Raw genomic sequence first — 57,671 nt, 5'->3', positions numbered from 1 at the left:
ACAAGATTAGGGATAGAGCAAAAAGTGTGAACGTACGCTTGAGGTTAAAATAGGGCATTCCCGCAATTGGTACCTGATGGGGTATCGTTGAGGGGTGCCTTTTTTATCTTATGAGAAAGATATATGTGTACATCTCGAGGAAGAGGCCTTTTTGGTATAAGAGCGTCAAGTTTTTGCACAGAACTGTGATGTGGGGGTTTCTTTTCCGCGGCAGGTGTGATAGAACTGAGAAGTGGCTATCCTGTAGGATAAGCGGCCTGTGAATCGGGAACATAGCTGGTGACAGAAAGGATGCTTGACGGATGTACGTTGTATGCAAAGAACACGTGGACATTGCCATCGACATGTTTGTGGATGAATATGAGGACGCTCCAGATATCGTGGATTTGAAGGAGACGGAATTTGCCGACTGGGACCCGCCTGCCAAATGCGCTGAATGTGATCAGCACGCGGAATTCCTTGTCGTTTAGCGTACTGTAGAGCAGGCGGCTGCCAGGGGTGCTGACCAATGCTGTGGGATGTTGTTGTCATGGCGCAGCAGAGCGGTACTGCCTCTGGCTATAGACTTGGTTCGATCCGGTATGAACATCACAGCAAGAAGCAGAGAGAGCGTGTTGAGCGCTCTTTTTGCATTTGTAGGGAGCGAGCGGCTGAGGGAGTCTGTGCTGACGAGCGGTCAAGGCAGAACGGGCAGGACATCGGGCGGTAATTAAGGACGTGGTTGGCAGGTGAAATTGTAACGATCATGAGAAGCCTTATTTGGGGGAAATGAGCTTGGTTGAAATTCTAACGATCCGTAGAGAGCTTATTTTGATAAAATTGCTTCAAACAGGGCGAAAAATGCATGGTTTGGGGGAAATAGCGTCTGCTGTAATCGTTAGATTCTAAAATTGGGCAATTCGGACTGAATAAGGTTTGTGGTGATCGCTAGAGTTTTGAATGAATTATGTCTGGAAACGATGCGCTGGACGCATCTGGTTTTTAGATAGGTTTTAAGCAGTGACGACGATTCAGGAGGAATGATCAGATGTTGATTCAAATTATAGGCGTAGGCAAATTGAAGGAAAAATATTTAACACTGGGCATTCAGGAATATGCCAAGCGGCTCGCCCCGTACATCAAGTTTCAGATGATCGAGGTCGCAGACGAGAAAGCGCCCGATACCCTGAGCGAAGCTGAGGTTCGGGCGGTAAAAGAGCGCGAGGGCGAACGCATTCTCGCGCATGTGAAGAGCGAGGCGCATGTCGTTGCGCTCGCACTGGATGGTCAGCTCTGGAGTTCCGAGGAGCTGGCTGTGGAGATCGACAAGCTCGGCACGTATGGGACGAGCCATGTCGTGTTTGTCATCGGAGGAAGCCATGGGCTCTCCGATGAGGTGCTGCGCCGCGCTAAGCAGCGCTTGAGCTTCGGGCGCATGACCCTGCCGCATCAGCTAATGCGGCTGGTGTTGGTAGAGCAGATTTATCGCGCGGTGAAGATCAATCGAGGAGAGCCGTACCACAAGTAACAGCGAAAGTTTTTACCGAATTTCCTTGCAGGACATGGATTTGTATATATGAGTTGTCTCCCGCTTTGAGAACGAAGATTCAGTCGTGGCTGCCCAAGCAAAACTCCGCTCCTATCTTTATCCTCTAGTTCGTTACTAAGTTGTTGAAAGCAGCCCTCGATATGATCGAGGAACACGGCTGGAAGTGCTCGGAACCGGCGTAAAACTTTAAAGTCCAGTCCTGATGTTTCTTAACGATTCTCATTCTTACACTCCTGAAAATCAAAATGGACCCCTGTTTTTACAGGGGTCCGTCGTATAAGCTGATAAATAATATAAAATTGAAGAAACTGTAAATGCGGTTCTTAGAAAAAAAATTATAAACGAAGTTGAGCAATCTTTGGTGCTAATTGAAGAAGTTCATTACCATTGACTTGAACTACTGCTTGATACCATCTTTCATTTACAGTTTGTGGCGAAAGAGCTCCTGCAATTGCAGCTCCCATTGAAGCTACTGAATCTGTATCACCACCAAGATTCGCAGCTAGTAAAGTTGTTTTCTCGGCTGACTGAGTGAGAACTGCGAAAGTTATTGCTAAAGCAACGATGTTTGGAGTTTTCCAAGGCATGTATTTTTCTTTTATATACTCTAATGATAAGGTCTCTAGGCTTGATAGATCTTCATATACACGTAAAATCAGGTCAGCGATGTTTTCTTCTGTAGTTTCAGGACGATATTTTTCGGCTATTCTAGCTGCTTGAACAGCGTGTTGTACTATCTCAGACGGAAGCTTTTCGTCAATTGCAGCCGAAACCGCTGCAGCTACTGCACTAGCACCACAAATTGCAATTCTTCCTCCGTGAGTAGGAATACTTGCTTCAAAAACACTTGAAACGAGATCATTCAACCTCTGGGTAGAGAATAAGGCACCAATTGGTGCTGAACGCATTGCTGCTCCACATCCATCACCTTCAAATGCCACTCTTGATGGATTTCCGATTTTTTGAAATTTACCCAGGAGCAGAGTGGGACGATTTGATTTTTTGCAGAGCATAAGTTCTTTTCCTACAGAGGAGTGCGTGATTTTGCCATCTAGAGCTATTACTCTTGCAATGGAGAGAGTCTGTTCGGTGTCATCTGTCGTCTCACCAAATTTCCAGAAGTAATGTTTTCCCTCATATCTGGGCATAATGCTGCCTATTTCACCATGAAAATCGCTAATTCCTTCTGGGAACCATTGCTTGATATCCTCGAAGTTCAATGATTCAGTTTGTTTACCTATCGCATCTCCTGTTGATACACCCTTTAAACAAGCAATAACTCGATTCAAAGTACCTTTCAAGTTATGAATCACTCCTTCTATTAGCATTTCTGTCAGTTAGATCCTTCTATAGAAATACATAATATTCCTGCTATTGAAGAAAACTTGCTGTTACCGACAGCGCGAAGAACCGTACCATAAATGAAGGCGAAGTAATTAGATATGAGGTTTGAATTGGGTGACACCGACTTGTCAGCCTGTTGTGCAGATATGAACCTGTTAATTTATAAATCCTATAAAGAGTGCTTTGGCGTGTTACATACGGTTGTTTATTTGCCAAAGAAGTTAAGTCTTGTCATCGGTGTGTGAGGAAATGGGAGGACCTATCATGCTTTCCAGACAAAAAAACACTTCCCGCAGCATTGTGGGCAACCTTTGTTATTGGGGAACATGTTCGAACGTCTCGGAGATGAAGCTTCAAACCTGCTCATGCAGACGGCTCGGTAGTTAGCGCTTCTTTGTCATTGCCATAATAAGATCTGCAGCTCTCTTATATCCGCCCGCATTTCGGAGTGTCTCCCCAACAATAGAACAATTTCTTTTATACGCGTTGTTCGAGATAACGCGATTAACGGTACTTCGCAAGGCTTCTGGGGTTGCTTGCTGGCGACTCATCTTAATGCCGCAGCCCAATTCTTCCAACCTGGAGGCGACGATTGGCTGGTCGGCTGATTGCGGAATCACTATGAGCGGAACATCATGGTACAATGCCTCGCTTACACTATTCATTCCTCCATGAGTGATAAAGAGATCGGCCCTTTTTAAAATCTCCAGTTGGGGAGTGTAAGGTTGGAGGATAAAATTTGACGGTATACCGGTTAGAGTGGATTCGCTGATTTTATTTCCTATTGACATAACAAATCGATACGGCATCTCTGCAAATGCCTTGAAACAATCCTCGTAGAAGCTCCTGTCGTCATTAGCGATCGTGCCTAAAGAAATATAAATGCTCTTAGCTCCTTCCAGCTGTGACCATGTAAAATCGGGGGCATCCTCACGATCGGCGATGGAAGGACCTACGAAATGATACGTTTCATCAAATAAGTGTCTGTGGGGCTGAAAATATTCGCTAGTATATACAAGATTCATGATGCCTTTGTTGAACATGATGTCTTGAATCCTGGATACAGAAAAACCATAACGACTTGAAAGCTTAAGCATCTCCTGCTTGATCTCCTCAAGCTGTGCTGTAGAACTTTTGTCTTTTCCCGTCATGCTGCTGTTGATTACGGGAGCGAAGGTAGAAATGGAGCTGATGGATGTCGCTTTGAGCAGGTGAGCGATGAGCGCCCCCCAACCGAAAAATGCATCATGCACAACATAATCATAACGTTCTGTAGTGGTTAGCTCCATTGCCTGATGAATCACTTTGTCAGCCGATCGAAGCAAAAAACGCATCATTCCGAGAAATCCGGGAAGATCCCCCGGGTCCGGTTTCCCGTAGAAGCTATTAAACTCCCTGAACTCAGCTCCCGTAAGCTCGATTTTGCGACGAAATGGCGTAGGCGCGAGATAAACTACTTCCTCTCCTCGATGGATTAACTCGTGAACCAATCCCAATGTTGGATTGATATGACCTTCAGCGGGACCGTTGATAAACAGAACTTTGGACATCAATCATGTTCCTTTCTCTATGGAACTATCTTTCCTTATCTTCCGGGTATAGACTCACTCGCCATCTCTTCAAAGCTTCGGAATACCGCGATAGCATAGCCGCAAATACCTTCAATTCTTCATCGCTCCAGTTCTCCAGGAGCCTATCGTTCGCGTCGACGCTTCTAACAAGGTAGCTCTCTAATGCTTTTTCTCCAGTCAGAGTGAGGGTAATTAAGCTCGAATGCTGATCGGACGGATCGTTTTCAGCCGAAACAAGTCCCTCCTGGAGGAGCAACTGCATCCTTCTAGTAATGGAAGAAGGGTTTAATTGCAAAGCGGCAGCGATATCGGACGGGCGCATTCGCTTTTGGCTCGCTATAAGGATAAGGATGTCAAAGCTTGTTCGGTCGTAATCCTTTCGTAATTCCTGAACTTTGCGAAATTCTTGAGCCAGACTAAATGTGCTGTAAGTTACTTTTCGAAGCTCTTCTTTTCTTGAGGTCAATGAGTTGTCTCCTTTTTTTTCCATATCACAAATACAACTTATTTGTTTGCTTAAAGCAAATAAATATAAACTGTGGAAAATCAGTATTATCCGTTGTAACAGTTGTAACAGTGCCTGAATTTCTAGAAAAAGTGTGGGGAAACAATACTGCTTGGGATACAAGGAACTAATATGAGAAGTTCTATGCAAGGAATTATTCCATGTAGTTTTTTAATATTTACTCCCTGTGGTATAGTTTTACTAGTAGAAAATATGTCAAATTAAGAATTTTAGGAACAAAAATATATTAGGAGAGTGACATAAGCTATAGAACCATACATACTCCTTTCTGAGCTTCTATCCCGAATAGAAAAAAACGTTTCTAGTGCAAGCGAGACAGATTATCTAAACGATCTCCCGATTTCCAATGTACATTTGCGTCGACTTTTCAAGTTCGCTTTTGGCGTACCACTGAAAAGTTATATCCGCTCCAGGAAGCTGGCTGTCAGCTTGGAGAATTTGATGCAAACTAAGAAGCGGGTCCTCGACATTGCCATTGAGTGTGGTTATGAACATGAGCAAACTTACATACGTGCGTTTAAACGTGAGTATGGGCTTACACCTGGTGAATGTAGAGATTCTGGTCAATATATTCACGTAACAACTCCTCTTCATTTGTTTCCTAAGAACAATGTTAGTGGGAATTTGGTATACGGGCCGGATATGGTCATGATTCCATCCTTTCATTTAATGGGGCAAATATATCAGATTGAGATTGCTGAAGCTCCAACTAAAGCACCTGAAGCTGCCAAACAGTTTTGGTGGAACCGGAGGCATATTATTCCTAATCCGGCAGAACCCAATATTTATTATGGTCTAACGAGAACTCCTGATCCATCGCTTAGTTGGACGTACTATCTACCGTCTATGCGTGTCATGGATCTGAACGGGATACCTGAGGGCTTTACAGGGGATACAGTTCGGGCGTCTATGTGTGTCGGCTTTCGTTATATTGGGAACCATCATTACGAGGAGATTAGTGAACTGCGCGCAGAGGAGCTGTATACTGCTATTGATAGGCTTGTCAAGGAGCACAGCGGAAGATACGAACTTCTGGATAGCGAATTCTTCTTCGAAAAAATTGATATGGATGCATATGATGGGGAGTACTGCCAAATGGAATGGTTTGCACCCATCAAAGTATATAACACTTAAAATGATCAAAAAAGTTCATTGAGCTTGCCGCTATTGAGGTATGCTCTTTTTGTATTCATAAATAAATGTTTATACGCGAAAAGGAGAGATAGTTATAAATTATAACGAAGTTGTATCAATGGGAGATACCTGCATACTTACAGCGGTATCAGAGTTGTTCGAATTAGAAGGATATGAAATCCAGCTGATTCCACCACATGATGGAGGGCGGAATGTCGTATATACCTGCGAGAAAGCGGGGAGTGATGCTAAAATACTTCGAATCGCTTTCCTACCTGACAGGAATCGAGAGGATTTCCAAGGCGAATTGGAATTTGTCCGGTATCTACATGAGCATGGAGGAAGCGTCTCAAATGTAATCAGCTCCCGGAATGGGAATCTGCTGGAGGAGATCACCTACAATAACCACAGCTTTTTTGTCTGCCTGTTTGAAAAAGCTAAGGGGAAAATGCTTGTAGAAAATAATTATCAGTATCGTGATGGAGTTCCAATTACCGAATATTATTTTAACTGTGGCAAGACCTTGGGGAAACTGCACCAAATATCAAAAGGATACCATCCTATCCATTGTCGATACAGTTTTTTTGATAAATTCAATGGTGAATATATCGATAAAATGATACCCAGCTCCCTATCTCTGCTTAAGGAGAAGATGGTAGAGCTTCTTGATACCTTAAACAAATTTGACAGGAACCAAGAGACTTACGGTATGATTCATTTTGATTTCAACGATGGCAATTATTCGATAGATTTTGATACAGGACAAATAACTGTATATGACTTCGATAATTCATGCTTCGGTTGGTATATGTATGACTTGGCGGGTCTTTGGACACATGGCGTAGGCTGGATACAATTTGAACCAGATGTCATTAAACGCAAAGAGTTCATGGATAATTATTTTGAGACAATCCTTTCAGGTTATAAATCAGAGACCAAGATCGATGATTCAGTTCTGGATCAGCTGCCCTTATTCATAAAAGTAACGCTGATGGAAAATATTATTGATTCATTCGAAGTGATGCATAATGCTGGTGAAGAACTGGTATGTGATGAGGAACTATCGTATCTTATAAAATGTTTTGAAGACGATATCCCGTTTAAAGGTTTTTTTCATGAAATGTATTCATGTGAAGAGCCGTTTGAGTATAAACAGCAGAATATAGGCTTTACACAGAATAAAGGTCCAGTCACCTAAAGTGACTGGACCCTCAATCACAAATTAAATCTCAAACTCAACCTTACCATCTTCGGTTAACTCAAAGGGACCTGGTGTGATATCTGCATCGAGTCTCTTTGTTCCGAAAAAGTCGGAGTCAAACTGATATGGAGTGCTGTCTGGTTCCTCGTACTTCGTATCGGCGTGATACGTTTTTCCAAGCAGGTCAGTGGTAATCACCATCGCAGAATTGCCCTGAAGCAGCTCGGGATTATTAATCTGAATCTGCACCTTACCCAGCACAGGATCAATCTCAACGTTTATGCCCTTCTGTGTATGGATTACCGCATTCGATTCGTGACGACTTGGAACCGCATGGTTGAGATATATATTGCCACCCATAGCTACCGGTAGAACGGCATTGCCTATAAAGAAATCTTTGGCAGCATCGCCAAGCTCCTTAAGCTCCTCTTTGGTGTATTCCCACCACCTCTTATCTTTCACATTCGGATGTTTGTCATAGCCGCCAAGTCCTACAGCATGCAGATAACAAATGGAATTGTCCGGCACACCATCCATGACCGTCTTCCCGTCCTCCCCAACTTCATCCCTTGGTTTAAGGGGAAGATGCTCAAAGAAGGTAATAGGAACAGGCTCCTTATTGGCGTCGGCTTCGTTATCACCCACAAAGATATTGTTGTAGTACCTGTCATCACCTCCGGTAATGTTGGAGTATCCGGCCATAGCCGTCTCGTGAGGGAAGTGATACGGCGTAATCCGCGTAATTTCGGAACGAACGACAAATCGGCCTGCAAATAAATTATGAGCAAATGCCCCGCCTTGGGCCATATTTCTGAAATTCATAGGGGAGAGAAATAGATTGTGATCAACCATATACGGACCATGGCACACCTCAACGAAGAGGTCTTCAGATATGTTGTCAAAAAATACATTGCGGCTGATCCGAGTGCCCTGTGCCTGCCAGTCAAGCCAAAGCGCACGGTAACTGCTGTAGACGATATTCTCGTTAATTTGAGTATCTAGTGCAGCATGCAGTTTAATTCCCGCGACTTCGGCACCGTGTCTGAGCCGTTTATGGTGAATATTATAAATCCGGTTCTGATAAATGCGGCTGAATGCAGCTCCCATATGACCGACAATACCTGCCTGTTCACAATCATGAATCACATTACCACGAACGATGTGCCTGCCGACGTTATCCTTATGCCAGCCGGAGCGTAATGCTCGTAAAATAACTTCCTGTTCCCGTTGAGTCCCGCCTTTACTCCGCTTTTCCAAAGCGTTGGTGTGACCTGTGCCAATCTCGGTACCTAGACTAATACCAACGCATTTGGATTCACTGATTATATTGTTTTCAATAATCCAGCCCTTGCTCCAGTGAGGCCCAATCAAACCTTCCTGGTAGTCCGTAGGCGGTGCCCATTGAGGAGAAGCTTGGCGAAGTGTGAATCCGCTTACAGTTATATAGTTAAGTCCTGGTCTCTCAGGCCAGAAGCAGTATGGACGCACATTAATTTCTACATTCTCCTTACGAGGATCTTTCCCGCCAAAATTCGCCCAGATTTTGGTTGTGGTAGAGCCCACTTCGGCATACCACTTTAACAGTGAGTCCTTGGGATATTTGGCTTCAGGCCAGACTTCAGGCTTGTTAACGCTCTCAATACTATCGCATTCATACAAGGACTTACCATCCAAATAGACATCACCCAGATGAATCGGAAAAGGCCCGTCGAACAACCAGTCTCCACTGAGCTCTACCTCAAAGGGGTTACGAACGGAAAAGATGGAATTGAGCACCTCTGTGCTCCAAACATCGTCTCCTTCGGATGCCCAACTGGTAATCCGTTCAGCTCCTGTAATGACGACTTCGCCGTCTCCAGCAGATCGATAGATGATTCTATGCTCTGCCGTTCCTCCGTTCGCCGGGTTAACCCATTCCCTGTATACTCCCGCATGAACGATAACTGTATCACCAGCCATGGCATGAGCCGCAGCGCGTGATATGGTACGAAGGGGTTGATCCGCTGTTCCTTTTTGTTGATCATTTCCATGTACGGATACATGATATTCCATAATAACTCTCCTTCTTCCCACCTTAGATAGCTCGTAAGCGTTCCTTACAAGCTGAAGGCAGGATCATTATAAGATTATTGTTGGTTTAAGCTATTATACTAGAAAATAAATACAATGGGAGAGACAGGAAGAAGGATGTTTTATGAACAAGTACTCAGCAACATGGTTTCAGCAGCCTGTTAAGCGGCTTTCGATCCGACATTTTGCGTAAAACTTGATTATGAATCAAACTCGGTATATTTTCTATCGACATCTGTTGTTACCATAACAGCAAAGAGGAGAGATTGTATGGATAAAAAGATTAAACAACTGTTCACACAAGATATAATGAGACAGTCCGCACAATGTTTTGGGATACGCGAAGATTCCATTATCGAGTTAAACGGGTTTCAGAACTTCGTTTATTCCGGGGTAATCGGAGATCGAGAGGTTATTTTAAGAATCACGCATATCACACATCGGAATGAATCATTAACAAGAGCAGAACTGGATTTTGTCATGTTTCTGGCGGATCATGGGATGAAAGCAGCGAGGCCCATTCAGTCTTTATCAGGGGATTTCATTCATATCATTGACGAGTCCTTTACTGCAGCTGCTTTTGAGAAAGCGCCCGGCAGAAGTGCAGTTATAGCGGAAGAGAGCAGTACATTTTATGAGAATATTGGACAAATGGTTGGAAAGATACATAAGCTTTCACGTAATTATTCGCCTCAGATTCCACGTTTTGAATGGAATGATAATACCCTACTAGCTTCATTTAAGAAGTATTGCCCGCTGGAATTACATCCCAACTTTGATCTTATAATTACTGAAGTCAGCGCTCTACCGAAGGAAAAGGATACGTACGGTCTTATTCATGGGGATATCAGTCCTGGCAATTATCTTAACGATGAAGATGAAGCCTTTATTATTGACTACGACGAAGTCGAGTACAGTTGGTTTGTTTCTGATATTGCTGCACCATTATTTTATGAAATCCCTATTCCGTGGGTTGTGTCAGAAGATGTCAGGAAGGAGATCGCCAAACGCTACTACGGCAGCTTCTTAAACGGCTACACTAAAGAAAATACGATCAGTCAAGATCAGTTGAGCCAAATACCACTTTTTATCAATCTAAGGCAGGCTAGAGTTCTAGCTGCGCTGTATAGAAGCAGAGACTTTAACGCTCCTGATTGGAGCGAATGGTTTGAGCAGGCCCGACGCTTCTACTATGGAAATTTGTTAAATAACGCTCCCTATATTGAAATGGATTTTTTGCGATAATGTATACAAAACTTTAATAAAGACATTGAGTCAGGGTCATCCAACATAGGATGGCCCTGACTTGTTCTGCTCTAAGGAGCCAAACTTCAACGTAAGCTTAGAAATACAAACCAATTGTACTCACCCTCAATCAGTGTTACGCTGAGAATCGACAACCTCAAACTTACAATCTGCAGTACCTCCAACCATAATTACTAATTCAGATACCAAGAAAGGTAACACCATGATCAAAGTTGAACAACTATCCTTCTCGTTTCCGCAAAAAGAACTCTACAAAAATATTTCATTTACGCTTGAAGAAGGCCAACACTGCGCCTTTATCGGAACAAGCGGTAGTGGTAAAAGTACGCTGATCGAAATCCTGATGGACCCGGAAAGACATCTGTTCGAGGGGAAACTGGAGATTGACCCTGAGTATAGAATCGGATATGTGAGTCAGTTCTCGCAGGTAGACCCCACGGCAGAGATGACTGTTTTTGAATATATCGCGGAGGATTTTATCAAGATCCAGGATGAAATCACAGCCATGTATGCGGAGATGGGAACTGCGCCGGATATGGATTCGCTGCTGGAAAAGGTTCAATTAGCGCTGGACACATTAGATGCAATGGGTGGCGATGATTATGAAAGTACGATCCATAAGCAGCTGAATCTGGCCAACCTTCTGAAGCTAAAAGACGTTGGCGTATCTTCCTTGAGCGGCGGGGAATTCAAGCTTATTCAAGTAATGAAGGAAATGCTCCGTAGTCCGGATCTGATGATTATGGACGAACCGGATGTATTTTTAGACTTCGAAAATCTCAATGCGCTTAAACAATTGATTAACTCCCACAAAGGAATGCTGCTGGTCGTTACGCATAATCGCTATCTTTTGAATCATTGTTTCAACAAAATCATTCACCTCGAAAACTTGGAACTTCAGGAGTTTGACGGACGATATATCGAGTACAATTTCTCCTTGCTGCAGACTAAAATAGAGCTGCAGGAGATCGCGGTTGCTGAAGCGGAGGAGATCGAGAGGTACGATGGTGTCATCGAAAATCTCAGAGCGATTGCAACGATTAACTCAGAAGCTTCCAGAGGTAGAGCGTTAAAAGCGAGGGTGAAATTTCAAGAACGATTGGAAGCGCGCAGAATCAAAGCACCGTTTGTCGATATTAAGCAGCCGAATATCCGATTTGATCTGGATCATAAAGTCGAAGACAGCATGGCTGTCAAGGTCAGTGACTATAGTGTTTCCTTTGACGAGCTGCTTTTGAAAGATGTAAGCTTCGAGATCCAATCGACAGATAAAGTGGCCATCATCGGCCCAAATGGTACCGGAAAAACGACACTGCTCCGGGATATCTTTAAAAACAATCAGGATTCCATCGAAATCAATGATAATCTCAAGGCGGCTTATTTATCGCAGCTGCAGGGCGAGACACTCAAAGATACGAATACGATCCTCCATGAATTCATTGATGCCGGGTTTGAAACGTATGATGAGATCAGAGCCTATCTTGTAAACTACGGTTTTGAAGGTGAAATTCTGGATCAGAAGATCGCATCGCTGTCCGGTGGCGAAAAAAATATGCTCCAATTGGCTAAAGCTGCTGCGAGTCATGCCGATCTGCTCCTCCTTGACGAACCGACAAGCCATTTGGACATCTATACGCAGATCGCACTGGAGAAAGCGATTGAGGAATATCCAGGCGCAATCCTCATGATTTCCCATGATTTCTATTCCGTCGTAAACGGTATGGATTATGTACTTATCATTAACGACAAGACGATTAGAAAAATGAGTATGCGCAAATTCAGACAAATGATATATGCCAGACATTTCAGCAAGGATTATTTGGAAAATGAACAAAAGAAAAAAGCGGTTGAAATGCAAATCGAGTTGGCGTTGAAAGATACGGACTTTGAACGCGCAAAAGGCTTGGTCGATGAGTTGGAAGAGATTATCAAGCAGCTTTAATCACAGTAATAGAAAAGTATCCATACCAAAGACACTGAAGAGAAGCATTTCAGTGTCTTTTTGTTTCAATTTGAATTGGATGGGACGGAGCCTTTTGGATTACAGGTAATATTCACAAAGGTCATGCATCTATGCTCGCAACTAAGCTTTTTTCTTAATAGAGTCTACCATGTATACCCAACCAATCAGTCCACATAAGACAAAACCAAATGCATGCAGCGATCCGTATATGGGGATGAAATCGAGTATCGTCATAGAAAACATATTTTTGAGTAACGGATAGAGAATAGAAAGCACGATGACTGTGTAAAAGGCAGTGCAGGAAAGACCCAAAAAGAAGGCTGCCTTACGGTGCAGGGGGTTCCTTCTCAAATAAGCAAAGAGATATGTGGTGTAAATGACAATATTACAGGCGAACAGAGTGACACCAATGTACTCGATCGGCTTCGAGAAAATCATACCGAAAGCAATCAATAGGGGTCCGATAATATCGATGGCCACAACCCAGGGATACCAGCTTTTCTTCGTCATGATTCGTCCCAGTGCACCTATAAAAATCGGAACGATCGCAGATGAAAAATGAAAATGGACTGAGCTCAACGCGTGTGCTGCGGGATTGGCTTGGAACAGATTGACTTGATATTGATATAAGGTAAACCAGATGCCTCCGATAAAAAAATAGACCAGTCCTGCGCCAATGGCTATTTCTGCCGCATTTCTTTCGGAAATTAAAATAATGGTCGTACCATAGGTGCCAAGCAGCAGTGTAAACAGCAGCCATCCAAGAGAGAGAATACCCGGTATTTCCGTGTTTTCTAATCCCCACATCGTACTGCTCATGACGGAAAATAGGGTGAGAAGCGCTGCTGGATACTGAAGCCACTTCATAGCGGCATACAGGATGTGCTGCTGTTTATTTTTTTTATCGTAGTTCAAAAGCAAGATGACAAAAGGTACAATGACGAAAGCTGCAAACAGTAGAAATTTCTCAACAAGTTCAAATGGAAAGTAATCCAAATAAAATATAAGAATAGTCATGATTCCACCGGGAATCACGGGTACTAAAATTGATCTCATCGGCTGCTTCAGAGAACGATTCATGATGGTCCTTTCTCCATATGTATGAGTATATTTTGCCTTCATTCGGTTGTACGGCATCCATTAAGATAGATAGGCCATTCTCGTTTAAGTTTAACACTACGTAGGCAGAACTGGAAGTCGAGTAAATGTAATCTCTATGTTTGGCTGGGTTCATTGTGCTTGAGGTAATTCAACGGAATAAGAGATAGTTACTCTTCAGAAGGTGAGTCTACAGCTGAAAAGATACGATATGGTACAATGGAATTAACCGGCAGTTTAAAATATTACAGGGAAGTGACCGACATTTATGATCATTGCTGTCGATGTGTATTATGAGGAAAATCGAGCAAAATCAGTGGGGGTTATTTTTCAAAATTGGGAAGATGCTGAACCACTCGATATCATCACCTCTTACACGGGGAACCCTCACGAATACGAACCCGGCTCTTTCTACAAACGAGAACTTCCGTGCATACGTGAACTCATGAAAAATACCGACATTAATGAAATACATACTATTGTGGTAGATGGCTATGTATATTTAAACAACGAAAAAAGGCCTGGACTTGGACATTTTGTGTATAGAGAATTTTCTGAGAGAATTCCAGTGATCGGTGTCGCAAAAAATGCCTTTCACAATAATGAGGCTGTTGTCAAAGAGGTTTACCGGGGGAAAAGCACTAAACCTCTGTATATCACTTCTATCGGCATGGAGCTGGAAACTGCTGCACAGCACATACAGCGTATGTATGGGGAATACCGATTTCCGCATCTGCTGAAATTACTGGATAAGCAGACGAAGGAAGGCCAGCGATAACCAACTGGGGGAATTCATTATGTTGTTTCGGAAGAAAGAAACGCAGCTGGATCGAATCAAATACAAGCTCGAAAAAGCTATGCAGAAGGATACGGCTTTTTTGGTGTTTGGAGCATCTTCACACCAGTATAAGGTCGATCGGAAGCTGACACAAAAAGAGCTAACACAGTGGCAGGTAGAGAATCAGGTTACACTCCCGGAGTCTTATGCGCAGTTTTTAACGGAAGTGGGTAATGGAGGGGCCGGACCCTATTACGGATTATATTCAATAGGGAAGGCAGCTTCCTATACCGCTAGTCATGCACTCCATTCTAAATGTGTTCTGTACCCCGAGATGACAAAGGAGGATTGGAATCATCTTATAGAACCTTTGATTCGGGATGAGGACATCTCCGACCTGGAATATGAAGCAGCCCGTGAACGGGTGCTGGGTGGCATGCTGTGCATTGGCACACAAGGCTGCGAGTACGATATGTATCTCATACTTGAAGGGACTTATAGAGGTAAGGTCGTTTACACTTCAGATTTTCATCCGGATCATCCCTTTTTCTTTGTCTACGAAGAACACTTTCTGGACTGGTATGAGCGCTGGTTGGATGAAATCATTTTGGATTATGATATCACTTGGTTTGGCAGTCGAATGCCGGGTGATGAACAGGCGCTGATACAGGTTTATCAAAACGCTGCCAATAGAGAAATGGAGACCAAAGCTCTTGAGGGAATGTTTAAGTTTAAGAAAGTGACGCAGCCCACCATTGAATTCTTAATCAGCGCTGCAGAGCAAAGTCAACATGATCGCTCGACAGCCATCCAGTTAATCTGCAAAACCTCTATTGACGCAGGAAGAGAACTCCTGCTTGAGCTGATGCATTCAGAAAGAAATGAAGATTTCTTACAAGCTTTAAACATTCTGAACTGGTACGGTAAATCTGCTGATTTAACGGAGTTTATACAAGTGATACTGCAAAGCCTGGACAGAGTTCAAGATCCGGAAACGTTACGTCATGTGGGGTATGTCTTGGAATCATCGGGCGCAATTACCCTTCAAAACTTTGCACCGTTCTTGTGCCACACTGATCCGAACATACAAACTGCTGCAATCTATGCTGCACGAAATTGTTCTAACAAGTCGGAAGAGTGGGAAATAATGGAGCAAATGTTGATGGGCAGCGACCAAAAAGAAGTTTTGAAACATACAATTTCATATTGGGGCCTTATTCCTCATGAAAAGTTATTACCTTATTACAAGGCCGTGTGGCCTGAATATAAAAACCAACCTCATTTCAGAGAAAAATTCATAGATTGTTTGAAAGAATTAGATTTGCGAGATGATTATTTTGATGAACAATAATTTGCTTAGAGATGCATTCTGTCGCTGCGAAACGACCACAGCATTTCGCTCCACCCTAATCCACTACCCTATGAGGTTGTGGATTTTTTGCTTGTTGAGCTCTTTTTGTTATTGCTAAAAGCTATGACCAGTCATGCTTTTTTCATATTACGGGTGATCATTTTGATCATGCTATACTCAGGAAACTAAAAGAGTTAGAAGGAGATTTTACTATGATACCATTTCGTAACGATCACGTTGGAAGCTTCCTACGTCCTGCGAACTTGAGTCAGGCACGTGAACAATATAAAACTGGCACGATTACATATGAGGAACTAAGATCTGTGGAAGATCAAGAGATTATTCGATTAATTGATAAACAAAAAGAAAATGGCGTACTCGCTATTACGGATGGTGAGTTCCGCAGAAGCTGGTGGCACTTTGATTTTCTGGGCGGCTTGGATGGCGTAGAGCTGTATGAGGAAATTGATGGACCTCAGTTCCATAACATGCAGACTCGCAAGGGTGGAATTCGGGTTGTAGGTAAGGTCGATTTCTCTACACATCCCTTTGTGGAGCACTTTAAATTCGTGAAAAAACATGCAGGTGACGCCGTGGCGAAACAAACCATTCCAAGTCCGAATATGCTTCTTTATCGATTGGAAAACGGCGCCAACAGCTATACGGATCGGGAGCAATTCATTCAGGATACGATTGCGGCCTATCAAAAAGCCATTCAAGCCTTCTATGATGCGGGCTGTCGTTATCTGCAATTAGATGATACAGCTTGGGCAGATCTCTTCTCAGAGGCTGGCCATGATAAACTGCGCGCTAAAGGTTTGGAACCAGCGGAAGAGTTGAAAACGATGCAGCACATGATTAATGAAACTTTGGCTTATAAACCGGCAGATTTAGTTGTGACGATGCATATTTGTCGGGGTAACTATAAATCCAACTATTTCTCAACGGGTGGTTACGATTATGCTTCTGAGGTTATATTTGGAGGCTTAAACGTAGATGGCTTATTTTTAGAATTTGACGATGAGCGCTCAGGTAGTTTCGAGCCATTAAAATATGTGAATCGACCAGATTTGAAAATCGTGCTTGGTTTAATCACATCGAAAACCGGCGAGTTAGAAAATAAAGAGCAGATCAAAGCCCGGATTGCAGAAGCGGCAGCTTATGTTCCTCTTGATCAGCTTTGTCTGAGCCCACAATGCGGCTTTTCTTCCACCGAAGAAGGCAATATTTTAACAGAAGAACAACAATGGCGTAAACTGCGTTATGTGAAGGAAATTGCAGAGGAAGTATGGACCTAACGGAGGGAATTTCGTATGACGATTCAAGCAGATCAAGAGACAGTTACAGTTGAAGCCTTTATTAACGGTCAGCATGTAAAATCCCTTTCGCAGTTAGCAAAAGAGAATCCGGCCAACCCTGCTGAAATCGTAGGTTATTTTCCTGTTACTACGAAAGAACAAGCGGTCACCGCCATCGAAGCAGCGTCGGTTGCTTTTAAAACATGGAAAAAGACCTCCATTGATGAACGCATTACTCGGATGCGCAAGGCGATAGAGAAAATTAAAGCAGCAGAGAATGAAATTGTGAATTTGCTGTCCAGAGAGCATGGTAAACCGCTGTATGATGCACATGGTGAAATATTTGTTTCGCTGATGTGGATGGAGTTTGCTTGTAATGAAGCTGCATCCGTTCTGGCGGAAGAGATCCATGAGCATGACCATGGTAAAACCATTGTATCCTATGATCCAATTGGTGCGGTGGCAGCGATTAGTCCATGGAACTATCCTATTGCTCTATCTACGATCAAGATCGCACCAGCTTTACTTGCGGGCAATACGATTGTGCTTAAACCGAGTCCATATGCACCACTTGCGGCGGCGAAGGTGGCAGAGATCATTGCGAGTGAGTTCCCGGCTGGTGTAATCAATGTTGTATACGGTGATGCCGATGTGGGCGTTGAACTGACGAGTCATCCTCTCGTGACAAAAATCGCCTTTACAGGTGGAACCGCAACAGCGAAGCATATTATCAAAGCCGCTTCCGAAACGATTAAGGATATGACGCTGGAGCTTGGCGGGAATGACGCGGCAATCTTCTTGGAAAGCTTTGACGTTCATGATGAGCGAGCTATGCGCCGGATTGTCATCTCTAACTTCTTGACGACAGGCCAAATCTGTATGATTGCCAAACGCGTATATGTACACCGTTCGATTTATAATGGATTTGTGGAAAAATATATAGAAGCCGCCAATCGTTGGATTCGAATTGGTGATCCATTTGATCCAAATACGACGGTAGGTCCCGTCAATAACCTGAAGCAGAGAGATTATGTGCAAAGCTTGGTTGAAGATGCGCAAAAGCGCGGGGCCAAGGTCATCCCTCTCGGCCAAATTCTTGATCAGCAGCGGTTTGAACAAGGATACTACCTGCAGCCAACACTTGTTTTGGATTGCGATGTTCATGATCCGATTGTCATGGAGGAACAGTTTGGTCCTACCGTTCCGATTCTGCCCTTTGACGATGAAGAGCAGGCCATTAAACTGCACAATGAAAGTATATATGGACTTACGAGTTCTGTATGGGGAAAAGAAGAGGATGCCATCTCTCTGGCCCGTGAGCTTGAAGCTGGAACAACGATGATCAATACAGCTGCTGTGCAGGGGCTTGATGTCCGGTTCCCTTTTGGCGGCTTCAAGCAATCGGGTATTGGCCGTGAATACGGTGCGGAGGGGATTCGCACGTATACGGAAAAGCATGTAATCAACGTTCCGAAGACACTGGATCTTCCGTATATACCTGAATAAATAGTATCTCAAATTCCAAAACTTTGGCATCACCCAGTCACACAGAGAATGTACATGTGAAATTGAAGTGTGGATCTCCATGAATTGCGTTTTGTTTACTGATTGTTAAATCAGTAGGCAGGGCGCTTTTTTCTTTGATATAAGATTCGTAACCAATATTTTAACACTGTAAATACGGCACATAGCGATTGGAGGCAGCTCAGTGCGAATCAGGCTCCACAATATGTATGCTTTTGCTGAATACGGCAATATATGATGTCCTTTAAAATTCCAGAAATGAGGTTAAACGTAGGTGGATCAGAGACAGGTCTTCTTTATAATGAAGATGAGTGCTGTATACGAATAAAATAAGTGAATATCCGATTCTGGAGAGGGAGTTGTAAAGTGACTATAGAGAATCAAGCGAATATTTTGACTGCTAGAGTAGAATCTATTCTTTATTATGCCAAACCTTTCTTAACCAATGAACATAGAGCAGGCTGGATCGGCGGAAATGCACCCGAGTTTTTTGACGACCAAGCAGAACACATCCACGAAGGTAACCAGAAGTATGCTTTTTATCTGAGCCTTAACCACCCCTTCAAACCAGAGTGCATGATTTCGATCTTTATCCCTGAGGATCGTGATATCTATTTGGAGAATAACATCTATCCTCACTGCTCAATCAAGGTAATCGAACATCCTGTTTCAGCGGAAAGCACACAGGCGTCCTTTACTCACAAGGATCTGATAAAACACTCCATCTCACACGGAGAACGAAGCAAGGACGAAATATCAATGGAGCAGCCCTTTTTGATTAAGGTGGGCGGTAATCCGAGACTGATTCAGAATGAAGACTATTATTTCGCAAAGCTCAAGAAGGATTCACTATCATTCTTTTTCCAAGTCGATGAAGATGGTTATCCCGATACATTGATACGAGAGGATGGTAATTATCCATTTGGTTTTGGTTCGCTATATATTTTCGCCAAAATGGAAAAGGAGATACAGCACCCTACAGCCGGTTTCTGTCAATTTTCTTAAGTGTAATGGATGAAAATCCTAAGTCATGAAAGGAAGAGTGATATGAAAGTGTAGATGGCCTTGTGCGCTCTATGAATTTGGGCTGAAGCTGGCCGTTTCAGAATAGGCGAATACAGCGCCTGATATAATGGAAACTTTATGTAGTGGCTATGCAAAGTTTGGTTAAGGTATTCACTGCCTATATCCAACGCAATTACAATGTTATCCTTTTCCTAGGTCAGATGCGCACCTGATGAATTCTAATTGGGAAAGGAAGAAGATAAGATGAGTAGGGACAGTATCATTAGATCAATACTTTCAGAGAATGTGTGTATCACGCCGAATGGGTTTAGCGCCGATCAATTGAACGTGGAACAGTTTAAAGCCTGCCACGAGTTATTCTTTGACAAGATCATGGAAATTCATAGATCCGATATCAAGGGAATAGAGGGCTGCGGTGAGTTTGATGATGAATGTAATACAGAATACGGGAGCTGTGAGGAGTTTCTGGTCGGAACATTTGCAGAGCATAAAGAGGGCTACTGGTACAATTGGAAAGAGATGTTCCAGACAACAATACTTGATCGTGATTTTTTTGAAACATACTTGCAGGAAATGAAGAACAGAATTCCGTACTGTGAAGGAAAACGTTACTTGGTATATAACAATGCATTCTTCGATAATTTGATTACGGATGGCAGGACGATGATCGGATTTCCCGACTGGAGCAGGTCCGGCATCTGCGATTTCCTTCTCGATTTTGCGATCATGGACTTGAATAAGCCGTACTTGCAAATTCCGGAATTGCTGTTCGACTACTGCAGGAAAAGAAACATCGTCATACCCGATTTTCAGGAAAGATTCTTATGTATGGCGTATTATAAAGGGATTGATGTGCTGCGCTGGCATGCTTCAATTGATGATACGGAGTCCTGCAGATCCATTATGAAGTCCATCAGTGAATTAAAAGATCGATTATATGCCTTATAGATGGTGATCGGATGAAATATGAAAATGCTAGCGACATACTCCCACAGGCATTGTTAAAAGAAATTCAGAAATACGCAGCGGGGAAACTGCTGTATATTCCTTCGGGGGAAGTAAAAAGGGCTTGGGGTGAAGCGTCAGGTTACCGGGCTCAACTGAAGAAGCGCAATCGGATGATTCGCAATAAGTACGCCCATGGGATTACGATATCCGAACTTGCAGATGAAAACTTCTTATCCTTGGATTCGATTAAAAAAATCATATATTCTAAAAATAACGATAATGATTTAAGGTATATTCCGACAGTGGCATCAGCTGTAGACTATGCGAATGCCGGGCTGATTGAAGAATGGATTCAATTTTACCTGCTGCTTACCCTGAAGGCTGCTCCCGCTGTGCAGAACCTAATAGAGAGAGAGCCTATCTATTTCGGAGTCGTTAAGTTTCCATTACGTCTTGTTCAACCTGAAGCACTTCATATCAGGGATAATGATGCAGGCGAAGAGGAAGATGATGATGATTATGCTTCCAAACTTCCACCCCTTCTGGTCCAGTATACCGAAGGAAAGTTTTATTGTACTTTGCAAAGGGAGCTGTTCGCTTCGCTAAAGGAGCGCAAAACGAATGCTTATCCCTCCATCATCATTTTGAAAGAAAATACAGAGTATAAAAGATTCATGAAGCACTTCGGAAACGTATTTATCTTTGTTGGTAGAGCTTGATTTGGCCAAAGGACCATATAGAATTTAGAAGCCCTAAAGGCGACAGCAATTGTGATTGACCGGCCTGCTAACAGAATAAATCAGTGAAGCAAAGCTGGATGGAAAATGCACTGTTTTCCGTTCAGCTTTGCTGATATTTCATGGCATAACGCAAGTTTAGCCGTACCGTAAGTGTGTCACTATATTGTGCTTTCATTGCAATAAGTCTTTATTATCTTTACGCAATATTACTCAGTTTCACTCATAAGACAGCTTGAGATAGAACGAATAATAAAAAAATATATGAAATCCTAGGCCGTCCTGTGCTCTGTAGTGGTTATTTGGGAAGAGCAGATTTGGATACTTCTCAGCTTCGTGAGATGTAACTAAATTATTTTTCTACAGTTCCCAACCTTTTTCGTTTTCGCTGCAGTATTTAATGGAGTACGCTGAAAAAGGAGCTTTGTGCAATGGAGAAGAAAGAAGCAGACTGCATCATCAAGGATTACGTTAAGCCGCTGTATGGATTTGCTTTGAATAAAACGTGCAGTATCGCTGAAGCCGAAGAACTGGCGGGAAGAATCACGCTGGAGGTCTATCAGGCACTTCTCAAGAAAACGGAGTTTCTGGATCTGAACAGCTATATCTTTAAGATTGCACATTATGTGTGGGCGAAATACGTGGGAGAGAAAGTGAAGGGAAGCAGCCAGTTGCAGATCAATGATCACGCGGTGATATCCCAAGATGAGGGACTGGATGCGATGATCCGCCAGGAAACAGCTGGCACACTGCGGCGTGAGATCGCTTTTCTATCTCACCAGCAGCGCGAGATTGTAATGAAGTACTATTACGGCAGCATGAAAATTCGTGAAATCGCATCAGCCATGAGGCTATCCAGCGGCACGGTCAAATGGCACTTATTCGAAGCGAAAAAGGAGCTGAAGCACAAGATGGGCACCATTCGATCGATAGGCAGTCTGGGTATTCATCCGGTCCGCATGTCAAGTTTAGGCCATGTCGGTTCTCCGGGCAGCAAAGGCGATACCTCCAACTTTTTAGCAACAGCTATCAGACAGAATATCGCTTTTGCCGCTTATCACAAGCTGCTTACTGTTAAAGAAATGGCTGAAGAACTGGGGATTTCGCCTGTATTCATAGAGGACGAAGTCCAATCATTAGAAGAGTACGGATTTTTGGATCTCCTCGCAGGCGGCAAATATCGTACGAATATGTACATAGAGGAACCATCTCAGACGAAAAGTGAATCTCTGCATCGTCTGTACCAGGAGTACGCAGCGATTGCTGTCGAGCATTACTTCTTAAAGTTTTTTGCAATGACTGATGTTTTCAAAGAAACGGGTGTCTATATCCCGAACGGGGACATGAACCTGCTGATGTGGAGCCTTGTTCCGTATGCAGGTCAACAGCTGGGATTTAGAGAGCTCGAGAAGATAGGTCATGATGAGGTTGCAGTTCATCGTAAAGATGGTGGATATTATGCTGCTTACGCAGTCATCGCTAGAGAGTTCAATGTAAGCTATGACCGCGGTTTATATTATGTCTGTGGTGATATGAACCGGATTTCTGAAGAATTCTCATTAAATGCCTGGCAGATCGATACGTGGTGGTGCGGCAGGCAGGGCGGCTGGAGAGATAACCTCAGTTCAGACTTCATCAGCTTAATGCACGTAATCAAAGGAGATTTACCGCAAAACCATATGAATATTGATGCATACCAGCGCCTGTTTGAGAAGCAATATGTACTGCGCACAGATGCTGAGCCTGAAATCAATGTTGTTTACTGCAAGAACAAGCAAACAGGAGAACGTCTGCAGGCCGCAATCCCCCAACCATCTGAACAAATCAAAGAGGCTGCAGCCCAATTGGATCAGGAAGTCTACCGACTCCATCTTGAAGGCCAGCCTAGACATGCCCATAAATATGTGCGTTACTGGTCACAGAACAGCTTGGCCTCAAGGACAATGCGCACCTACATACTCCACCATTTGATTGACATCGGTATGCTGCATATACCTGATCCACACAGGCAAAAAGGCATCTCCACGATTATGTTTATGAATTAGAGCTAGAGCATGGCATTCTTTCCAACCTAAGAAATGGGATAAACGCTGCTGACATAACGCTGTCAGTGGCGTTTATTTATAATCGGATATGTGTAGTTGAGATGCATGAGATGGACCAGTAAGAAGCCTGCACTGCAGCACAATCCATTAGGAATAGGGAAGGATGATCATTGTGAATTTTGCTTCTGTACGTATTATTACTGACAATGTAGAAGGTCTCGTTGATTTTTACGAGAACGTTTTGGGGGTTGCGGCGAAGAGACCTTCACCGGTGTTTGCAGAGTTCATATTGCCGACATGCACCCTTGCCATCGGTCACACCCAGACGACAGCGTTATTTGGAATGGATACAACCCGGGGAGCCAATCATCATCAAGTCATACTGGAGTTCCATACAGCCGATGTCGATACCGAGTATATTCGTTTGAGACCTCATGTTAATCATTGGGTTCAGGAACCAACGACGATGCCGTGGGGAAACCGCTCGCTGCTGTTTCGTGATCCCGATGGAAACTTGGTGAACCTGTTCGAACCAGTAACAGAGGAAGCCATTAAACGTTTCAGTATGAGACATAAATAATGATGCATCCAAACCCACGCCCTGCTTACGGTTTATTATAATAAACCAGTAGACAGGGCGTTTGTTGTTCATTTTATCTGACAAGGTGGATGTTCAGAATTTGTTTAGAGACAAAGGTTATACTAATTTTCGCTATCATCTTGATATAGAAAGAAGGTAAAAGAAGGTAAGTCAATATGGCTAGAGTTCTCTGCTGGAGCATCTGGACGATGCCCCGGAGAGGAAACCATTATATTTGGAATGATATCCTTGTATTCCAATAGTTTAACCTAGATTATTGTGCTGTTTGAAATGAAAAGGATCAAAACCGATTAAGGTAGAAATTAGTTTATTTTAAATTTTAGTTGGAGGCATAAAGTAATGATTAAAGGTACCAAAAAATGTATTTCTGCTCTGCTAACCGTATGTTTGGTTCTGGGAGTTAGTGGTCTATCTCCTTTAAGCGGATCAACAGCTCATGCGGCAAATGCTCCGACTGCGGCAGAGGCGAACTACAATCAATACCGAGTGAAGTTGACTGCTGATCCGGTAACAGATACGGTGCCTAGCGGTTTCGGTACAGCTGCCTCAGATGGACGGATATGGACAGACAAGAGTATTACAGCAGAGAGCGACGGTACATTCAATATTCAGTTATCTGCATTGGCACAAGAATATATGACTTCAAACTCAACAAATCCAGGTGTTGGCGGGAATAGTAATGCAGACGGAGCGGCGGCAGACGTGACTTTCATTTTGGATATGAGTTCTTCAATGGGCGGCTCCAATAGAGAGATAGCATTACAGGAAGGCGGTTCCAAGCTCTATTTCCGCGTACAAGCTATGGCCATCGCTGCGAATGAAGCGATTCATACCGTTATGAAAGCCAATCCCAAAAACCGCGTTGCGGTATATTGGTTCGGTGGGTCGGCTTCCGCCAACCATCTCGGTACATTTATGGAATTAGGCCATTACGAATTCAGTTCGGGCCATGAAGCAGAAGATTATCTGGTTTACAATAAAGATAACAATAATATTCATACGGTTACTTTGAACCGTAACTTGACCAAAGATGGGAACGCTGTCGGAACCCAATCTGAAGTTAAGCTGGGAGCAGGAACACCAACCCAGGACGGGATTATGTACGGTGTGTCGAAGACGATGAGTAAAGTAGGAACAAATGATTCAGGCTCGAAGCGTCAACCGTATTTGTTCCTTCTATCGGACGGGGCAGCAATTCATGCGAAAAAAGTATGGTACAAATCACCAAGTGGAAGGTCGTTTGGGAATGATTTTGCCAATGCGATAACCGATGCTGTAACGATTCCAAACTATAATCAGAGCGGGTCAGATAGTAAAAAGTATGTGCCTCCTGCAGCCAGTGTAAGTTTGGCAAGTACAGGCGATCCAGAAATCGCTGCGTTGACGATTCTCACCGGTGCATACATGAAAGACCTTATGGATAAAAAATATACCGAATACAACGGAGCATCGACTCAAACTAAAGTATACACCGTGGGATTAGGCCCGAATGAAGCTATTAATGGACCAAATAGCAATAATCAGCCTGTGTATGCGTGGGCGGGGCTCGACCCAAAAACAGTCAATGAAAAGAAAGAGGATAGTAACTATAAAGGCGGCACGGCAAAAAAAACGTATGACAGCCTGAAGACATATGCAGCTCAGAATCCTGATCAACTGAATTATGCGAATGCCTTTGTGTATAGTAATTACTACACCTTTGCCCCGACATATGACCTTGTGAAATCAGCCTTCTCTGGTCTAGCCAATGATGTTGAGTCCACTACGACGATACTTCCACTTCTCAACATACCCGAAACCACGGATCTGGGAGGCTCGGAAACAGCTGATATAGCGAGTGCTATCGTCGTTACTGACGAAATTGGCAGTGACTTTGCTGTGGATCTATCTACATTGAAAATAGGGGACTCATCTGCAGTAATTGATACAAGTACAGTCATCACTGGCGGTACAGCGTATACGTTCGCTGGACACAAAAGTAAAGCTGTCATTAAGACAGTCGCAGGCGTGAGCAGTCTGACATGGTATATCAATGCAGATGATATGCAGGCACATATTTACCGCTTCAAGAACCGAACAGCTCCTAAGCCTGGAGAGTATAGTGCACCAGCAGGCGGCTCTTATAAAATTGGCTATAAAGTAAAACCAATATTTCAGGTATCTCCTGATCAAGTGGGAGACATATCCCGTTACATCAATTCGGGGAATGCCATTATTGGAGCGAAGACAGCTGCGTATTTCTTCCCACCTACGGATAGTCCGTATTATCAGGCTTTAACAAGTAAGCAGACGATCTCCAAAACAGATGGAATTGGTGCACCGTATGTAACCGAGGAGTCCTTGAGCGATGGCAGGGCAATCATGCGACTTGGAAACAACGGGAAGCTCGATTTGCAGATGGGGATTATGAAGACAGGCCCGGCAAGCGTCCAGATTAATGGGTCAATAGACTACAAAGTTACCATTTATAATTATACAAATACGGATAAAACGGGCCTTAGCGTCAATAGCGATGGCCAAACACAAACAGAGACTGATGTTCCGGCTAACGGCAGCAAGGTGCTGACTTTTACCAAAACGGCACCTGATACGCCGCAAACGTTGGATAGTGACACTGCTGTAATTACGGGAGTTAACCTTGTATCAAATAAGGTCACCACCAATGTAACCAACGTGACGACAGCTGCGATCAACACACATGTTATCGGAGCCGTAGGGGGAATAACTGCGGGAGATGCAGTCTATAACATTGGTGAATCTGCAACCATCACAGCTATTCCGAATAAGGGTTATACATTCGTAGGATGGTATGACAATCCAGAAGGGACAGGAACGCCTGTAAGCACAAATACAGCCTACATGTTCACGGTTCAGACGGATCAAAATTATTATGCAAAATATATATCGCTGCCTGTAGCTCATGACGATAGTTACACTGTTGTGAGGGGAGAAACACTCACTGTTCCAGCGGCAGAGGGCATACTGCTCAACGATACAGATGCCGAGAATCGTACACTGACTGCAGTGAGTATAAGTTCAATCAGTGATTCAAGCAAGGGTACGCTGCATGCAAACCCAGATGGATCTTTCACATTTGAAGCAGAGGCAGAAGCTTCTGGTAGTGTGACGTTCACTTACCAAGCTGATAATGGCATTGCCTTGTCCATTACAGCAACGGTAACAATTGAGATTACACCACCGGGTCATAAGCCTATCGCGAAAAGCGACGCCTATCGCATCCAGAGAGGGGATACTCTTGATGTCCCTGTTGATAAAGGCCTGCTCTCAAACGATATCGATGATGAGGATCATCTGCTCAACGTGATGAATATTAGTCCGATTAGCGATCCAAGTAAAGGCACGCTGGATGTGAAATCCGATGGATCGTTTACCTTCACTGCCGATGCAGAAGCATCGGGTGAGGCAGCCTTTACGTATCAAGCCTTTGACGGGACGGCCTATTCAAATACAGCTGCGGTTACGATCACCATTACCGTGCCAATCACAACTCATGTCATTGGTAATGCTGGGGGCACAACAGAAGGCGATGGTGTTCACGGACTTGGTGAACCAGCAGTGATTAAGGCAATTCCAGCTGCAGGTTATACATTCGTAGGATGGTATGATAATGAAGGCGGCACAGGTACTCCTGTAAGTACGGACAGCATGTATACCTTTACAGTTTCATCAGCCGGAGACTACTATGCAAAGTTCAGTGCCCTGCCTACCGCTGAGGATGACAGTTATCGGGTGGTGAAAGGCAGTACCCTGACCGTCCCGTTGGAAACGGGCATTCTGTCGAATGACAAGGCTGCAGGGAATGGTACAGGTTCACTTACTGCCGTGAATGTCAGTCCACTCAAAGATCCAAGCAAGGGTATACTGCATGTGAATGCTGATGGATCATTCACATTTGTGGCAGATGAGCGGGCATCCGGTAGTGTGACCTTTACTTATCAAGCCTTTGATGGAATGGGGCAGTCGAACACAGCTACAGTAACGATTGTGCTTGGCAGCCCGAGCATTGATGGTACGATCACAGACAAAGATACCCAAAATCCGGTATCGGGTGCTGCCGTGATCTTGCGTGATCTTGCAGGTAAAGAGAAAGGGCGAACTACGACCGATCCCAATGGTAAGTACATTTTTGAAGACGTCGTAATTAATAAATACATTCTAGAAGTCATTCGTGATGGATACAGCCCAGCACATAGGGAAGTTTCACTGTCCACAGCGAACGTTAACACAAACGGACATGTTACCGCAGACTTTGAGCTTGTGGATTATGAAATAACACTGACAGCCAACCCTTCGTCCATCCTTGGTAATGGAACAGCCACATCTGTCTTCAAGACGGTGGTCATGGATAAAGACGGTCATCCACAGGCAGGTGTTGAAGTTGTATTTGAAGTGCCCGATACAACATACGGTCATTTTGCAGGGAATTCCAACACGATACGTGTTGTGACGGATGCAAAAGGCACTGCAATTGCAACCTTTACCGCAGCAGTTCTTGGGGGTACGGGATCTGTGTCGATTCCGCTGACTGCAGCAGTTAATGATAGCCAAAAGGGTCTTCACGTAAGCGATACAATTTATATCACAATTACCCCTGGTGTTATTACAGGCGTAGTAACAGATCAAGCCGGGAATCCGTTAGCAGGTTCTTCAATTACCGTAAGTAAAGATTTTGACGGAGATGGCATTGCTGATTTTCATGCGGTGGCCGTTACAGAAGGTGATGGGGCATATACCATTGCTATACCGCAGGGGAATGTGACGTACGATGTATCCATTACGAAGCAAGTAGTTATCGGCGGCCAGAAGCAAGCTGTCACGTTTAATCAAAACGTACCGGTAAGCGGAAGTGTAGATGGCCATTCTTTTGATGCGAATAAAACCGTATCGGGTGTTATCCTGGTTGGAAAATCACAATCACAGGGTGGTTCGTTGGTGCTCGACGGAACGGTGGGCGGCGGATATAACGTTTTGATCAATGATGGCAATGGGGATCATACGGGCCAAGTGAATCGAGACGGAATATTCAATATTGATAGTGTGCTTAAGGGTAACTATACAGCGAAGATCATCTATAACATTCCACTCCCGGGAGGCGGTACGCAGCCTATCGTTGTGGGTCATGTGGATACTAGAATTAACGCAGATGGACAGATCAGCATCAGTGAAGTGCTCATTGACCCGTACGGTACAATCACAGATTCCGTGACAGGTCAGCCGGTAACGGGCGCCGTCGTTACACTCCATTACAGTAACGGGACGGTGGTAAATCTGCCTCCGGTAAATGGCTTCCCACCAGCGGATAACGCCAATCCGCAGACGAGTGATGCGGCAGGGCAGTATGCTTTCATGGTATTTCCGCACACAGATTATTATTTAACTGCGAAGAAGGCAGGATATAAGGATTTTGACAGCCGGGTTGTTGATCCAAATCAGCCGCTGATTCATGTGGGCACGGATATTGTGCTGTACAACTTCAGCATGACACCGCTGTCTACATCGGGCGGAGGGGGAACAGGCACACCAAGCACGTCAAGCATTACGACAAGTCCAGCTCCATCAGGCAGCGTTCCGCCAACGACTGTTCCTACACAATCTCAATCCATAGATCTCGCTGCAGCGATTCTTGTCGACAAAATGAAGGGCAGCGAAGGTGATACACTTACTTTTACAGTGATGTATGCCAATAAGACATGGATCGACGCTGATGAAGTGTATGTAAAAGCCAACATCCCTTCGGGATTCAGTTTAGCTGATGCAAATGGCGGTATCGTGACGAATCAAGAAATCAAGTGGAATGTTGGTAAGCTGGCAAAAGGAACGCAGGGTAAACTAACATTCAAACTCAAGGTTAATGATATGAACATGGGTGAGGATTTTGCGACCATAACTGCCAAAATAGGTACAGATCATAAGCTTACGCTCGTGAACATACAGGATGACACATCCTTGATTAAAGTGATGCTGTATTCTAACCGTTACGAACATAAGCATGACCGGTACATTATGGGTTATCCGGATGGTAACGTTAAACCAGGACGACTCATTACCCGTGCGGAGATTGCCGCGATCTTTGCCCGGACGCTTCGGCTGCAAGATGAGGTTCGTCACGTCCAGTCGTTCAGCGATACTGCTGCAGGCTACTGGGGTGCTGAATATATTGAAGCAGTTGCAAACAAAGAGATATTTAAAGGTTATGCCGATAACACATTCAAGCCGGATCAACCAATTACAAGAGCAGAGCTCGCGACAGCAATTGCCCGTTATCTCGGAGTTGCAAGGGAGCTAAAGATGGATCCTATTTTGCGAGTCAGCTCGTTTACCGATATTGGGGGAAGCTGGGCAGAGCAGTCCATTGATGAAACGTACCGTTTTGGTATCGCAGGAGGATACAAAGACGGCTCCTTCCAACCGAACAGTCAGATCACCCGAGAAGAAGCCGTCAAGATGATTAACGGGATGCTGTACAGAGGCCCATTGACTGGTGTTGAAGCTTCATATCCAGATAACCGTTCGGGCAGATGGTCATTCGGACACGTTGAGGAAGCGACAAGGACGCATACGTACAAAATCAATGAAGATGGTTCCGAAACGATGATCAAATACATTCCGGAAGATTTATGGTAACGTGTTGATGCTCTAAAAAATTAGAATAAAAGCAAATTTAAAAAAGCCGAAGCTGGTGGTCATAACCCCGTCAAGTAGACAGTACAAAAAAGACAAGATTTAAGCTGCGGCTGTTTCCCGGTATTCCACCGGGGAACGGTCGTTTAGTTTTTTCTGAAATCGGTTTTGGTTGTAAAACAATATGTATTCACTCACTTGCTGTTCAACCTCTGCTTTGTTAGCTGCCTTATTCAAATAAATCTTCTCCGTCTTCAAATGAGAGAAAAAAGATTCAATACAGGCATTATCTAAGCAATTTCCACGCCTGGAGTGACTGCCTAGCATGCCGAGCTGGTTTAGTTTACGGTTAAAGGGCTTCGACGTATATTGAAATCCTTGATCTGAGTGTAGGATTACGCCATTCAGATCCACGTGCTGACGGAGTCTGTCCAGCGTGTCATGAACCAAAGCGAGGTCATTTCGTTCAGAAAGATGCCACGCTACAATTTCGTTATTGTATAAATCTTGAATAACAGAGAGATACACAAAGTGTTCTCCAGCACGAATATAGGTAATGTCCGTAACCAGCTTCGTTCGTGGTGTATCCGCCTGAAACTGACGCTCCAGCCGATTCGGGTTTACCACAGAGGCTTGTTTTCCAAAGAATCGACGCTTTTTTCGAATGACAGAACAGATGCCTAATTGTTTCATTAATCGGTACACCTTTTTGTGGTTGACTCGAAGGCCTTCCCGTCGTAAAGCAACGGTCATTCGAAGATAGCCAAAGTAAGGATGCACGCGATGAATGGCAAGCAAATGGGATTCTAGTTCATGTTCTTTGTGTCTACGCTCTTTTGCGGCTGCTATGCTTTTTCTCCACTTGTAATAACCCGAGCGGGAAACCGCAGCTAACTTCAAGAGCCAAGCCAGACCATGGCGTGCTCTCAGGTCCTCAATGATTTGAAATCTGGCTGCTTTACTCGTCACTCCTTGTGTAGATTTGGATACCGCTTTTTTAAGTATTCAATCTCCGCCCGCAAATACGCCATCTCTTCTTCCATACTGGAAAACTTGGTTCTAGGGCGTCCACGTTTGGGTATAGCAGGTTCTAGACTCATTCCCTGTTTCGCTTTGGCTGCCCACACTTGTACCTGAGATTTATTTTGAATATCTAAACGTGTCGCTACTTCACGTATACTCATATGTTCTTCGTTGACCAGCCGGACGGCCTCCAATTTCAACTCCAAGGAGTACCGCCGGTATGTTTGTCCTTTTTTAGCCATGAAAAAACCCCCTTCGTTTACATGATTAAGTTCATCTTAACAGATGTCTTTTTTCTCATGTCTACTAAAAGGGGATAATACCACTGGAGTTATTCCAGCTTCGGCTTTTCCCTATTCATAGTGAGTACTATTCACCGAAAACGACTCGCCAGTTCTATTCTCCTAACGTCCGCCCGTATTGGATGCCCAGACTGGAATCCAGCTGTTCGGGTAATAGGGGGTGGTCAAGGTTGTGTTATAGAGTACAAGGTTTCCGTCATTCTGCATGATCAGCGTATCCCCTGTTGTACTGGTTGGGAGCCCGCTGCCGTGGTGCCCTGAAATCCAGGTTTCGGTATTCGGAGTCCAGGCAGATACTAATTTGGACGTGTCAGGCACCAAAATTTTATCCCAGCCCCAGCCATAGAAATATTCAAATTTACCAGTGGCGGGATTGAAGCCGTAGCGATAAGCATACTGGTAAACATCCTGATATTTCATTGCATATTTATACATCACGGGTTTCCCGTATTGAGGTTCGAATTTAAAAGAAAGGGCTCCATTTTTACTCGTACCACTGCTCCAAAGGGAAGAACCATTCTGATAGATCACAAAGTTCCCGTCATCCTGCCAAATGGCTGTAAATCTGCCATCCTGGGAGGTGAGATAGTCTCCCTTTTGCATGCTTTGACCGATCAGGAGTTTATCTCCAAGATAACCTGCGGAAGCTGTTGCAGGTACGGCAAAGGTCAGTATTAATAAGCAGGCAATAAAAATGCGAAAAGATCTGGGGATAAATAGTGCTCTCATTGAACACACTCCTATACTCCTTAGAATGGTTAAGATCGATGCCTAGTACAATACAAATACCTTCTTACAGCTGCTGCGTAAGGCTGCACGGCGTTCGGCCAGGAGTGGTGAAAGAGCAGTCATCACATCCCCCAGAGGTGGTTAACGGGAAATCAAGAGATTTTATGCTCTCAGAGTCACCTCCTTTAATAGAAATGTCCTGCTTTTACAATGTATATAAGGATCCATTTATATCTAAATCAAAATTGAGATAGGAATTTCCTGAAGTTTCTCAAAAGGCAGGCTGTATTAAAGAGGGTGATGTTCATTTAACAGGGATATAAGATGATTACAAATAAAATATATAACATTTTATTCCACTATAGCAACTAAAAAGTTAAAATACATAATTTTCAATTTTATGAGTCCTAATCTATTGAGCTTAATTACCCTCTCCGATAAACTCGCAGATTTTTACATAGATTTAATATAATCTTCCACTTTTGCGAATTAAACTATGGTAAAATATCTCAGGATCTGAAATAGGAGAGGGGTTTGGTTCACGCATGACTTGGAAAAATGTTTTGGGGAAAAGCACCATTCGGGCAGCAGCTGCTGCACTATTACTTACACAGCTGCTCGGTGCAGCAGGTTCGGTCTCTGCCGCAGGAAAAGATGTAGAGGTGCACTTAATTGGCATCAACGACTTTCACGGCCAGCTCGATACCACATCGATGGTAGGTGATAAGAAGGCAGGATCGGCTCCAATTCTAGCAACCTATCTCAAAGAAGCTCAAGCCAAATATGAGCATTCCCTGCTGTTCCACAACGGGGACTCTGTCGGTGCATCTGCTCCAGTCTCATCCCTTGATCGTGATGAGCCTACAATGGAATGGATGAATATGATGGGCTTTGATGTCGGCTCTCTGGGCAACCATGAATTTGACCAAGGGATCGCCGCATTGAAAGCACAAATCTTCGGTGGTCTTGATCCAAAAGAAGGCAAGGTTACTCATGCCGGTGCTAAATTTGATTATGTGAATGCAAACGTAATTGAAACGTCCACAGGCAAACCCCTGATCAAACCGTATGTCATTAAAGAAGTCGGCGGCGTTAAAATCGGATTCATCGGACTTGTAACCAAATCCACGCCAAACAAAGTTTCTCCATCAGGTACTGCAGGTGTGCGATTCCTGAGTGCTGAAGAAGAAGTTGCTGCCGTTAATAAATATGCAAAAGAATTGCAGGATCAAGGTGTAGAGACGATCATCGTTCTGGCGCATGATCCGGCTTCCACCAAAGAAGGTGTAACGACCGGAGAAGCAGCTGATCTGGCGAAAGCTTTGCCAGCAGACTCTCCTGTTGATGTCATCGTTGCTGGCGATAACCACGCTCTGGCGAACGGTGAAGTGAATGGGAAATTGATCGTGCAAGCGTACTCCTATGGTACAGCATTTGAAGATATCAAACTGATGATTGACCCGGTTACCGGAGATGTAAAGGAGAAATCAGCTACTGTGACTACAACCTTCCAAGAGGGTGTAAAAGAAGATCCTGAAACACTCGCTATTATTAAAAAGTCCTTGGACAAACACCCTGAGCTGACCAAGCCAGTAGGTACAACAGATGGTTCTGTTCTGCGCACAGATGCTTATAATAACGAAGCCCCACTGGGCAACCTGATTGCAGATGCGATGCGTCAAGCGGACTTCGGAGATAAAGCAGGCAAGGCGGATTTTGCATTTATGAATCCAGGCGGTATCCGTGCGGATCTGCCAAAAGGGGATGTGACCTTTGCCGACCTGGCTAAAATCCAGCCTTTCGGTAACACGCTTGTCAAGCTGGAGCTGACTGGCGAGCAGGTAAAAACACTGCTGCTGCAGCAGTGGGGTACCAATGCGGATGGCACACCAAATACGAAAACATTGCAAATTGCTGGTCTGAAATACACAGCTGACTTCAGCAAGCCGGCTGCTGAACGTGTTACAAGCCTTAGTCTGGAAGATGGTACACCGGTTAATCCTAAACAAACGTATACCGCTGTTGTGAACAACTTCATGGCCGCAGGTGGAGATAACTACAAGGTACTTGTCGAAGCAAAATCATCCTTGGCTGGTCCAATTGATCTGGATGTATTCTATAAGTACATCGTGGATACGTTCAAAGGCGGCGATATTCAAGCCAAAAAAGAAGGACGTATTACGAATCTGGCTGCATCTGCAGAGCCAGCAGAAACACCAGCACCAGTTAACAATGATCCCATTACTCGTGCTGCATTTGTAACTGCACTGGTAGATATGCTGCAGCTTAACGAAGTATCTAAAGCACCTTCATATCAGGATGTTTCACCTAATGCTGCCTATGCGGATGCAGTTGCTGAAGCGACTAAAGCCGGCTTAATTCAAGGCTACAGCGGTAACTTCTACCCAGATCGTGAGATCACTCGTGAAGAAGCGGCTGTAATCCTCGCGAAGCTTCTGAAGGATCAAGCTTCAGGTCAAGATGCGGCTGTAGTTATTGCAGGTTTTGAAGATGGTCAGACCGTTTCAAAATATGCTGTGGATTCTCTGGCTAAATTGATTAACAAAGGGATTTTTGGTACAGCTGATAGCAAGCTGCTTCAACCGAAACAAGGCATTTCAATGAATGATGCCAAAGCTTTGATCGAAAAAGCGGCTGCGGCCAAAGCTTCATAATCTAGAACATATGCCTAATCTATCGTAAGACCGAAAACACATCTGTAGGAAAATAAGCACCCTTCTATACATAAACCTCTCATTAGTTGAGTTACGTGAAGGTTTATCTCGAAGGGTGCTATTTCCATTATAGGCTGCGTTTTTCTTTTTACCATTTCAAGGTCAGTGAGGTCACCCAATAATTATTTTGATGCTGCTGTCACAAAAAGAGCTGCTTCGGTGTTTTAAGAGTGTAGGCGGGAGGGGGTAAGATTTTTGGATAGAGACTATAGAGAGCATAAATCAAACTCAGAAGAAATTGAGATGCTGGTTGAAAGAACCAAACTTGGCGATAAGGAAGCATTCGCGTCCATTATAAGAAAATTTGAAAAACCAATGTATATCTATTGTTATCATATTCTCAAAAACAAGGAAGAAGCCGAGGATGCGCTGCAAGAAATATTTATCAGAGTGTATGAACAGATACATAAGTATCGTCCCCATATGACGTTCTCGGCATGGCTGTACAAAATTGCCTACAATCACAGTCTGAATCAAATCAGGAGCAAAAAAAGGTGGTTTCGTTTTATAGATCGTTATAAATATAATCAGCCTGAACCTTCACCTCAGCCAATAGACGGTCAAACGACACTGAAGGATTATCTAAACTTACTGACGACCGAAGAGAGACATATAATCGTTCTACGTGCGATACATCAATATAACTTTAACGAGATTAGTGAAATTATGAATATGAAACCCGCTACTGTGCGAAAAAAGTATGAACGTCTTCGCAAGAAACTGCAGACAAAGGAAGTTAACGAAGGAGGAACAGTGAATGCGTCGATCACCAAATCCGTCTAAAAAGTTAAGTGTTCACCAAGTGGAGCAGATGATTCGCGATACGGATACGCCAGAGCACAGCATGAGTCAACAGATTGTACAAAAACTTGAATCCAAAAACGAGTCAAGACAAAAGCCATTCTTTACAAGAAAAGTGGGAGTCATCGCAGCGGCATCGGTTGCGTTTTGTGTGTCTCTAACTCCTGTTATGGCTCAAGCCATAGAACGTCTATCACTGCTGGAGTATATTAATCCGTTTGCCCAAGAAATGAAAGTGAATCCAAATGAGAAGGCCGATACTCTTTATGTAAAAGGTTTAGATGGGAATAAAAAATTCCACTCGGGTATGATTCGCTTTGATGACATTGAGGATCAAGAGTTTAAAGGTCAGCTGCAGAGGGTTTGGAATGAGATTTTCCCCCAAGGAGAAGCAATTCATGATGTGATTATGTACGAGTATGATAAGGGCAAATTTCACATAGAGGCGCGAAACGAAAACAGATCCATCCAATTTGACGAAGGTAACTGGTATTATGCGGCACAGCCGATTGGAGAGAACCAGGTACCAGATGCGGCAGTAGATGCAGCAGATCGAGTTTTCAATAAAGTTGGGAATTTTAAACAAAGTAAAAGGTCAGTGAATCGAATGGTTCTAAGACCCAATCAAAACCCGGTATATAAGTTCGTATACAACACAGAAAAAGGTTCTATCCTCATTGATGTACAAAAAAATACGAATCAGATCACAAGCATTGTAGCTTTTCCGTTGTCGGATCAACTCCATAAATTGGAGGATGATAAAAATAGATATCGTGACTTGGTTGAGAAAACAAAAGCCATTGAGCTGGGCAGCATTCGTGAAGAAGCCGTGAAACAAGCTAAAGTGTGGATGAACTTGGACTTGACTGATTATAACGTATCCAAACTTGAATACCGATTCGATACCTTAACGTTCACCAAAGCGGGTTCTCCAGACGTGACGGCGGTGTACACCTCTAAAGGAACGATCTATTCTATTAAAATTGATTTAAGGCAGTTATCTGAGAAAGGCACGGACTAATTCATGCAATGAAAGGGGGTGATGACTGCTGAGTTCACAGATTTATTTCAACGTAACTGAAACATTCCATTTAAAACTGCGGGTAAGTAAATAAAAAATAAAGGAGTTTATTCTTATGAACAAAAAAATAATTTTTCCTATCGTCGGAGCAGCTTTATTATCAGGGAGTTTGCTTGGATTCGATACAACGAATCAAACCAATGCGTATAACAACGTAAATAAAAACATTAAACAAAGTGCTGCATTAGAGCAAACCCCTATGCAAAAGGCTCAGGATAAGCTTAGAGAATTGACAGGAAATACGTATACGTTAATTCAAGGAGTAACAGGGAAGGATGCGATCCATTTTAAAAGAGATAGTGTCAAGGACGACATTATCGCTTATAAAGCGAATGGAAAGCTCGAAACGATCGGTATTAAAATCAATTATGAAGACCTGAATGGTGGCAAATATCAAGCCAAACTGAAGGAAACGTGGGAGACGTTATTTCCAGGGGAAGAACCGAAATATGTGAATATCTCAGAGTCCATCTACTATGAGGGCACAATCTCCTCGAATGCTCTGCAAAATAAACAAATATATATGCAGGAGAATGGCAAGGTTTATGGTATAGATTATGCTCCTGGCGAAGCCCCGGCAAGCTTGCAGGAGGAGGCTGCTGAAGTATTATCCAGGCTTACGGATGGAAAGATCAAGCAGGGTGCCAAGTTAGATCGGATGTATGTCCGTGATGGTAAACCGAATGTGTATCAATATAAGTATAAAACCAAAACAATGAATGTGAGCTTTGCCATCGAAGAACAGACGCTTGAACTGCTCCAAGCCGATGTATATCTTAAGGACGGTAAGGGTGTAGATAATTATGAAGAATTCCAGAAACGAGAAAATGAAAAAAGTGCAGAGCTGAAGAAGTTGACGTTGGACACTTTATTGGAGAACGCCGTGAAAGATGCGAAAAAGATGATGGACTTGGATTTGAAAGGATACAAGGGAACGAGCGGAGCAAACGCATGGGACGAAGATTATATGACGTTCACCAAAGAAGGAGCACCTTCAGTTACCGGCAGATTTAATAAAGACGGTTCGTTCAGCAGCTTTACCGTTGATAAGTATGATCAGACAATCGATTTTTACGGGATGACCATCGCAGGTCCTCCAAATGAAGAGCTCAAATTAATATTGGACTGACTGATCTGCATTAAAAAGCAGCTTGGAGATGCAATTATAGTTCATCTTAATTATGAGGTTTTAAAAGAAAGGAATTCATTCATATGAACAGAAAGAAAATTTTCCCTATGATCGGGGTAGCTTTATTATCAGGAAGTTTGCTGGGATGTCAGGCGCCTGTCCAAGCAGATTCGGCTAACAAGGTAAATATTAATGCTTCACAGCATGTTAAAGCAGATCAGAAGCTTATGCAGCAGGCTCAGGATAAACTGAAAGAGCTCACAGGCAATACCTATAAGTTAATTCAAGGAAAGGCCATGAAAGATTTTGTGAGCTTTAAAAGGGAAAATTTCAAATATGATACGATTTCCTACAGAACGAATGGAAAGCTGGATGATATCGGTATCACAATTAATTATGAAGATTTAAACGGTGGGAAGTATCAAAGCAAACTGAAGGAAGCTTGGGAAACGTTGTTCCCAGGAGAAGAACCCAAATACGTGAGTATCTCAGAGTCGATCTACCGTGTGGGTACAATCTCATCGAATGCCAAACAAAATAAACAAGTCTATATGGAAGAAAACGGGGATGTGCATGGCGTAAATTATACACCTGACAATGCCCCGGCAAGCGTGCAGAAACAGGCTGCTCAGGTATTATCCAAGCTTACCAATGGTAAGGTCAAGAAAGGGGAAAAGCTGGATCGTGTGTTTGTCCTTGATGGCAAACCAAGTGTATATCAATATAAGTTTAAATCAAAAACGATGGATGTGAGCTTTGCCATTGAGGATCAAACGTTGGAAGTGCTTCAAGCAGGCGTTCAAAGTAATGGTAAGGGCATAGATGATTACAACGAATTCCAGAAGAAAGAAAAAGCAAAAGATGCAAAGCTTAAGAAGCTGACGTTGGATACATTAATGAAGAATGCAGTGAAAGATGCAAAAGCAATGATAAATTTTGATTTGAAGGGATATAAAGGAGCAAGAGGAACAAATGCATGGGATAAGGATCAAATGACGTTTACCAAACAGGGGGCTCCTACAGTCTTGGCCACCATGAATGCTGATGGATCGTTTAACAGCTTCATCGTAGAGAAGAATGGTCAGCATCTCAGTTTCGGTGGAAACACGATCGTAGGACCTGCCAATGAACAACCCAAAATATTAATCAACTAATTCAAATGTAAAAATCTGCAGCTGTGATGATTCATCTTCCAGATGAACGTTCCAGATTCAAGAAGATCATTCGTGTTTCGTCCAGGAAGCCTCTCCGTATTTCGGAGGGGCTTTTGCTTTTAGTACGGCTATAGCCATGAAACAAGGTACATCCCCATCATGACCACTCGTTGGGCAGTACGGATTGGACGAACACACTTTTTCTGCCTTGTCCACTTCTATCTCTCACCAAAATCAATCTGCTGCATCTAATAAACTATCAAAATGAAGGAGGTTATGAGAATGGGAACGAGAAGACCCACAGGTGGATATGATCCAGTCCAGATTTATAACTCTACTCCGTTTAATGCGTATGGAGCCGTTGAGTATGCATCCATCTTTTGCAGCAATGATCAATACAGTGTACAGCGTGAAGAAACATGGCAGGCTTCTGGACGTGGGGTATGTCTGGTCACTCGAATCACAGCAACAGTAAGAACACCAAGTGGCAATATCGCAGCCGAACCGTACACGTCATCTGGAACATCTTACAGCCAGTTTGCCATCATACAGGTAGGTCCGAACCAGTTCCGGGTAACGCGTGTGGTAAGTTCGGCTAGACGCCGCCGGAAATGTTAACCGTATCGGCATAGAATCAATTAAATTACCACAGTTTATAAGATAAGAAGCGGCCCTCCAGATTCATTCATGGAGAGCTGCTTTTTTCGCATCATGATCACATGCATTAATGTTAATGTATGGATCAAGTATGGGATATCAGTATCTTCTGCAAAAGCAGTTCATCCCTTATGGGGATACCTTGATCCGACACGAGAGGGATGCTTGGTTTCAAAGCTCTTGCTTTCTCTACGGCATCCGGATAAATACGAATGATCTGGTAACCCCTTTTTTGATAAAAAAGAAGGGCGCGGAGGTTATCGTTTGTCGTGATCAGTTGAATACTATTCCGATAAGCCTGCCTTGCAGTGTCCTCTACTCTTCTCAAGAGGGCTGAACCGATCCCCTGATTCTCGTCCAGACTGTCGAGCGAGGTTACTTCGCATCGATCATCATGCATAACGTATGTAATATATCCTCTTATTTCTCCATGATCGTTCAGTACTGCGTAACCATCCAGCGCCTCACTGGAATAGATACCTGTTGAGATAACCATCTTCGGACTTCCCCAGTGTTCGGCAAAAAAATCATTCCGCTGCGCAGCAGGAATGCGGCAGCTCTCCACTATTTTCATATGTATTCTCCTATGTTTGTTCCATTTTCAATGTCCATACCGCATAGTTTGGACTCATTATCCATTATATCGTGTCTTACTCTCTCTCGAAAATATCATAATGCTGCTGGGTTATCTAATCAAATCTGTAATGAAAGGAACAGCTCACCAGATCCATGGTGAGCCGTTCCTTGGTGTTGTGAAGCCTTGGATTAATGCTTCTGATACCACAATATTCGGCGATACATCGAGGAATCTTTCAAGCGGCGAAAAGGGCGCAGGTTAGGGCGGTAATTACCCTCAATGATCCAGATTCGGCCTTTCTTATCCACACCCATGTCAAAGCCTACTTGTCTTAGATCAGGATAGTGTGCTGCTAAACTCTTGGCCGCCAGCAGTGCAGTCCGGTTGACTTGCAGGAGCAGCTTTCGCCCCCCTATACGGGCAGACTGCAGTGCCTTGAGCGCAGGAATGATTCGGCTGGTCACATTGGTCACTAAGTAACCGCGTGATGCAACCTTGGCGTAGGAGCCGGTTACGATCCATGGAGAGGAATTGTTTTTTTTACGCTGCACCATAATTCGAAGATCGAACGGTCTATGCTGCATGCAGGCTAAATGAAGACGCTGCTGCACAACATAATCGCGATTCCTGTAAGTCTGATCAAGCCAATCCTGTAATTCATCTGTATTTTGCATCGTTATGGTGTTGTTCTCGTTTTGGACACGGTAGGTGTCCAGTTCCAGACGCTGTATGAATATAATGTCTCTGCCGTAACGTCCGTCACAGGGTTTAAGCACAACGCCTGAATATTGAAGAAGCATTCGAGATAACGTTTCTTTCTCAAGCAGCTGTGTTTCAGGCAGTCGTCCGGCGAGTAAAGGTACACTGCTGAGGACGCGATACTGCAGCCATTTGTCCCGTTGTAATCCCATTACATCACAGCCTTTGATTTGGTAGGGGGTTACGTCACCTCCTATTCTAAATCAAACCCGTCTCCGACATAAGCCGCCATTCGTCTAAAAACAACAACAACAATTCGGTTAAGTGGTATGAATATTCACGGACTTTTTTGCCGTGAACTCTATATTAAATTTTTGAGTCTATAAAATAGTTAAAGGTGTACGTGATGTTATTGCTATGTTTTGTAAGCTGTGCTACGCTTTATAACGCAAGATAGTGAATTATTTCACAATACAATCGTGAGGGAGAAAGATCTCAGTGGAACTGACAAAAAAGAGATGGATTATTCTGATTGCAAGCTGTTTTATCAATCTATGTATTGGCTCCATCTATGCGTGGAGTGTATTTTCTGCCCCAATGGCAGCTTATTTAAGCGGCCTTGCAGGGCGTACATTAACACCAGGGGATTTGGCTATTGTTTTCACAATCTGCAATTCGGTAGGACCGATTACCATGATATCGGGCGGATGGATTAACGACAAGTTTGGGCCGAAAAACGTTATTCTGATTGGCGGATTATTATTTGGGGGCGGCATGATTTTATCCGGATTTGCATCTTCGGTAGGTTTTCTGGTATTTGCCTACGGGATCGTACTTGGCTTGGGAACAGGTATGATCTACGGATGTACTATCAGCAACTCCATCAAATTTTTTCCGGATAAACGTGGATTGGTTGGGGGTGTAACCACGGCTGCTTATGGTTTAAGTTCTGTAATCATTCCTCCGATCGCCAATGTTATTATTAGCGGCTCGGGTATAACTTCTGCATTCATTATCATCGGGATTACTTTTCTTATTATTATCTGTGGGGCTTCGTTCTTCATTGAAAAATGTCCGGCTGACTTCGTTCCGTCTGGATGGGCACCGAAGAAAGCCGAGTTCAGTCGTGCTGCGACAGAGGATAAAAACTGGAAAGGCATGCTTGCAAGCCCGATTTTCTATGTTATGATACTGCTGCTCATTAGTGGAGCTTTTGCCGGACTTATGTGCGTATCCCAAGCCTCACCGATCGCGCAGAAAATGGTTGGTTTATCTGCTGCGGCTGCGACTACTGTTGTGTCTGTCCTGGCATTATTTAACACAGGCGGACGCATTCTGGCAGGATATGTATCAGACAAAATTGGCCGAATCAATACACTTGCCATCACGTCTCTGTTATCCGTGGCCGGGCTGATTCTGCTTTATTTATCAGGAGAGAGCAGTGCAGTCACATTTTATATGGGAATTTCCATGATTGGTCTAAGCTTTGGTGCCTTAATGGGGGTATTCCCCGGCTTTACGGCAGATCAGTTCGGGGCCAAAAACAACAGTGTCAATTATGGGATTATGTTCATCGGATTTGCGCTGGCGGGTTATTTCGGACCTTCCATCATGAGAAATGTGTACAGCCTAGACGGCAGTTATCAGAGAGCTTTTGTTATTGCAGCGATTTGTGGTCTGACTGGCTTCATTCTTACCTTCGTCTACAAATGGGCCGTTAAGTATCAGAGTAGAAGTTCTAATAACAACACAAAAGTGACAGTGTAAAAAAGACTTTTCTGATTCGATCATAGAATGTTTGAATCAGCTGACATATAGATCATAGGATACAAAATGAACCGAACCACCTGTGAATACACGGGTGGTTTTCATGTTTCGTCAAAAAGAGCGTTCTTGTCTTAAATGGGTAGTCTTTTAAGACTATAAAGCGCTGCATGATATACACACCTTTTTTACCAGTAGATTACAAAAATACTCGTTTACGGCCCTCGTTTTCGGTGGTATACTCTCCTATATTCAAGGAAGATATTAGCGCAAATATGCAGCAAGCATTGTAAAAATTTGTCGAATTGGGGCTCGTTTCGAATGATTATAGCTAGAGAAAAGGAAGAGACGATCATCCTTATTCCTTCCCTGGAACCAGATGATAGACTTTTATCCTATGTACGTCAGCTGCAGGATTATGGTTTTACCAAATTAGTTGTTGTAGATGATGGTTCTGGTGAAGCCTACCAGTCCATCTTCGAAGAATTAGAAGACAATGGGTGTGCGCTGCTGAGGCATACGGAGAATCAGGGGAAAGGTGAAGCACTGAAGACCGGATTTCGTTACATAGTACAGCACTACGGGCGGGCTCATTATGTTGTTACTGCGGATTCAGATGGCCAGCATGCAGCGGAGGACGTGTACCGAATTGCACAGGAAGCTAAGCGTCATCCCGATGATCTGCTGCTTGGTGTGCGGGATTTCAGTGAGGGCGGCATTCCCCCCAAGTCTTTGCTTGGGAACCGAATGACTTCGTTTATTTTTGCCCTGTTATACGGTAAGAAACTATCGGATACCCAGACAGGGCTTCGCGCCTTCAGCACAGGGTTATTGCCGTTTATGCTGAATGTGCGCGGCAAACGGTTTGAATATGAGCTGCAGATGCTGATCTCCTGTATTCAGTCCGGGATCACCATCCAGACGGTGCCCATTCAGGTAATCTACGAAAACTGTAATGCTGGTACGCATTTCAAAGCCATTCAGGATAGTGCTCGGGTGATGGGGGTACTGTTTGCGAATTTCTTCCGTTTCATCTCGTCGTCGCTGGCCAGCTCCGTGGTCGATCTGGGCATTGCCTGGTTTCTGATCGACTTTCTGCGTCCGATCATGGGGGAACAGCATTATTTAAGAATTCTGCTCGCCACCGTTATCGCGCGTGTGATATCTATTGTTGTGAATTACGTGCTCAATAAGTATTTTGTATTCCGGAAGGAAGACAGCCGGGGGAGTCTTTGGCGTTATTTGACGCTGTGCGGCTTGATTATTCTGCTGTCGAGCACCGGTGTTTATTTATCGCATACCCTATTCCTTGTGGATGAGAAGGCGGCGAAGTTTGTATGTGACGCGATCTTGTTTCTGCTCAGCTTCCAACTGCAGCGGAGATGGGTATTTGCGGCAAGGAGGCAGCAGCAGTAGTGCAGAACGAGAAAAGACAAAATGTATTTTTCATCATTACGATGATCCTCATGACGATCTATTTGATCTGGCGTGCGTTCTTTACGCTTCCATGGGGAGAAGGTGTGCTGAATGTCATATTTGGCATGCTGCTCATTGCAGCCGAGACCATCACGGTAGGAACAACCTTCGAGTTATTTTTCCAAAAGATGCAGAAGAAGCGGGCTCAGCTCGATTTTCCGGTGATTCCGGACGAATATTACCCGCATGTTGATGTATTTATAGCAACCCATAATGAACCTGTTGACCTCTTATATAAAACTGTGAATGCCTGTACGTTTATGGATTACCCGGACAAGTCGAAGGTACACATCTACCTGTGTGATGACGGTGCAAGACCAGCAGTGGAGGAACTGGCGAATCAGTTCGGTGTAGGCTATCTGGGGTTCCCCGGCAACAAGGATGCCAAATCAGGCAACCTGAACAATGCGCTGAGCAAGACATCTTCTCCCCTGATTGCAACCTTTGATGCAGATATGATTCCGCAGCATACGTTTCTGATGAAAACAGTCCCTTATTTTATGCTCTCCACATTTATTGAAGAAAATGGAGAATGGCGCCTACGGCGTGAAGATGAGATCGACCCCACCTTTAAGCTGGGGCTGGTTCAGACACCGCAGAGTTTCTACAACCCGGATCTGTTCCAGTTTAATCTCTATGCGGAGCAGGGCATCCCGAATGAACAGGATTTCTTCTCCCGTGAAGTGAATATTCTGCGCAATGCATCTAATGCGGTTGCATATACGGGCAGTAATACGGTAATTTCCCGGCAGGGAATGATGGATATCGGGGGCTTCCCGCTGAATACCATCACGGAGGATTTCGAGACAAGCATCCGGCTGCAGCAGGAAGGTTACATCACGTATGCCACGCAGGAGGTGCAGGCTGCGGGCCAGACGACTACCACGATTCCGAGTATGATCAAACAGCGGATTCGCTGGGCGAGGGGCATTATTCAGAGTCTGCAAAATACACGCGCACCCTTCTCCCGAAAGCTTCCTTTCTGGACCAGAGTGACCTATGTGAGCAGTTTTTTGTATTGGTGGTCTTTTTTTAATCGACTGATCTTTATCCTTTCTCCAATTCTATTTGCTTTGTTTGATTTTCAGATTGTAAATACAACCTTCTGGCAGATTCTGATCTTCTGGCTGCCGTCGTATTTCTTCTATAGTCTGTCGATGCGTTATCTGTCCAGCAACATACGAAATCAGCGATGGAGTCAGGTCATTGATACGATCTTTATGCCTTATCTAATCTGGCCTGTCATTCTGGAAACGGTCGGTATCCGGGAGCGAAAGTTCAAGGTAACGAATAAAAGTCGTTCAACCGGACGCCAGTGGATGGCCTCACTGAAATATGCGCTTCCGCATATCTTTTTGCTGCTGCTGTCCATCGCCGCAATCATCCGGTATGTTAATGGCAAGTACGGCATGGCTCTGTTTTTCAGCAGCATTATTATCTTCTGGCTCGTTCACAATATGATAGCCTTGTTCTACGCCTTGTTCTTCATGATCGGGCGCCGTGCATACCGGGAGAATGAGCGGATTCGGGCACAGGAGGAGCTCACGATTCGTTATCCAGACAGCCCACTGCGTTATGAGGCGCAAACTGTCGACCTGTCAGAGAACGGCATCGCATTCTATGTACCGTACCCGATCTACCTACCAGAGCAGAAGACAATCTCTTTGATGGTCCAATCGAGTCGATATGAAGCGAATCTGGATGCTGTTATCGTGTATGTCAAAGCAGATGGGGAAGGCTGGCGCTATTCGGCTACGGTCCAACCGATCAGTGAGGCGGATAATCGCCAATACATGCAGCTCATCTATGACCGGAAGCATTCGCTGCCAGAGCAGATGAATCTATGGGATACTGCGTATGATGACATGCTGCGCAATGTGAAAAAACGGATTGTTCAGCCTAGACCCGATCAGCGGAAGATGCCGAGACTTTCCCTCCATCTTCCCGTAACGTTCACGAACCATGCGAGCTGTACGCTGTTGAGCTTCAATTATCGTTTCTTCTCTGCGACCGGGCTGCAGGGCAAAATAGCCGAGGGGTCAGAGGTTATCTTTTATACGGCCAGTAATATCGAAGTGGTCTTGAGACATACCGGTAAAACAACGGCGAACAAACGTGAAGTGCTTCTCTCCGTGGAGAACATCGATGAGATTCTGGGGCGTGGTTTGATTGATCAACTGCTGAGTGATTTGATCCGTCCGCAGGCTGAGCGGTTCACCAAAGAGGGTTAGGAGAGATAGAAATGCTGTTCTTGCTTCAACTTGTGATGGGTATATTACTAATAATATCAATGATCGGTTATATGCAGTTTGTTCGTAAAGTCATGTCCATCCGGTGGGAGTTCATCCCGATATTTGTGTTCTCGTCTATTGCCTGTATCATCTATTTTGCCGGATTAGCGGGGCAGCTCTTCACGGGAAGTATTATTGTGCTGGTCGCAGGATTGCTGATGTTTAGAGGCAATGTGGTGCAGGCCTTGTATCAGAGCAAACGAAGGGCATGGTCATTTTCGTTTTCGTTATTCCAATTAAGCTTTTTGGGCGGGGTCTTCATATTTCTGCTGATTCTGTTCCATACCGAGCTGACACACTACGATAATTTCTCACACTGGGCAATTGTCGTGAAGGATATGCTGAGCACCAATGCGTTTCCGACGCCGGATTCCGATTTGATTGAGTTTAAAAATTATCCACTCGGCACCTCGTCGTTTATCTATTACATCTGCCGGTTTATGGGACATGCTGAGCCAATCATGCTCTTAGCGCAGGGCCTCTTGATTTTCTCCTGTTTCTACGCCATGTTCGGTATTGTGTCGGAGAAAAAACGGTTCCTGCTGTATGCTTTTCTCGGGTTTGGTTTGTCCACCTTGTCCTTCTTCAACCTGACAATTCGTATTACCAATCTGCTGGTGGATTTCCTGCTTCCGATCTATGCCCTGGCCATAGTGGCAGCCATATATCAATACCGTCATGATCTTAAGCGGGCCTGCATCATTATTCTTCCGCTGGCAGGCCTGCTGACCATTATCAAAAGCACAGGTATTATTTTTGCTGCTGTTGGCCTCATCTTTCTCGTATACATCTGGCTTAAGCATAAGCAGCGCGCTAACTGGAGAATAGGACTTGCTGTGATCGGAACGATAGTAGGAGCGCTGCTGCCCTATTTTAGCTGGAGCTGGCGTATGGCAACCGTATTCCACGGTGTAAACAACAAATTTGAGGGAGCCGCTGCTGCGCTGAAGTCAGGGAAAACAGCTGAGCAGAAGTGGGAGATCCTGGTGCTCTTCCTGAAATCCAGTATAGATATTACATCCAGACCTGTACTGGGGATTGTTATTTTCCATCTTGCTGCAATCGCTGCTTCCATTACGGTCTATGTGGTGCTCAAGAAGAAGTGGAATCTGTGGAAAGCACTGATTGCGCTCGATGTTGTGGTTGTGCTGTACTATGCTGGAATACTGGCCTTGTATCTATTCTCCATGCCGGTGGATGAGGCCGTCCGACTGGCCGGGTTTGAGCGTTATGCATCTAGTATCGTTGTGCTGTTTGCCGGGGGACTGGTACTCTGTGCTGCTGTTGATATAGAGCGTACGTTTCATTACCGCATAGGTGAGGTGCCTGATTATCAGTCATTCAAGACGGTACAGTCCAAAAGGCATTATCAGCAGGGGATTATCGCCTGTATGGCGCTCGCGGCCACAACGCTCCTGTCGGAGTATAACGGCATGATATCCATCACCCAAAGCTATGATAAAACGCTGCCTTATGAAGTTCATGCAGTGACAGGTGATCGGTGGTATACCGGCGGCAGGGAGGATATGAATCGTTATCTGTTTTATGGCTCTGATCGGGATCAGCAGGTTACGAGTTATTACATGCAGTATGTCGGCAGATATTTTCTATACGCACCGAATGTGGATGGCATCGTGCTGTTCTATGAAGATAATATGGATAATCTATTAAGTAACTACGATTACCTTGTCGTGGTCGAGACTGATCTGAATGCCAAATGGCTGTTGAAAAAACACTACGGTATTGATATGCAGAAGGGCATTTACAAAATCACCCGCACCGGGAACCAGATTGTGCTGACTTTGACATAGTCCTTAATCGACAAAAACATGTTTCTATGATAGGCTGAAAGCATCCCAAGGGCATTCTACTTTTTCAAGTAGAGTGCCTTGCTGTATATTATGGGTGTTTACATTTAATGTATTTATTATGATTGCGATGCAATGTGGAGGTGGTGATGCTATGTTTCTCTCTTTAGCCCCCTTAGGGGAATGTTGGATGATCGAAAGAGTACAAAAAATCATTGAATATAGAGGAGCGAACATAGCATGACTACTTATATACAAGCGGAGAGCCGCATCAAATTAAAGCCTTCCAGACTTCGGAATTTGCGTCAATCTGGCCGCCTGCCCGGAATTGTTTTTGGCAAGAACACAGAGAATGAGATGATTCATATACCCGCGATTCAATTCGAAAAGTGGCTCAAACAAGGCACTTCCGGTTTTATCGAACTGCAGTTTGAAGAGAAGCCTTCGCTTACCGTGCTGTTTGAGGACCTGCAGCGTGATCCGGTTACACGGGATTTGATTCACGTCGATTTTCAGCAGGTACAGAGTGGAGAAGTGCTGCGCACCAAAATTCCTGTCAAGTTCAACGGAACACCAGCGGATGCGAAGTATGGTGGTGTTGTGCAGATCCAGCTAGCTGCTATTGAAGTGGAGGCGCTGCCTCGCCATCTGCCAACCGTGGTCGAGTTCGATATCAGTGCAATGAAGATTGGAGAAACGCTGCATGTGAAGGACGCAGTGTTCGCTCCTGAGGTAACGGTAATCTCGGAGGGCAACGAGTCACTTCTTTCGGTTATTAAACCTTAAGAGTAGCGAAGTATAATTAAGTCAAGCTGCATGGGCTAATCGCCTATGCAGCTTGTTTTTTTGGAGTGTGAATCGCAAATAAAATATTTCTCATCCATGGAAGGTAATATGGGAAATAAGATACAATACTATAAGGAGGAAGTTTTTGAACAAAGGTGGTGAATGTATGAAGGAATTGCACAGTCCGGTGAACCGTAAAACGTATTATTTTTCCATGTTATTGATGATCATTCTAATGGCGGCTGGATTAGGTGTATCTACATTAGAACTTCAGTCCGTTACACCCGGGTATATAATCCACTTGTTATGTGTCATGATTATCCCTGCATGTCTGCTCATGTATCCTCAATATGAGACGTTTGCTTTCCGATTGACCATCATTTTGCTCGGGTTTGTCTATTTCTACACACTTGCCCTGCTCTATCCTCAGACGTGGACAACGTACATCATGATCTGTCTGCTTCCGGCTCTCGCTATATTGTTTTATGATTTCAAACTGTTCTATATCTCCCTCACTCTGAACGTAATCCTGCTGGTGATCGTGACGGGTTATATCCATAGTCAGGGAACGACGTACAGCTATATACATACAGATCTGGCGGGTAATCTCATTAATATTATTGCGAGTCAACTGCTGCTGTTTCTCATCTTTTATCTGACCTTTGATCGTATACGAAAGCAGGAATTATATCTAGAGCAGGTCCAGCAATCCGAACGTCTAAAAATGGTTTCGCATTTAACGGCAGCGGTTGCTCACGAAATTCGTAATCCGGTGACCGTGGTGCGGGGGTTCCTGCAGCTCTATCGGGAGAATCCTGCGTTTAACGCTTCGGATAAATCGAAGTTTGCGCTAATGATAGACGAGCTGAATACGGTCGAACAGGTAACGTCTCAATTCCTGAATATCGCCAAACCAAACCATGAGATGATTCCCGAGAGGGTGGATGTACAGGATGTGCTTGAAGGGGTTGCCAGTCTGCTGGGTTCTTATGCGACATTATCCAACAAACATATAGATATTCAGGTCGGCGAGGGATGCACCATCCTCATGAATGCGATTGAGTTCAAGCAGGTAATCATTAATCTGATCAAGAATGGCCTCGAGGCCTCGGATGTGGGGGAGATGGTTCTCGTAACCGCAAAACGCGTGAAGCAAACGGTGGAGATCAAGATTAGTGACCAGGGCTGCGGCATGACTGAGGAAGAAGTGAAGGCTCTCGGGACACCGTTTTATTCACTAAAAACGAATGGTACCGGACTTGGACTGATGATCTGTTTCAACATCGTGGAGAAGGCTCTCGGAACGATTAAGTATCAGAGTGAGAAGGGAAAAGGGACTACGGTGACTCTAACGTTTCCGGCAGCAGACCGCAGCTAAAGGGCACGGAGAGTAGTCGATTCCCTGTGAAGAGGAATAAATAAAAGAAGAGTATGAGTATAAATAGATTTAAAAAGTGAGTTAAGAAAGGCTGCCGAGGGGCAGCCTTTTTCCTGTTCTTATTCACCATCTTAATCAGCTCTGACTCAGGGAAACGAAGGATAACGCTCGCCGGCTGCAAACCCTTTTGGCGAGATGTGTTCGATCTCGGCCAGTTCTTCCGGCGTGATCATTACCTGCAATGCACCGAGGTTCTCCTGCAGCCGATCCAGACGTTTCGTACCAGGAATAGGCACAATCTGCTCCCCCTGCGCCAGGAGCCAGGCTAGAGCCAATTGAGGCGTAGTGCAGCCTTTTCGTGCGGCAAGCTGTTCAATCAGCCGAACGACTTCCAGATTTTTATTGAAATTATCCCCTTGGAAACGAGGAAAGAAACGGCGGTAATCATCCGCAGGAAGATCATCAAATGTCCGAATCTGTCCAGTCAGGAATCCGCGTCCCAAGGGGCTGTAGGGTACAAAACCGATACCCAGTTCATCCAGCACAGGCAGTACCTCATCTTCTACTTCGCGGCTCCATAGCGAGTATTCTGTTTCTACCGCTGTGATGGGATGAATGGCATGTGCCCGCCGGATCTGATCCGCCGCTGTTTCTGAAAGACCAAGAAAGCGGACTTTACCCTCCTGCACAAGTTGAGCCATAGCGCCGACGGTCTCTTCAATGGGGATGTCTGGATCAACACGATGCTGATAGTACAGGTCGATGTAATCCGTGCCCAGTTGAAGCAGGCTGGAATCGATTGATTTTTTGACATACGCCGGGTGTCCGAGTACTTTCATGGTTGGAGATACAATGCCGAATTTGGTCGCCAGAATGGCTTGATCACGGCGGCCTTTCAGAGCTCGGCCAACCAGCTGCTCGTTACCTCCGAACCGTCCTTGCTGCATGAAATGTTCACCATATATATCAGCTGTGTCGAACAAGGTAACTCCCTGATCCAGTGCACCATGGATCGTGCGTATCGAATCCTCGTTATCAGGCATCATCATGGTACCAAGTCCCAGTGCGGATACCTCAAGTCCAAGTGAACCTAACTTCCTTTTCACCACTCCATTATTAAACTCCATCATATTGTCCCTCTTTTCCGCAAATTAGAGAATATAGACCTTTCATTGTTACGCTAAGGTATGATCCTATTTTAATTCGCAGCAGCTGCCCCAACCACAGCATGCCTATGCTAGTAACGGCAGTACCAGGATGAGGTATTATTTCGGTTGTCTTGTATAGAACTACGGTGGTAAATGAAGTGTAGATCAATCAATTTGTGAAAGAAGAGGGGCAAGCAAAGTTTATGATTCCTGTTTCTTGACTGGAGAATAGATGCACAGATGCAGATCTGGATGGTCGAGGGTGAAGGATAGAGATTTAATCTCGTATACATTTACTTGCTCTTGGCCTGGAGGTTGGTAGAACACACGCGTAACCCTCTTAGCCTCTACTTGGTGCAGCTTCCATAACGATGCAAATTCAGGACTTTCTTTGGAAAGGTTGTCTACAAACCGGGGGAACCACGGATCATGTGCATATTTATCATAAGAGGTACGGAATATGGCAGCGGAATGTGCCGCCATCTCCTCCCAATTGATAAGTCGAACGCGCATTTCCGGATCTGTAAATAGGCTGGACATCATGTTTCGTTGTTCTGGAGTACGTGAAGTGAAGTCCATTACGTATTTGTCGACAGCTGTGTTCCAGGCCAGCAGCTCGGCACGGCCATTCGTGATGAACGCGGGAAAAGCCATCTGATTCACAATATCCCACCAAGATTGAGAGATTTCCGAGGTGATTGGCGGCGCCATCTCAGGCTCATTGCCATTCCATAGGCCGAGAAGGTGGGCGTGCTCATCGGGAGACAACTGAAGGGCCCGGCCAATACTCTCGATAACTTCTCGGGAGACGGCCACCTCTCGTCCCTGCTCCAGAAACGTATAATAGGTTGCGCTAACCCCTGCCAGTATGGCCACCTCTTCTCGGCGTAACCCAGGTGTTCGGCGCTGCCCATGAGTCTTGGCGAATCCTGCTTGCTCGGGTTGAAGCCTTGCGCGTCGAGATTTCAGATAATCTCCCAAGGTTTTGGCACGCATGCTGTTTAAGTCCACAGGTGACAGAGGGGCTGGTTGTGATAGGTTGTTCATATCAACCATGACGAGATCACCTCCTGGGCTTTTTTATCCTAAATTATATTGCTTGTGATATACGTAAATCTTTACGGAACTTACCGTATCCGTACGATATATGTTACTCCGTGTCCCAGCTATTATATCACTACTGTATCCATTGCTGCTGGCTCACGGCGTTTTCTGCGTTTACAGAATAGAGTAAGCATAAAGGCAAGGAAGTGAGGAAAATAGGAGTGCGAGCATGGGGATGTTTATTCAATCTCTATCTCCTTCACCGTCTCGCCCTCCACCAGCTCAGGCTGATAGTAGGTTTGATGGGGGAGATCTTTCTTCCCCTGCAGCTTGCGAATGACCCAATCGGCAGCGTCACGTCCCATCTGCTCTTGAGGATGCGTGAGTGTGGTGAGTCTGATATTGGCATTTTTGGCGATGTAGGAATTGTCCTGACCAATAATGGATAGCTCATCCGGGATTGAAATGCCGAGCTGGCGACAGGCATGCACTACCTCTAACCCAACCTCGTCGTTGTAACAGACAATTGCGGTGAGTGCATCCCGATTTTCTTGCAGATAGGCTGTCACGTTTGCAGACAGATCAGCCTTTGATGCGGTATCAAACGAGAGCACATGCTCGGGATAGAACCTCAGTTTTGCTTCCCCCAGTGCCTTGATGTATCCCTTCATCCGGTACTTGCCCTGCAGATCATCCATTTTGGCAATTATCCCAATCTGGGTGTGGCCTTTGGAGATTAACTCTTTAGTGGCGAGATAACTGGACTGTACATCATCCAGACAGAAAAAGGGTACCTCTAACTCCTCATAATACGCATTGATCATCGCAAACGGCACATCCTGCTCCTTAAAGGACAGGTAGTATGCAATATTCGGATTATACAGATTGCTTTTGGTCGGTTCCACAATCAAACCATCCACACCATAAGAGAGCATCATTTCAAGCGCCTTTTTCTCTTGTGCCACATCATTATTTGTACTGGCGAGCAGCAGCGAGTAGTTGTCCTCATTCAGACGACGTTCGATACCGCGAATAATGGATGGGAAAATATAGTCCGAGATATAGGTTGTGATGACCCCAATCGTCTTTTTGGAAGGGTTACCACCTGTTCGCGATCGGTACAGATTGCTGACATAGGTGCCCGAACCTTTTTCGCTGCGTAAAAATCCCTCGTTGGATAATTCCAAAATGGCCTTACGAACCGTCTGACGGCTCACGTTATACCTCTCCTGCAAGGCTGATTCGGTGGGGATTTGCTCGCCGATGCTGTACGTTCCCGACAGGATATGACTCTTTATATCATCAATAATGACTTGGTATTTAGGTCTCAATTCGTCCACTTCTTTCGTTGTAACTTCTATATAAAAATTGAATTACAGGTCGTTCGTGCATTGCAATTCGATGATAGAGTAACCTTCTATATTATTCAATTCATAGTATTTCAGTATATAAGTTATTAAATCAGTGCTTAAGTTGTACGTACATATTTTAGCATGGTTTGCTTTGCTTGCAAGAGAAACCGTACATTTTGTTAAATGTTGCGTACAGCTGGCTTCAATTTTGCCAAATTGAATGTTACTTTTTGAAGGTAGAACAATTGAAAATACGTTGATATTACTGAATATTTCTCAAAAGTAGTTCTTTGTTAGTATAACTTTGATATCTCATTGACAAATGTACGTACAAAAAATATACTAAGGCTGTCAGTACAGGAAAGCGCATTCTTGGAATGTTGGAATAGATTAGAGCCATTAACGGAAGTGGAAATGCACATGGTTGTGTGTGGACTGGAATAGATGCCATTCCTCGGACGTAGATGGCGACCAGAGAGGGGAAATGCGGAAGTGACGAGTCATGTGGATGTGAAAGAAGCTATTGCTAAGGGCGCAACCTCACTTGGGATTGAGCTTGGATCAACACGCATTAAAGCGGTATTGATTGATGAGCATTTCGAGACGATTGCCTCCGGCAGTTACGAGTGGGAGAACCTGCTAAAGGACGGCTATTGGACGTACAATCAGGAGGATATCATCACGGGTTTGCAGACAGCGTACCGCGAGTTAAAGCAGGATGTGCAGCAGAAGTATGGTGTACCGCTGGCGACCGTAGGTTCAATCGGATTCTCTGCGATGATGCACGGATATATTGCGCTGGATCAAGCGGGGGGAATGCTCGTGCCGTTTCGTACATGGCGTAACTCTACGACGGGTGCGGCTGCACGCGAGCTGACAGAGCTGCTGCAGTTCAATATTCCGGAGCGCTGGAGCATTGCGCATCTGTATCAGGCAGTTCTGAACGGAGAACAGCATGTGCCTCAGATTGATTACCTGACCACACTGGCGGGTTACATCCACTGGCTGTTGACAGGGAATAAAGCGATTGGGATCGGCGATGCATCGGGGATGTTCCCGATTGACGAGACAACGCATAATTATCATCCGGCGATGATTAAACAGTTTAATGACCATATTGCTGGTAAAGGGTACCCATGGAAGGTCGAGGATCTGCTGCCTAAAGTGTACCTCGCTGGAGAACATGCAGGTGCATTGACCGAAGAAGGAGCGAAATTGCTCGATCCATCAGGAGAACTGGCATCCGGTATTCCACTGTGTGCACCAGAAGGTGATGCAGGAACGGGGATGGTTGCCACCAATAGCGTTCGAAAGCGTACAGGGAATATCTCAGTGGGCACCTCCGTCTTTGCGATGATTGTACTGGAGAAGGAGCTGTCCAGCGTATACCCCGAGATTGATATGGTAACTACGCCGGATGGCAGTCCGGTCGGCATGGTGCATGCCAACAACTGCTCCAGTGACCTCAATGCATGGATCGGATTGTTCCGCGAATTCGCTCAGGCGATGGGCATAGAGGCTGATTCCGGCAAGCTGTTCAGTGTGCTGTTTAACAAGGCGCTTGAAGCCGACCCGGATGGGGGCGGATTACTCAGCTACGGGTATTACTCTGGCGAAAATATTACAGGTCTGGAGCATGGACGTCCGTTATTCGTGCGCTCACCTGAAAGCAAGTTTAACCTGGCGAATTTCATGCGCACACACCTGTTCAGTGCGTTTGGCGCACTCAAGATTGGCATGGATATCTTGACCGAGAAGGAGCAGGTGGCGATCGACAGCATTTTGGCACATGGCGGTCTGTTTAAGACACCTGTGGTGGGACAGCGAATCGTAGCTGCGGCCATGAATGTTCCTGTATCCGTCATGTCTACCGCAGGTGAAGGCGGAGCATGGGGAATGGCCTTACTGGCTTCATACCTGATTAATCAGGGTGAGCAGGAAACGCTGGACGTTTTCCTGGAGCAAAAGGTGTTCAAGGATGTCGAAGGGGTCGAAGTGGCACCGGAATCAGCAGATGTAAAGGGCTTTGAAGCATTTATCGAACGCTACCGGAGCGGACTTGCCATTGAGCACGCCGCCGTAGAGCACTTGGTAGAGAACGGAGGAAACTAAACATGTTAGAACAGCTAAAACAAGAAGTATTCGAAGCCAATCTGGAGCTGCCTAAGCACGGTTTGGTGAAGTTCACTTGGGGGAATGTCAGCGCGATTGATCGGGAAAGCGGTCTGTTCGTCATTAAACCAAGTGGAGTCGACTATGAAAAAATGAAAGCCAGTGACATGGTTGTCGTCGATCTCGACGGTAACGTGGTCGAAGGGGAGATGAGACCTTCCTCGGACACTGCAACCCATGCCGTCCTATACAAACATTACAAGGAAATCGGCGGCATTGTGCATACGCATTCCACATGGGCAACCATCTGGGCGCAGGCAGGCCTGGACGTACCTGTCATGGGAACGACTCACGCCGATACGTTCTACGGAGCCGTGCCGTGTGCACGTTTCCTGAACCAGGATGAGATCGATCGCGGATACGAAGCGGAGACAGGTCGCGTAATCATTGAAACGTTCGAGCAGCGTGGACTGGATGTGATGGCGATTCCGGCAGTGCTCCTGCATGGTCATGCACCGTTTACATGGGGCAAAGACGCCAAGTCGGCTGTGGTGAACAGCGTCGTGCTGGAGGAAGTGTGCAAAATGAACCTGTACGCGCGTCAACTGAACAACTTTGCCAAAGAACTGCCGCAAGGCATTTTGGATAAACACTACCTGCGCAAACACGGCAAGGACGCGTATTACGGCCAGAAGTAATCTGTATTATGCAGAGCTCGGGGTGCTGCATTCAAATTAACCCGAAGGTTAACCAGCGATTGAAAGAGGGTACTGCAATCGTGTTCCGGTGTAACTACCCTGCCCAACCCGCAGTTGAATAACCTTTTTACACCATTAACGGAGCAGACAGAAGAAAGCTGTAGAAGCGGAGCGTTCACCTTTATCACCGGATTTCCCCCTTAAGAGGGGAATGGAAAGGAATCCGATGATAACCAGCGATCGAAAGATGGTACTGCAATCGTGTCCTGGTGTAAC

The 57,671-nt window shown here is 44.6% G+C and carries 41 protein-coding genes and 2 pseudogenes; 31 read left to right on the top strand and 12 right to left on the bottom strand.

Going from position 1 to position 57,671, the window contains the following annotated elements:
• The first annotated feature begins 302 nt into the window (after positions 1 to 302).
• The 3 genes from MKY97_RS28730 (at position 303) to rlmH (ending at position 1,507) form a co-directional block, all read left to right on the top strand.
• Complete coding sequence (locus tag MKY97_RS28730; protein ID WP_090923561.1) at positions 303 to 470, top strand: CxxH/CxxC protein; 168 nt, start codon at positions 303 to 305, stop codon at positions 468 to 470.
• A gap of 38 nt (positions 471 to 508) precedes the next feature.
• Entirely contained in the window at positions 509 to 709 is a 201-nt protein-coding gene (locus MKY97_RS28725) for a hypothetical protein (protein WP_342553533.1), read from the top strand.
• Between the two features lie 318 nt (positions 710 to 1,027).
• On the top strand, positions 1,028 to 1,507 hold the full coding sequence (gene rlmH / locus MKY97_RS28720; protein WP_123067026.1) for a 23S rRNA (pseudouridine(1915)-N(3))-methyltransferase RlmH: 480 nt from the start codon (positions 1,028 to 1,030) through the stop codon (positions 1,505 to 1,507).
• A 356-nt stretch (positions 1,508 to 1,863) separates the two neighbouring features.
• On the opposite strand, the gene MKY97_RS28715 is transcribed toward rlmH, so the two are convergent.
• The 3 genes from MKY97_RS28715 to MKY97_RS28705 form a co-directional block, all read right to left on the bottom strand.
• A complete protein-coding gene (locus MKY97_RS28715) occupies positions 1,864 to 2,829 on the bottom strand; it encodes an ADP-ribosylglycohydrolase family protein (protein WP_342553532.1) in 966 nt (321 codons plus the stop codon).
• 426 nt (positions 2,830 to 3,255) lie between these two features.
• On the bottom strand, positions 3,256 to 4,422 hold the full coding sequence (locus MKY97_RS28710; RefSeq protein ID WP_342553531.1) for a macrolide family glycosyltransferase: 1,167 nt from the start codon (positions 4,420 to 4,422) through the stop codon (positions 3,256 to 3,258).
• Positions 4,423 to 4,447: 25 nt separating this feature from the next.
• Complete coding sequence (locus MKY97_RS28705) at positions 4,448 to 4,909, bottom strand: MarR family transcriptional regulator (RefSeq protein ID WP_342553530.1); 462 nt, start codon at positions 4,907 to 4,909, stop codon at positions 4,448 to 4,450.
• Positions 4,910 to 5,215: 306 nt separating this feature from the next.
• Here MKY97_RS28705 and MKY97_RS28700 point away from each other — a divergent pair, with 306 nt between their 5' ends.
• Both MKY97_RS28700 and MKY97_RS28695 read left to right on the top strand, forming a co-directional pair.
• Entirely contained in the window at positions 5,216 to 6,103 is an 888-nt protein-coding gene (locus tag MKY97_RS28700; protein WP_342556485.1) for a helix-turn-helix transcriptional regulator, read from the top strand.
• Positions 6,104 to 6,221: 118 nt separating this feature from the next.
• Complete coding sequence (locus MKY97_RS28695; protein WP_342553529.1) at positions 6,222 to 7,301, top strand: phosphotransferase; 1,080 nt, start codon at positions 6,222 to 6,224, stop codon at positions 7,299 to 7,301.
• Between the two features lie 24 nt (positions 7,302 to 7,325).
• On the opposite strand, the gene MKY97_RS28690 is transcribed toward MKY97_RS28695, so the two are convergent.
• On the bottom strand, positions 7,326 to 9,356 hold the full coding sequence (locus MKY97_RS28690; protein WP_342553528.1) for a right-handed parallel beta-helix repeat-containing protein: 2,031 nt from the start codon (positions 9,354 to 9,356) through the stop codon (positions 7,326 to 7,328).
• A 288-nt stretch (positions 9,357 to 9,644) separates the two neighbouring features.
• On the opposite strand from MKY97_RS28690, the gene MKY97_RS28685 reads away from it, so the two are divergent.
• Together MKY97_RS28685 and MKY97_RS28680 are read left to right on the top strand one after the other, a co-directional pair.
• Entirely contained in the window at positions 9,645 to 10,619 is a 975-nt protein-coding gene (locus MKY97_RS28685) for a phosphotransferase (protein ID WP_342553527.1), read from the top strand.
• A gap of 223 nt (positions 10,620 to 10,842) precedes the next feature.
• Complete coding sequence (locus MKY97_RS28680) at positions 10,843 to 12,582, top strand: ATP-binding cassette domain-containing protein (protein WP_342553526.1); 1,740 nt, start codon at positions 10,843 to 10,845, stop codon at positions 12,580 to 12,582.
• Positions 12,583 to 12,723: 141 nt separating this feature from the next.
• Here MKY97_RS28680 and MKY97_RS28675 read toward each other — a convergent pair whose 3' ends face one another.
• Entirely contained in the window at positions 12,724 to 13,683 is a 960-nt protein-coding gene (locus MKY97_RS28675) for a YndJ family transporter (protein ID WP_342553525.1), read from the bottom strand.
• Positions 13,684 to 13,969: 286 nt separating this feature from the next.
• Here MKY97_RS28675 and MKY97_RS28670 point away from each other — a divergent pair, with 286 nt between their 5' ends.
• The 10 genes and pseudogenes from MKY97_RS28670 to MKY97_RS28625 all read left to right on the top strand — a co-directional run bounded on the left by MKY97_RS28670 (position 13,970) and on the right by MKY97_RS28625 (position 30,654).
• On the top strand, positions 13,970 to 14,479 hold the full coding sequence (locus MKY97_RS28670) for an endonuclease V (protein WP_342553524.1): 510 nt from the start codon (positions 13,970 to 13,972) through the stop codon (positions 14,477 to 14,479).
• A 19-nt stretch (positions 14,480 to 14,498) separates the two neighbouring features.
• Entirely contained in the window at positions 14,499 to 15,830 is a 1,332-nt protein-coding gene (locus MKY97_RS28665; RefSeq protein ID WP_342553523.1) for an SMI1/KNR4 family protein, read from the top strand.
• Between the two features lie 212 nt (positions 15,831 to 16,042).
• Positions 16,043 to 17,128 (top strand): 5-methyltetrahydropteroyltriglutamate--homocysteine S-methyltransferase, encoded by a 1,086-nt coding sequence (locus MKY97_RS28660; protein ID WP_342553522.1) that lies wholly within the window; start codon positions 16,043 to 16,045, stop codon positions 17,126 to 17,128.
• A 15-nt stretch (positions 17,129 to 17,143) separates the two neighbouring features.
• Positions 17,144 to 18,634, top strand: a complete 1,491-nt coding sequence (locus MKY97_RS28655; RefSeq protein WP_342553521.1) for an aldehyde dehydrogenase family protein — start codon at positions 17,144 to 17,146, stop codon at positions 18,632 to 18,634.
• Positions 18,635 to 19,018: 384 nt separating this feature from the next.
• Positions 19,019 to 19,657, top strand: a complete 639-nt coding sequence (locus MKY97_RS28650; protein ID WP_342553520.1) for a hypothetical protein — start codon at positions 19,019 to 19,021, stop codon at positions 19,655 to 19,657.
• A gap of 264 nt (positions 19,658 to 19,921) precedes the next feature.
• On the top strand, positions 19,922 to 20,626 hold the full coding sequence (locus MKY97_RS28645) for a hypothetical protein (protein ID WP_342553519.1): 705 nt from the start codon (positions 19,922 to 19,924) through the stop codon (positions 20,624 to 20,626).
• Positions 20,627 to 20,637: 11 nt separating this feature from the next.
• A pseudogene (locus tag MKY97_RS28640) lies at positions 20,638 to 20,895 on the top strand (CD3324 family protein); the annotation flags it as partial.
• 899 nt (positions 20,896 to 21,794) lie between these two features.
• Positions 21,795 to 23,408: a sigma factor-like helix-turn-helix DNA-binding protein gene (locus MKY97_RS28635; RefSeq protein WP_342553518.1), complete on the top strand. Its 1,614-nt coding sequence runs from the start codon at positions 21,795 to 21,797 to the stop codon at positions 23,406 to 23,408.
• 172 nt (positions 23,409 to 23,580) lie between these two features.
• Positions 23,581 to 23,988 (top strand): VOC family protein, encoded by a 408-nt coding sequence (locus tag MKY97_RS28630; RefSeq protein WP_342556484.1) that lies wholly within the window; start codon positions 23,581 to 23,583, stop codon positions 23,986 to 23,988.
• 360 nt (positions 23,989 to 24,348) lie between these two features.
• Complete coding sequence (locus tag MKY97_RS28625; RefSeq protein ID WP_342553517.1) at positions 24,349 to 30,654, top strand: Ig-like domain-containing protein; 6,306 nt, start codon at positions 24,349 to 24,351, stop codon at positions 30,652 to 30,654.
• Between the two features lie 99 nt (positions 30,655 to 30,753).
• Here the strand turns inward: MKY97_RS28625 and MKY97_RS28620 are convergent.
• Positions 30,754 to 31,916 (bottom strand): annotated as a pseudogene (locus MKY97_RS28620) (IS3 family transposase).
• Between the two features lie 162 nt (positions 31,917 to 32,078).
• Positions 32,079 to 32,705: a hypothetical protein gene (locus tag MKY97_RS28615; RefSeq protein ID WP_342553516.1), complete on the bottom strand. Its 627-nt coding sequence runs from the start codon at positions 32,703 to 32,705 to the stop codon at positions 32,079 to 32,081.
• Between the two features lie 545 nt (positions 32,706 to 33,250).
• Here MKY97_RS28615 and MKY97_RS28610 point away from each other — a divergent pair.
• From MKY97_RS28610 to MKY97_RS28585, 6 genes are all read left to right on the top strand, one after another.
• Entirely contained in the window at positions 33,251 to 35,380 is a 2,130-nt protein-coding gene (locus MKY97_RS28610) for a 5'-nucleotidase C-terminal domain-containing protein (protein WP_342553515.1), read from the top strand.
• 255 nt (positions 35,381 to 35,635) lie between these two features.
• On the top strand, positions 35,636 to 36,223 hold the full coding sequence (locus MKY97_RS28605) for a sigma-70 family RNA polymerase sigma factor (protein WP_342553514.1): 588 nt from the start codon (positions 35,636 to 35,638) through the stop codon (positions 36,221 to 36,223).
• Entirely contained in the window at positions 36,198 to 37,262 is a 1,065-nt protein-coding gene (locus tag MKY97_RS28600; protein ID WP_342553513.1) for a hypothetical protein, read from the top strand. Before MKY97_RS28605 ends, MKY97_RS28600 begins: the two co-directional genes overlap by 26 nt.
• A 115-nt stretch (positions 37,263 to 37,377) precedes the next feature.
• On the top strand, positions 37,378 to 38,451 hold the full coding sequence (locus MKY97_RS28595; protein ID WP_342553512.1) for a hypothetical protein: 1,074 nt from the start codon (positions 37,378 to 37,380) through the stop codon (positions 38,449 to 38,451).
• A gap of 83 nt (positions 38,452 to 38,534) precedes the next feature.
• Complete coding sequence (locus MKY97_RS28590) at positions 38,535 to 39,605, top strand: hypothetical protein (protein WP_342553511.1); 1,071 nt, start codon at positions 38,535 to 38,537, stop codon at positions 39,603 to 39,605.
• A gap of 282 nt (positions 39,606 to 39,887) precedes the next feature.
• Positions 39,888 to 40,223: a hypothetical protein gene (locus MKY97_RS28585; protein WP_342553510.1), complete on the top strand. Its 336-nt coding sequence runs from the start codon at positions 39,888 to 39,890 to the stop codon at positions 40,221 to 40,223.
• Positions 40,224 to 40,347: 124 nt separating this feature from the next.
• On the opposite strand, the gene MKY97_RS28580 is transcribed toward MKY97_RS28585, so the two are convergent.
• Together MKY97_RS28580 and MKY97_RS28575 are read right to left on the bottom strand one after the other, a co-directional pair.
• A complete protein-coding gene (locus MKY97_RS28580) occupies positions 40,348 to 40,836 on the bottom strand; it encodes a GNAT family N-acetyltransferase (RefSeq protein ID WP_342553509.1) in 489 nt (162 codons plus the stop codon).
• Between the two features lie 191 nt (positions 40,837 to 41,027).
• Positions 41,028 to 41,750 carry a YheC/YheD family protein gene (locus MKY97_RS28575; protein ID WP_342553508.1) on the bottom strand — a complete coding sequence of 241 codons (723 nt, stop codon included), beginning with the start codon at positions 41,748 to 41,750 and terminating at the stop codon, positions 41,028 to 41,030.
• A gap of 286 nt (positions 41,751 to 42,036) precedes the next feature.
• Here MKY97_RS28575 and MKY97_RS28570 point away from each other — a divergent pair, with 286 nt between their 5' ends.
• The 6 genes from MKY97_RS28570 to MKY97_RS28545 all read left to right on the top strand — a co-directional run bounded on the left by MKY97_RS28570 (position 42,037) and on the right by MKY97_RS28545 (position 51,041).
• Positions 42,037 to 43,305 (top strand): OFA family MFS transporter, encoded by a 1,269-nt coding sequence (locus tag MKY97_RS28570; protein WP_342553507.1) that lies wholly within the window; start codon positions 42,037 to 42,039, stop codon positions 43,303 to 43,305.
• A 318-nt stretch (positions 43,306 to 43,623) separates the two neighbouring features.
• Complete coding sequence (locus tag MKY97_RS28565; RefSeq protein ID WP_342553506.1) at positions 43,624 to 44,718, top strand: bifunctional glycosyltransferase family 2/GtrA family protein; 1,095 nt, start codon at positions 43,624 to 43,626, stop codon at positions 44,716 to 44,718.
• Positions 44,718 to 47,009, top strand: a complete 2,292-nt coding sequence (locus MKY97_RS28560; protein ID WP_342553505.1) for a glycosyltransferase family 2 protein — start codon at positions 44,718 to 44,720, stop codon at positions 47,007 to 47,009. Before MKY97_RS28565 ends, MKY97_RS28560 begins: the two co-directional genes overlap by 1 nt.
• Before the next feature lie 11 nt (positions 47,010 to 47,020).
• On the top strand, positions 47,021 to 48,880 hold the full coding sequence (locus tag MKY97_RS28555; protein WP_342553504.1) for a hypothetical protein: 1,860 nt from the start codon (positions 47,021 to 47,023) through the stop codon (positions 48,878 to 48,880).
• Positions 48,881 to 49,117: 237 nt separating this feature from the next.
• Positions 49,118 to 49,663 (top strand): 50S ribosomal protein L25, encoded by a 546-nt coding sequence (locus tag MKY97_RS28550; RefSeq protein ID WP_342553503.1) that lies wholly within the window; start codon positions 49,118 to 49,120, stop codon positions 49,661 to 49,663.
• Between the two features lie 166 nt (positions 49,664 to 49,829).
• The gene (locus tag MKY97_RS28545; RefSeq protein WP_342553502.1) at positions 49,830 to 51,041 is read left to right on the top strand and encodes a HAMP domain-containing sensor histidine kinase; all 1,212 of its coding nucleotides are present in this window, start codon (positions 49,830 to 49,832) and stop codon (positions 51,039 to 51,041) included.
• Between the two features lie 146 nt (positions 51,042 to 51,187).
• Here MKY97_RS28545 and MKY97_RS28540 read toward each other — a convergent pair whose 3' ends face one another.
• From MKY97_RS28540 to MKY97_RS28530, 3 genes are all read right to left on the bottom strand, one after another.
• Positions 51,188 to 52,168, bottom strand: coding sequence for an aldo/keto reductase (locus MKY97_RS28540; protein ID WP_342556483.1), 981 nt, complete (start codon positions 52,166 to 52,168; stop codon positions 51,188 to 51,190).
• Positions 52,169 to 52,390: 222 nt separating this feature from the next.
• Complete coding sequence (locus MKY97_RS28535) at positions 52,391 to 53,245, bottom strand: helix-turn-helix transcriptional regulator (RefSeq protein WP_342553501.1); 855 nt, start codon at positions 53,243 to 53,245, stop codon at positions 52,391 to 52,393.
• Positions 53,246 to 53,472: 227 nt separating this feature from the next.
• On the bottom strand, positions 53,473 to 54,564 hold the full coding sequence (locus MKY97_RS28530) for a GntR family transcriptional regulator (RefSeq protein ID WP_342553500.1): 1,092 nt from the start codon (positions 54,562 to 54,564) through the stop codon (positions 53,473 to 53,475).
• Positions 54,565 to 55,077: 513 nt separating this feature from the next.
• On the opposite strand from MKY97_RS28530, the gene MKY97_RS28525 reads away from it, so the two are divergent.
• Positions 55,078 to 56,697: an FGGY-family carbohydrate kinase gene (locus tag MKY97_RS28525; protein WP_342553499.1), complete on the top strand. Its 1,620-nt coding sequence runs from the start codon at positions 55,078 to 55,080 to the stop codon at positions 56,695 to 56,697.
• Between the two features lie 2 nt (positions 56,698 to 56,699).
• A complete protein-coding gene (locus MKY97_RS28520) occupies positions 56,700 to 57,395 on the top strand; it encodes an L-ribulose-5-phosphate 4-epimerase (RefSeq protein ID WP_090923505.1) in 696 nt (231 codons plus the stop codon).
• Positions 57,396 to 57,671: the final 276 nt, after the last annotated feature.

Origin of the sequence: Paenibacillus sp. FSL R7-0652 (genome assembly GCF_038595045.1) — a bacterium.
Classification (GTDB): domain Bacteria; phylum Bacillota; class Bacilli; order Paenibacillales; family Paenibacillaceae; genus Paenibacillus.
The sequence above is the reverse complement of the archived record's forward strand: the minus strand, read 5'-3'. Positions and strand labels throughout refer to the sequence as shown.

Bases quoted from the DNA above. Each gene is read 5' to 3' on its own strand.
- MKY97_RS28730 (WP_090923561.1), top strand. From the start codon at position 303: ATGTACGTTGTATGCAAAGAACACGTGGACATTGCCATCGACATGTTT.
- MKY97_RS28725 (WP_342553533.1), top strand. From the start codon at position 509: ATGCTGTGGGATGTTGTTGTCATGGCGCAGCAGAGCGGTACTGCCTCT.
- rlmH (WP_123067026.1), top strand. From the start codon at position 1,028: ATGTTGATTCAAATTATAGGCGTAGGCAAATTGAAGGAAAAATATTTA.
- MKY97_RS28710 (WP_342553531.1), bottom strand. From the start codon at position 4,422: ATGTCCAAAGTTCTGTTTATCAACGGTCCCGCTGAAGGTCATATCAAT.
- MKY97_RS28695 (WP_342553529.1), top strand. From the start codon at position 6,222: ATGGGAGATACCTGCATACTTACAGCGGTATCAGAGTTGTTCGAATTA.
- MKY97_RS28690 (WP_342553528.1), bottom strand. From the start codon at position 9,356: ATGGAATATCATGTATCCGTACATGGAAATGATCAACAAAAAGGAACA.
- MKY97_RS28685 (WP_342553527.1), top strand. From the start codon at position 9,645: ATGGATAAAAAGATTAAACAACTGTTCACACAAGATATAATGAGACAG.
- MKY97_RS28680 (WP_342553526.1), top strand. From the start codon at position 10,843: ATGATCAAAGTTGAACAACTATCCTTCTCGTTTCCGCAAAAAGAACTC.
- MKY97_RS28675 (WP_342553525.1), bottom strand. From the start codon at position 13,683: ATGAATCGTTCTCTGAAGCAGCCGATGAGATCAATTTTAGTACCCGTG.
- MKY97_RS28670 (WP_342553524.1), top strand. From the start codon at position 13,970: ATGATCATTGCTGTCGATGTGTATTATGAGGAAAATCGAGCAAAATCA.
- MKY97_RS28665 (WP_342553523.1), top strand. From the start codon at position 14,499: ATGTTGTTTCGGAAGAAAGAAACGCAGCTGGATCGAATCAAATACAAG.
- MKY97_RS28660 (WP_342553522.1), top strand. From the start codon at position 16,043: ATGATACCATTTCGTAACGATCACGTTGGAAGCTTCCTACGTCCTGCG.
- MKY97_RS28655 (WP_342553521.1), top strand. From the start codon at position 17,144: ATGACGATTCAAGCAGATCAAGAGACAGTTACAGTTGAAGCCTTTATT.
- MKY97_RS28645 (WP_342553519.1), top strand. From the start codon at position 19,922: ATGAGTAGGGACAGTATCATTAGATCAATACTTTCAGAGAATGTGTGT.
- MKY97_RS28635 (WP_342553518.1), top strand. From the start codon at position 21,795: ATGGAGAAGAAAGAAGCAGACTGCATCATCAAGGATTACGTTAAGCCG.
- MKY97_RS28625 (WP_342553517.1), top strand. From the start codon at position 24,349: ATGATTAAAGGTACCAAAAAATGTATTTCTGCTCTGCTAACCGTATGT.
- MKY97_RS28615 (WP_342553516.1), bottom strand. From the start codon at position 32,705: ATGAGAGCACTATTTATCCCCAGATCTTTTCGCATTTTTATTGCCTGC.
- MKY97_RS28610 (WP_342553515.1), top strand. From the start codon at position 33,251: ATGACTTGGAAAAATGTTTTGGGGAAAAGCACCATTCGGGCAGCAGCT.
- MKY97_RS28600 (WP_342553513.1), top strand. From the start codon at position 36,198: ATGCGTCGATCACCAAATCCGTCTAAAAAGTTAAGTGTTCACCAAGTG.
- MKY97_RS28595 (WP_342553512.1), top strand. From the start codon at position 37,378: ATGAACAAAAAAATAATTTTTCCTATCGTCGGAGCAGCTTTATTATCA.
- MKY97_RS28590 (WP_342553511.1), top strand. From the start codon at position 38,535: ATGAACAGAAAGAAAATTTTCCCTATGATCGGGGTAGCTTTATTATCA.
- MKY97_RS28585 (WP_342553510.1), top strand. From the start codon at position 39,888: ATGGGAACGAGAAGACCCACAGGTGGATATGATCCAGTCCAGATTTAT.
- MKY97_RS28580 (WP_342553509.1), bottom strand. From the start codon at position 40,836: ATGAAAATAGTGGAGAGCTGCCGCATTCCTGCTGCGCAGCGGAATGAT.
- MKY97_RS28575 (WP_342553508.1), bottom strand. From the start codon at position 41,750: ATGGGATTACAACGGGACAAATGGCTGCAGTATCGCGTCCTCAGCAGT.
- MKY97_RS28565 (WP_342553506.1), top strand. From the start codon at position 43,624: ATGATTATAGCTAGAGAAAAGGAAGAGACGATCATCCTTATTCCTTCC.
- MKY97_RS28555 (WP_342553504.1), top strand. From the start codon at position 47,021: ATGCTGTTCTTGCTTCAACTTGTGATGGGTATATTACTAATAATATCA.
- MKY97_RS28550 (WP_342553503.1), top strand. From the start codon at position 49,118: ATGACTACTTATATACAAGCGGAGAGCCGCATCAAATTAAAGCCTTCC.
- MKY97_RS28545 (WP_342553502.1), top strand. From the start codon at position 49,830: ATGAAGGAATTGCACAGTCCGGTGAACCGTAAAACGTATTATTTTTCC.
- MKY97_RS28540 (WP_342556483.1), bottom strand. From the start codon at position 52,168: ATGGAGTTTAATAATGGAGTGGTGAAAAGGAAGTTAGGTTCACTTGGA.
- MKY97_RS28535 (WP_342553501.1), bottom strand. From the start codon at position 53,245: ATGGTTGATATGAACAACCTATCACAACCAGCCCCTCTGTCACCTGTG.
- MKY97_RS28520 (WP_090923505.1), top strand. From the start codon at position 56,700: ATGTTAGAACAGCTAAAACAAGAAGTATTCGAAGCCAATCTGGAGCTG.